Below are 57,671 nucleotides of genomic sequence, written 5' to 3'. Positions count from 1 at the left end.
TAGTTAGTGTTTTGTGTGGTTTTAGCCATAAGTGACGGTGCCGAATAGTGTAATGCAATACATGTTGAAATTTTAGTAAGTTAGATCTTGTAAATAAGAATGTTAAGGTTTTAAACCCGGAAGTTATTAAGTGCTATTAAAGTGGTAAGCAGAGAAATTAATATGCTATTTCAATCTAAATTTTTTATATTTTAGTGCGCTTAAATGTGAAAAAAAATGCAGGATAAAGAGAATATCGTGTTAGAGTCTACTAAAACCACCTTACCTGTAGATTCTATTTTTAATCAGGAATTGGTAGATTGCCTGCCGGGTATTTTTTACCTGTACGAAGTGATCGGGGACGAAGCTTATTTAAAACGCTGGAATAATAAACACCAAACGGTTACCGGACGCACAGCCAAAGAGTTGTTAAATGCCAATCTAATGTCGTTTGTAGCGGAGGAAACTCAACCTTATTTAAAAGAATGTTTTAATGTTCTTATCGAAACGGGAAGCGTTAAAAACGTCTATGCAAATATACTCTCTAAAGAGCATGGCGAGATACCCTATGCCTTTGAAGGCTTTGGGTTCTCGTTAAACAATAGCAATTTCTTTATGGGGATGGGGATGGACGTATCCGATTTAATGAGTGCTAAAGAACAAATTAAACGGTTAGAGCTTCAAAAACTAGAAAAAGAAAAAGAGTTGGTTTCCATCGCCTTGCAAGAACAGAAAAAAGAAGAGCTTCTGAATAATGTGCTATTAAAATTAGAAAGTATAGAGCGACAAGATGTTAATCATTTACGTTCTAAAGATATAAAAGTGTTAACTAGCGAGATTAAAAATCATTTTTCTACACACGATAACTGGAGAGTGTTTAAGAAGTTGTTTAAAGAAATTCATTATAATTTTTTCGATACGTTATCGGCTACACACCCAAATATTACTAAAGGAGAATTGAAATATTGTGCCTACTTAAAAATGCAGATGCATACCTCGGAGGTGTGCAGTATTATGAATATTTCTAAAGAAGGTTTAGCAAAAAAAAGATACCGATTAAAGAAGAAATTAAGTTTAAAACCCTCGGAACAGTTAGACGATTATATTACATCCTTTTAAATTATATGGAATTTTGTCCATGATTTGTCCATTATAACATAGCGTTAAAACTACTATTTTTGCCCGTATAGTTTCAATTAGCTTTCTGTAAAAAAGGAAGTGTTTACAACACTAATCAATTTTTAAGTGTAATTTTTAACCAATTTTTTTATGAAAAAAAACAAATTTTTTACAGTGATGCTACTAGCTTTAGCTACAGCAGCATTTGCGCAGAAGAAGCCAAACATCGTGGTGTTTTGGGGGGACGATGTCGGAATGTGGAACATCAGTGCATACCATAATGGTATGATGGGTGGAACTACTCCAAACATTGATCGAATTGCAAAAGAAGGAGCGCTATTCACCGATCATTATGCGCAACAATCTTGTACTGCAGGTCGTGCGTCTTTTATCTTAGGACAACACCCATTTAGAACAGGATTACTTACTATTGGTATGCCAGGTTCTGAACATGGTATTAATGCTGCAGATCCAACAATTGCAGAATTATTGAAACCTCTAGGATACACAAGCGGGCAGTTTGGTAAAAACCACTTAGGAGATCAAGACAAGCACTTACCTACTAACCATGGTTTTGATGAATTTTTTGGAAACTTATATCACTTAAATGCTGAAGAAGAGCCAGAAACAGAATTCTACCCAAAAGATCCTGAATTCAAGAAAAAATATGGACCAAGAGGTGTTCTTAAATCTACTGCCGATGGTAAAGTAGAAGATACAGGACCATTAACGTCTAAGAGAATGGAAACTGCAGATAGCGAATTCATAGATGCAGCTTTAAAATTTATCGAGAAAAATGCTAAAGCTAAAAAGCCATTTTTTGCTTGGGTAAACTCTACACGTACTCACGTATGGACACATTTATCTGACAAATACTTACACAAATCTGGTTACGGTTTATATGCTGATGCTATGATGGAATTAGACGATGGTGTAGGTCGTGTATTGGATAAATTAGACGAATTAGGTATTGAAGATAACACTATTGTTGTATTCTCTACAGATAACGGTGCTGAGAAGTTTACATTCCCTGACGGTGGAACAATTCCATTTAGAGGAGAAAAAGGAACAACTTGGGAAGGTGGATTTAGAGTACCTGCTATGGTAAAATGGCCAGGTCACATTAAGCCAGGAACTGTAATTAACGATATTTTTTCTCAGGAAGACTGGATGCCTACTTTAGTTGCAGCAGCAGGAAACCCGAATGTAAAAGAAGAATTATTAAAAGGTAAGTCTTACTCAGGAAAAACATTTAAAGCGCACTTAGATGGTTACAACCAATTACCGTTATTAACAGGTGAACTTAAAAAAGGGGAAGGTCTAAGACATGAGATCTTTTATTTTGATGCTGCAGGAAACTTAAATGCATTACGTTACGACGATTGGAAATTACATTTCTCTATTATGGAAGGTTCTATTAACGAAGCGTATAGAAAGTCTCCATCTTGGCCACTTATCTTAAACTTAAGAAACGACCCGTTTGAAGTATCTATGGATGCTGCATTATACATAAGAAATTATGCAGACCAAATGTGGATGATGGTACCAGCACAAAACTATGTTGGTAAATTCTTAGGTACGTTTAAAGAATTCCCTCCAAGAAAAGGAAGCTCTTTAAGTATCGATAAAGTAATCCAAACGTTACAGACACCTACAAGAAATTAATTTGTCTTTAAGGATATTAAAACTGATACAACGTAAAAGTTGTATCAGTTTTTTTTTACTTGAATCCAGTCTAAATATGTCTTAAGTGTCTCATTTTTAGGTATATTTAAAATGTCAATATATTTTTAAATCACTATTATGAAAATTACATATCCTACCTTATTCATTATTTTCGCTTTATGTGCTCTTACAAGTTGTAAAGAAGGAAATAAAATAGACATTAAATCGGAATCTGAAATGGCTGTAGCCAAATTTGAAACCAAAAATGCGCTTAGTGCTTGGGCAGATGCTCCTAAAAAGCGTATTATCGATTGGGTAACTGCCGTAACCACAGAAGGAGCTTCGGACTTTATTCCTGTAGCCGACCGTATTGCTGTATTCGATAACGACGGTACCTTATGGCCAGAACAACCCGTGCCAAATCAAGCTCAATACATGTTTGATTATCTTAAAAAAGAAATGCCGAATCATCCAGAATGGCAAAAAGATGCAGTACTTAACGGTGCTGCTAAAGGAGACTTCGAACCTTTAAAAAAAGCAGGTATGATAGGTTTAATGAACCTTATCGATAAAACACATACGGTGCAAACAGAAGATGAATTTGAAGCTTCGGTAAAAACATGGATCGATACCACCATGAGTAAAAAATACAACAGGCCTTATAACGAGATTGTGTATTTACCAATGATACAATTGTTAGACTATTTAAAGGCTAACGAGTTTAAAAATTTTATTGTAAGTGGAGGTGGTGCAGACTTTATGCGTGCATTTGCAGAAGAAGCTTACGATATTCCGCCTTACCAAGTGATTGGTAGTTATGGAGAAACAAAATATGAAGTGATCGATGGCGTACCCACAATTACAAAAGTATCTGGAGATGTTTACGTCGATGATAAAGCAGGAAAGCCACAAGCGATTCACCGTTTTATAGGCAAAAAACCAGTTTTCTGTGGAGGGAATAGTGATGGCGATCAAGCCATGATGCAATATACTTCTAGCTCTAAATACAAATCGATGTGCGTTATTTTACACCATACAGATGGCGAACGTGAGTTCGAATACGACTTGAAAACACTTAGTGGTCATTTAGAAACGGCTTTAGTTGAAGCTAAAGAGAAAAACTGGTTAGTAGTCGATATGAAAAACGATTTTAAAACCATATTCAATTTCTAATAAACAACACACTTGTAAACATTTGGGGTTATGTTAAAAATCCGAGAATTGATTAGTGTTAAGCCTCTTTTGTTTTTATATTTTTAGGTTAATGCGTTAATTTTAAGTGTTTTTGTAATAGATGTGTCCGATTTTTTTTATTTTAGAAGTACAGTTAAATCAATATAATTAATAACAATTACCAATTTTTTATGAAAAAATCTAAATTATTTACACTGTTGCTTGCGGCGGGGCTAGTCTCTTCCGCATTCGCACAGAAAAAACCAAATATCTTGGTCCTGTGGGGCGATGATATTGGACAATCAAACATTAGTGCCTACACTATGGGACTAGTAGGTTACCGAACGCCAAACATCGACCGAATTGCAGATGAAGGGATGATCTTTACAGATTACTATTCAGAACAAAGTTGTACAGCCGGCCGTTCAACCTTCATCTTGGGACAAAGTGTTTTGCGTACAGGATTAAGTAAAGTGGGGATGCCAGGAGCAGAACAAGGGATTTCTGAAAAAGACCCTACCATAGCAGAGTTATTAAAACCTATGGGCTATGTTACCGGACAATTTGGTAAAAACCATTTAGGAGATCGTGACGACATGTTACCTACTAATCATGGTTTTGATGAGTTTTTTGGAAACTTATATCACTTAAATGCTGAAGAAGAACCAGAATTAAGAGATTATCCGGACCCTAAACAATTCCCTAATTTCGCTAAGAAGTTCGGACCAAGAGGTGTAATACATTCTACTGCCGATGGTAAAATAGAAGATACAGGACCTTTAACAAAAAAGAGAATGGAAACCATTGACGATGAATCGTCTGATGCTGCTATCGCATTTATTAAAAAATCTGTGGCTTCTGGAAAACCGTTTTTTGTGTGGTGGAATGGTACACGTATGCACTTTAGAACCCACGTAAAACCAGAATTGACTGGAATTTCTGGGCAGAATGAGTACGGAGATGGTATGGTAGAACACGATATGCATATCGGGAAATTCTTAAAAGTTATAGACGAATTAGGTGTGGCAGATAACACTATTATTCACTACGGTACAGATAATGGACCGCATAAAAACACATGGCCAGATGCAGGTGTAAATCCGTTTAGAGGCGAGAAAAACACCAACTGGGAAGGTGGATGGAGAACTCCTGCAATGGTACGTTGGCCAGGCCACATTAAAGCAGGTTCGGTTTCTAACGAGATTATGTCTGGTTTAGACTGGATGCCAACTTATGTAGCTGCTGCAGGAGACCCGAATGTGAAAGAAAAATTATTAACAGGCCATAAAGCAAATGGAAAAACATTTAAAGTACACTTAGATGGGTATAACTTTTTACCTTTCTTAATCGGTGAAGTTGAAAAAGGTCCTCGTGAGGAGTTATTCTACTTCTCTGATGATGGGGAGTTAATGGCACTTCGTTTTCACGACTGGAAAGTTACTTTTATGCACCAAGATTCTCAGGGAACTTTAGATACTTGGTCTAAACCTATGGTGACTACAAGAATTCCATGGATTTATAATTTAAGAAGAGATCCTTACGAATTTGCAACGACTACCTCTAACACGTATTGGGACTGGTATTTAGATCACGTATTTTTATTATTACCAGCATCAGAATATGTAGGTAAATTTATCTCTACGTTTGAGCAATACCCACCACGTATGAAAGCGGCAAGTTTTAACCTTGGAGATACCATGGATAAATTAACAGAAGCAGGAAAAAAATAAACAATTGTGTGTAATAGCAAGAAAGCCATTTGGTATGAATGGTTTTCTTGCTTTACTATACAAGTACCCATATATTAAACATTTTCAATATATTTTCTAAACCATTTCATTATGACGCCATTTGAAGCTGTAGGACACCTAAAGTCAGCGATGTCTCAATCTATTATCGGGCAACAAGAACTTATAGATCGTTTAATTTTAGTATTGCTCGCCGATGGGAATATGCTTCTTGAAGGATTGCCAGGTTTAGCAAAAACGAGAGCGATTAAAACGTTGTCTAAACACTTAGACTGCGATTTAAGCAGAATACAATTCACTCCAGATTTATTACCTACAGATATTACAGGAACAGAGATCTATCAGCCAGACGAAGCAGAAAAATTTAGTTTCCAAAAAGGTCCTATTTTTAGTAATCTTATTTTAGCCGATGAGATTAACCGTGCGCCTGCAAAAGTGCAATCTGCGCTGTTGGAAGCCATGGAAGAACGCCAGGTAACTGTAGCAGGAAGTACATACAAAATGGATAAATTGTTCATGGTAATGGCAACCCAAAACCCGATTGAGCAAGAAGGAACGTATCCGTTACCAGAAGCACAAATGGACCGTTTTATTATGCATGTGGTAATTGATTATCCAGACGATGCTTCCGAATTAGGAATTTTAAGATTAAATAAAGCAGAGCAAAGCGTAGCTTCTAAATCTTCTACCGCAGCACCTGAGATTATTTCTCAGCAACATATTTTCGATGCAAGGAATGAAATCAATGTGATTAAAGTTACCGAAGAATTAGAGAAATATATGGTGAGTTTAATTTCGGCAACACGATACCCAGAACGTTTTGATGAAACCCTTGCCGGATGGATCGATTTTGGAGCAAGTCCCCGTGGAACGATAGCATTAGACCGTTGTAGCCGTGTGAATGCTTGGATGAATGGAAAGGATTTTGTGTCGCCAGATAATATTCAGGCAGTAATAAAAGATGTACTAAGACATCGTATTTCATTAAGTTATAAAGCCAGAGCAGAAGGTATAACTACCAATCAAGTTATCGATAAAATTTTAGAAGTTGTAGCTGTAGTCGCTTAATACGTTTAAAAACGATTCTCCATGAAGTCTATACCTAAAGATAATACTGTGTTTTTAACGCTCGAGCATTTATTGCAATACGAGTGGTTAAATACGGTGCTTAATTTTAATGTCGGTCAGCAAAAATCGAACAGTGTATTGTCCGGACGTTATACATCGCGCTTACGCGGAAGAGGACTCGATTTTGAAGAGGCTAGACCGTATGTTATTGGCGACGATATTAGAAATATAGATTGGAAAGTTACCGCTAAAACAGGTGTAACACACACTAAAGTGTTTACCGAAGAAAAAGAAAAACCAGCCTTTATATTTGTGGACCAATCGCCAACTATGGGATTTGGATCTGTAAATAAAACAAAAGCGGTTGTTGCAGGCGAATTAGCTGCTGTGGCGGCTTATAAAATATTAAAAGGAGGCGACCGTATAGGTGGTTTAGTGATGAAAGGTGAGTCTTACGATTTACTGACACCAAAACGAGACCAACGTAATATGCTTCAGTTTTTTCAGAAGATAGTCGAAGCCAATCAGGAGATTTATAAGAATGAGGATTTCGATTTTTCTAAGTCTTTAAAAGACATGATTGCCAAGCTGAACAATATTATTACCCATGATTATTTGGTGATTATCATTAGTGATTTTCATAGATATAATAATGAGATGATTCAGTATTTAAGTGTATTATCTCAACATAATGATGTGGTTTTAGTTAAGGTTTACGATCCGATGGAAGAAGAATTGCCATCGAAAAAGATGTCTTTAACGGATGGGAAAAAACAAATAAGTATTCTTAAAAAGAAAGATAAGGTCGTAGAAGATTTAAAGTCGGACTTTAAAACAAACTATGATGGTTTTAAACAAGAAATTGAGAAATACGATATCACGCTTTTTAAAATAAATACCGTCGATCCTTTAGAAGAACAATTAGTAAATGTATTTACACAATATATACCAAAATAAAAGATGCTGTTTTTAAAAGGACATACATTGTTCTGGTTTCAAAACCCAACACAAGCCAAAGCTTTAGACTTAGGAGATGTTATCGAACCAAGTCCGGTTCCCTTCACATTTGAAACTTTAGGTTGGAAAATTGTGTTTTTTCTTATAGCGGTTCTTATTGCTTTAGTGGGATATAAAATCTATCAGAATTACAAAAAGAAACAATATTTAAGAGATGCCGTTGCCGAGATTCAGAAGTTGAAACAGCAAACAGAATTATCTTCTGTAGAACTTATAAACTCTATTCTATTCGTGTTAAAAGACACAGCAATGCAGTCGTTCGGACGAAAAGAAGTTGCCGGATTATACGGTAGCGATTGGGTGAATTTTTTAGATTCTAAAGTGAATACATCAAATTTTAAGACTGATGAACCTGTTATTCTAGATGCTGTTTACAAGCACGAATTACAACAGACATCAGCATTTAATAAAGAGCAATTTACTAACAAAAGCATCCATTGGATACAGCATCATGCCAGATAATTTCGAATTCGCATATCCGTTTGTTATTTTATTGTTGCCGTTGCCGCTACTGGTATATTGGCTGTTGCCTGCTATAAAAAATAAAAGCAGTGCCTTGCGATTTCCTTATTTTAATCGAGCCGTAGAGGTTTCCGGTCAGAAAGCTAAAAAGGCATCGTATATAAAAAAAAGAAACTGGTTTACATGGACGGTTATGTACAGCATTTGGTTGTTATTACTCGTTGCATTAGCATCGCCACAATTGGTGGGGAAACCAGAAAAAAAGATTAAAACGTCTCGTAACTTTTTAATAGCTGCCGATCTTTCGTTCAGTATGGCAAATACCGATTGGTCTATCGATGGAAAGCGTACCACGCGCTGGGAAGCTGTTAAAGATATTATGAAAGACTTTGTGAAAGAACGAAAAAGTGACCGTTTAGGTCTGCTGTTTTTCGCTTCTAACGCCTACGTGCAAGCGCCTTTCACATCCGATTTAGAAACAGTAAGTACCATGTTAGATGAAGCTGATGTGGGTATGGCTGGACAAATGACAAATATTGGAAAAGCCATTGTTAAAGGGATGGATCTGTTTCAGCGTGATACCATTCCGCATAAAGTGATGCTAATCTTAACCGATGGCGTAGATAGCGGTATGGAAATACTGCCATTAGATGCCGCTAATTTGGCAAAAAAAGATTCTACAGTAATTTATACCATAGGGATTGGTGACCCAAATAGCCAAGATTCAGATTTAGACGAGCGAACACTTCAGGATATTGCCGAAATGACAAATGGTAAGTATTTTAGAGCAAAAGATACCAAAGCACTTCAGGATATTTATAAAGAATTGGATACGTTAGAACCTATAGAATACGAAGAAGAAAGTTATACGCCAAAAACCTTGCTGTATTATATTCCATTGGGAATTGCATTAGCATTAGGACTTCTGGCTGTCGCTATAAATAATTTAATACTCATTGTGAAACGATTTAAAAGCACTTAATCTATGGAGTTTTTGAAAGACATAGATTGGGATAAATTTCATTTTTTACGCCCCGAATATCTTTGGATGGCTATACCTATGGCCATAATTATCCTTTTAGGGATTCTGTTTTATGGCGAGAACAATAGTTGGAAAAAGCACATTGCAAAACATTTACAGCCTTATGTGATTCAGAAAGGAACCACATGGAAATCTAGACTGTTGCATGCTTCGCTTTTACTGTTATTTGGACTTGGCTTTTTAGGTTTTTTAGGACCAACATGGAGTGAAGAAAAAGCGCCTGCTAAAAAGGTGTCTTCAAAACTGGTTATTGCTTTAGATTTGTCTCAGAGTATGCTAACTGCCGATGTATCTCCGAATAGATTGGAACGTGCGAAGTTTAAAATAAACGATTTATTAAAGGCCAATCCAAGAGCAGAAACAGCGCTTATCGTGTTTTCTGGATCTGCACACACTGTAGTTCCTTTTACAACAGATTATAAAATTATTCAAGATAATTTAGACGGTTTACAGCCACATATGATGCCTGCGAGTGGGACAGGATTTAATATGTTATTCGATAAATTACAGAGTCTGTTTATTGATAATAAAGCGCCAGGACAAATTGTTTTAATTACCGACGATTTAGAAGGTATAGACTCGCAAGCTGTAAGTGCGTTTGTTCAAGAAAATAATGTCACGCTTAACATATATCCCTTCGCATCGGAAATGGGAGGAAATGTGCCTTCGTTTAGTAATCATAAATACGATTTAAAAATAAAAGGGAAAACCATAACATCTGCCTTGCAAACCGATAATTTAAATGCGTTACGCGGTATTGATAAGGTGAAGATTATGGACTTAACACTCGATAAGAGTGATGTTACCATATTTGCCGAGACTGTTAGTGATCATCTTATTTTTGAAGAAAAACCTAAAAATGAAGATGAGAATTGGGAAGATCAAGGCTATTGGTTAATTATTCCTGTAATGGTTCTGTTTTTATTTAGTTTTAGAAAAGGGTGGAGTTTACTGACTATCGTTTTGCTGGTAAGTTTGTCGTCTTGTAGTTTTACTGATGAGGATAGTACAAAGGAGTCGAAAGACTTTCAGTTTAAAGATTTATGGTATACTAAGGAATACCAGGCGCAAGAGGAATTTGATAACCAAAATTACATCACCGCTGCCGAAGGTTTTAAAGACCCATTACGTCAGGGTGTCGCCTATTATAAAGGCGGAGATTATACTAAGGCGAGACAAGCATTCGAAAAGGATTCGACACCAAACGGACAGTATAATTTAGGGTTGGCTTATGCTAAATTAGGAAATTTAGAAAAAGCGCAAGCCATTTTTACAACGCTAGTAAAGAATGATCCGAGTATGGAACAGGCGAATAGAAATCTTCAAAATATAAATGAAGTGTTAGCTGGGGTTAGTAAAATGTCGGTTGAAGAAAGTACCGTTGAAGGCGAAAAACCACAAGCGCAAAACGAGCAAAATACATCTCCAGAAGATCTAAGTGGTGGTGGGCAAAAAGCCACTAAAAAGGATATGGAGAAAGAGCGTTTAGAAGAAACTGTTGAAACAGGGAAACGTAAAGGGAAAGAGCTTGATGAGTTACCAGACGATTTTAAATCTGGGAAAGGGGCTATTCCTAAAAATATATTAATGCGAAAGGTAGACGACGATCCTGCTTTGTTTTTAACACATAAGTTTAAATACCAAGTGAAGAAGAAACAAGTTGAGGTTGAAAAAACACAAACAACATGGTAGCAAAATTTAGGATATTAGCGGTGTTGTTCTTGTTGGGTGTTAACTTTGGTTATGCGCAACAGTTAATAAGTTATACCTCTATAAATCATACAGAGGCTTATATTGGTCAGCCGGTACAAATGACGGTTTCGGTATATTCTAATACCTGGTTTACAAAAGGGGTAGATGTCGGGAACATTCAGGTTGAAGGGGCTTTAACGGTGTTTTTTAGATCTGTGTCTAATAGAAAAACGTTTAGTGGGAAGCCGTTTTCTGGTGTCGATTTTATATACAATGTGTTTCCAACACAAGAAGGCGTTATTACTATTCCTGAATTAACTATACATGTAGAATCTCCTAAACCGGGAGGTTATGAAGGGATAAAACATACAATCCATACCAAGGCTAAAGAGATTACAGTTAAAGGAGTGCCGCCAGGATACAATCCGGATAATTGGTTAGTGTCTAGTACACTTAATGTTAGTGAAAAATGGAACCAGAGTACAAAGAAAGTTAGGGTTGGAGATGTGTTACAGCGTTCAATTCATAGAAGTGCTTCTGGAACGCTAGGTGAGTTTATTCCTGCTGTTATTTTAGATAGTGTTGCTGGAGTTAGTATTTATCCGAAGCGCCCTTCTGTAAATACAAATAAGACAAAAACCTACGTGTCGGCTAGTCGTACAGACGGTGCTAATTATTTATTCGAGAAGGAAGGTGATGTCGTTCTGCCTAGAATAGAATTTGTGTATTGGAATTATAATAATCATAAATTCTATAAGAAGGTAATAGATTCTGTAACCATTCATGTTGAGCCGAATCCGGATTTAAGCATGTTGGCAGGTATAAAAAAACAACTTGAAGCTGAAACTGCAGCAGTGCCAGAGGAGGATAAACCGTTTTTGATTTTAGGATTACCTGTGAAAACATTTGTAGAGTATCTACTTATAAGTATTTTACTGTTGTATCTACTTTATAGGTTGTTGCCTTGGCTGTATAGAAAAATTAAAACACATTATAAGACTTATCATGCCTCTGAAAAATATGCATTTAAGAACTTAAAGCATGCTTTAGGTCATTCTAATCATTATAAAATATTAAATCAGCTTAAAATTTGGTTATTGAAGTTGGATTCCGAAATACCAAGTATGCATGCCTTTGTTGCCATTTATGGTAGTGACGCTTTGCAAAAAGCATTTAATCAGTTAGAGCGACGTGCCAACGGAGATCCAACTGCTACTTTTGATAGTAGACGTTTTAAAACAGAATTAAAGGCCGCAAGATCACGTTACTTAAAGCGTGAGCAGAATTTGGTTATCGATAAAAAGAATACTGTAGTTTCCAAACGTTGGTTAAACCCGATGACTTCGGAAAAACGTTTTTAAGATTATATAAACAAAAAAGACACCCATTCAAGGTGTCTTTTTTGTTTATATAATTATCAACTTAATTACGGATGTAACAATTCGTGTGTATGTTTTTTCATGTTATCCGCCATTTTTTCAATTGGTAAATCATCATAATCTAAACCAAAAGGATCTTCATTTGCTTCAGCAATTAATTCTAAAGACGCTAAGACGTATAAAATAAAAGGTACGGCAAGAATCACAAAATACCCCAAAGAAAACACATATCCAATAGGAAGTGTTGCCACGAATAAAGCAATAAATTTTTTAATAAAGGTGCTATAAGAGTGGGGGATCGGCGTGTTTTTAATGCGTTCGCAGGCGCCACAAATATTTGTAAATCCTTCGAGTTCGTTATTAAGAAGTATAAATTGTTCTCCAGAAATTTTATTTGCTTTATAAAGTGAATTCGTTTTTTTAAACAGTAAGGCTGCCACTTGATTCGGACCATGTTTCTTTCTGCTAAAAGCATCACCTAATTCTGGGTGTTCATGATCGTCTAACATATAAGTCGTGTAATCCGATCGTAAAAAGGCAAACAAGCTTTGCGAATACATGGGAATTGCTTTTCTATAAAAGTGGCGAATAGCAGCGTCGTCTTCATCTAAAAGCGCATCCAGTTTTAATGCTAGATTTCTACTCACATTTGTTAATGCTCCCCATTGTTTTCGTGCTTCCCACCATCTGTCGTAAGCGGTGTTGGTTCTAAAAACCAATAAAAGTGATAACGCAAAACCTAATAGACTATGAACAATTGTAATATTGTTTATCCAGCTTTTAGCCGATAAATTTAAATATTCGAGTTCGTAAAAAGCAATACCTCCCGAATAGAAAGCTGTTAATATTAAATAAGGGTATAGTTTTCTTATGGTGTCAGACTGGTGCACATAAAAAACAGCCTTAAACCATTCTTTGGGGTTGTATATTTCCATAGTTCAAATATAATACGATATCTTAAATTAGAAAATTGGTTTTATATAATTTGTGTCATTTTGATTACTATTACTATACCGGTCATAAAAAAGACCTCACCGTTTTAAAAACGCGTGAGGTCTAATTCTAATAATACATTTAAATCTATGCGATTATTTTTTAGTTGTAATTATTATAACGCCATCTTTTCCTTTATCTCCATATATTACTGTAGCAGATTTTCCTTTTAATACATTCATATTATCAATAGTATCTGGATTTATTTTATTCATGTCTTCCTCAGACATTTCATTGCCGTCTACAATAATTAGGGGAGAGCCTTCTTTGCTGTATCCAACAACTTTTATTTCGGAGGTTTGCCCAGAAGTGTCACTGTTTACTGTATTGGTTTTTGTTGTAAGCTCTATAACACCATGTTCTCCCTTCTCTTGGTATTTCTTTAATGCACTTGTGCCTTTTAATACGTTTACTTGATCAATCGTCTCTGGGTTAATGGTATTCGCCTCTGCTTTAGAAATTTCTTTTCCGTTTAAAATATATGTAGGTTCTGTCGCTGTGTTAATCGTCAGATTTTCCTTGTTTTGTTCTGTGGGTTTAGCGTATATAGCATTAGTGTCGATAATAGAAGTCTCTTCGGTTTCAGGTGTTTTATTTAGGCTTACATGTTCCTTAGTGGTTGTTACATGTGTTGTTTTTCCGTCCTCGCTAATAAACATAACGTTTTTATCGGCATTATCCTCTGTTAGCCTTTTAAGAACAAAACTACCAGAACCATCAGAGGTATTAATAACAAGTCCGCTATTGTTGCTCGTGTTCACGTTTTTGGCGTTTTTAGATGAGGTAAAGACGATATCTGAGCTAGTCTCAGATTTACCAATAGATAATGTGTTTGTAGTGTTGCTATAAGAAATTTTTATGGGTGCAATCGGAGCTTCTGAATCTATATTATAGGTTACTCTTTCGTCTTTAGATTTGGCTTCAATAGAGATGGATTTTATTTCGTTTGAAGTATTTCGTTTTACATTTTTTATGGTTATAATAATATGTTGAGTTTCAAAAGTTGAAATCATGGCATTTAATTGTTCTTCGCTATGATCTTTTGTAATAAGTCCGATAATTTCTGTATCATCTATATTTGAAATTGTAGATGTTGAGTTGTCCGTTTTATAAACCGTTTTGGTATTAAAACTCATTAAAAAAGCTAAAAGTAAGGGTGCGATTACCACGTATTTTAATACACGGACTGGTTTCGACTTTGAAGTGTTTAACATAAGGATTCGTTTTTTGATTAATGAATTATAGAAATTAGTAGTCAGTGCCATTTGATGAATAGGCAATGATGTTTTTAATAGTACGTTTTGATACGTTTTTGTTGAATGCGTTTGTTGTATAGATTTATAATCGGCTATAAATTCTAAATTTTGAATGAGTGCTTTTTTGTACAACCAAATTATGGGATTGCACCAAAAGACAATGGTCGCTACTTTTGAAATTAATATATCTATAGAATGATAGTCTCGCGCATGTACTTTTTCGTGGTTTAAAATATGTGTGAGTTCTGCGTTTGTAAACTGACTCGGATTATACACGATGGTTTTAAAGAATGAAAACGGAGGGATGTCTTGACGTGTTTCCGAAATATGAAATCCGTTTTCTAGATTTGTATTTTGAGAGTTCATGAATGATTTAAGAGAGACGCACTCAATAATAAATCGAATCGAAAAGAAAACGACACCCAAGGTATACAGAATAATCGCAACAGTTATCCATGAAAAACTTGAGGTGACTTCGGCAGGTTTTGCGGTTGTAAACTGACTTAAATCTAATGTTTGTGGGATTTCATTTATATAAATAGGAATCACAACAAAAGGCAATAGTACTGAAATTAAAAGCCCAGAAAGTAAAAACCAACGGTTGGCCGTAAAGAAGGTTTCTTTTTGTAGTAATAGAATGTAGCAGCAATAGAGGATGCAAATAACTGCCGATGCTTTTATAAAATATTCCATATCTATTTGTTTTGTTCTATCACCTTAATAATCTCTTTTAAATCATCTACACTAATTTTTTCTTCCTTGGCAAAAAATGAGACTACATTTTTATACGAGCTATTAAAATAGTTTTCGATGGCAGAACTCATAAAACGTTTTCTGTAAGCTTCCTTTGTTATAATAGGGAAGTATTGGTGTGTTTTACCGTAAGCAGTGTAACCAACGTAGCCTTTTTCTTCTAAATTCCGGATGGTAGTAGATAAGGTATTGTAGTGGGGTTTGTCTGCTGTTATTTCTTTTAGTACATCTTTTACAAATGCTTTTTCGAGCGTCCATAAAATATGCATGATTTCTTCTTCTTTATTTGTTAGTTTTTGCATACTATTTCTGTTTTCTAATACTTGAGTCAAATATATAACTATTTTTATAGTTTCAAAACTGTTTTTGCAGTTATTAAACTATTTTTTTAGTTTTAATGATATTGGTTTAAAAATTAACTGATTTAGAATAACCATTTATGTAATTAGTATTTCTGTGTTATATTCGCATAAAATTAGAAAGTGATGAGCATAGTTTGGGTTATTTTAGGATTGTTATTATTGGTAGTGGGAGGAGAGTTTTTAGTACGTTCTTCTGTAGCCTTATCCTTTAAGCTAAAAATCTCAAAATTAGTTATCGGTATGACGGTAGTGTCCTTTGCGACATCTGCTCCAGAACTTTTAGTGAGTTTGCAAGCGGCCTTAGATGGTGCTCCCGATATAGCTTTAGGAAATGTAATTGGTTCTAATATTGCAAATATCGGATTGGTTTTAGGGATAACCGCTATGATTTCGCCTTTGGTAATAGATAAAGGCTTTTATAAACTGAATTGGCCAGTTATGATGTTATTATCTGTTGTGCTTTATTTCTTCTTAAAAAGTGGGTTGGTTCTCGATTTTTGGGAAGGTGCAGCTTTAATGACGTCGCTTGTGGTGTTCTTAGTTGTGCTTATAAGAAATTCTGCTAAGGACGATTCGGCAGTAGATGAAGTTGATGATAGTTTACAGCAAACTTCAAATTTTAAAATATTTATTTGGTTAGTAATAGGTGGTGCAGCCTTATATTTTGGTAGTGAATGGTTAGTTAGAGGTGCGATAGAAATGGCTACATCCTTAGGGGTAAGTGAGCGTGTTATATCTGTTACTATGGTGGCAATTGGTACGAGTGTTCCAGAATTAGCAGCTTCGGTAATTGCTGCGCTTAAGAAGGAGAAAGCAATTTCTTTAGGGAATTTAATAGGTTCTAATATCTTTAATATTGCTTGTGTCTTAGGAATAACATCAATGATTCAGCCTATCATGGTGAATAACGCCATGATTTTAACAAACGATATTTTTTGGATGCTAGGTTTCTCTGCAATCCTTATTCCTTTAGTGTTTTTGCCAAAACGATTCGAGTTAGGTCGATTAAAAGGTGCTCTGATCTTTATTGCGTATGTGGTGTTTATCTTTTCTACCTTTTCTGAGTAATTATTCAAGTGAGGTTAAAATCTAATTTTAAGGAAGTCTTCGTGTATTGATTTTATAAAGGGTGTTTTTCAGCTGTAAATGTCGCCTGGAACGCTTATTTAGAATGCTATCTTTTTTATTAAGTGTGTGAATTTTTATGAGACACTTCGTGTAGGTGTTCATATAGCATACACTAGAACTTCTCTGAAGAATGTAGTCAACTGAATTAAATTGAATCGGTTATTTAGAGATGAGGTGTATTTTTAAAGGGTACCCACTAAGTTAAAAAGAGAGAACAGTTGCTCGATTAAAGTCTTTTTAGGTATATCCTGAATTTAAAAACTAAAGGTTTTAGAGGAATGTAAAAGCACTGTCAGGCTTGATTTAGGTACACGGCATAAAAAAAGCCATCTAAAAAATTAGATGACTTTCTTAAAGAAATAATTAACTTAAAAATTATATTTTAGCGCTTTTCACTGTTGTTACAATTTCAGCAGCAATTTTGTATGGATCTGCGTTTGAAGCAGGACGTCTATCTTCTAACCATCCTTTCCAGCCTTTTTCGACTACGATTAATGGAATACGAATTGAAGCTCCTCTATCAGAAATTCCCCAAGAGAAATCTGTAATAGCTGCTGTTTCGTGTAAACCTGTTAAACGTTGGTCGTTAAACTCACCGTAAACTTCAATATGTTCTTTTACTCTTGGTCTAAAAGCTTCACAAATAGTTGCGTAAACTTCTTTATCTCCACATGTTCTTAATATTTCGTTAGAGAAGTTAGCGTGCATACCTGAACCATTCCAGTCCATATCCTTACCTAATGGTTTTGGATGGTATTCTATATAGTATCCGTACTTTTCAGTTAAACGGTCTAATAAGTATCTAGAAATCCAAATTTCATCTCCAGCTTTTTTAGCACCTTTAGCGAATAATTGATATTCCCATTGTCCAGAAGCAACCTCTTGGTTAATTCCTTCAAAGTTTAAACCAGCTTCGATACATAAATCAGCATGTTCTTCAACGAAGTCTCTTCCGTGAGTATTTTTACCACCAACAGAACAGTAATACATTCCTTGAGGCGCAGGGTATCCACCAATAGGGAATCCTAAAGGTTTCTGCGTTTTATTATCCATAATGAAATATTCTTGCTCAAAACCAAACCAGAAATCATTATCATCATCATCAATTGTAGCTCTACCGTTAGATACGTGTGGAGTTCCATCAGCATTCATAACTTCAGTCATAATTAACCATCCATTAATACGGTCTGGATCAGGATAAATTGCAACTGGGACTAATAGACAGTCAGAAGAACCTCCTTCAGCTTGTCGTGTTGAAGACCCATCAAAAGACCAGTTTCCTATCTCTTCTAAAGTTCCTTTAAAATCTTCATGCTCTTCTACTTTTGTTTTGCTTCTCAAGTTTTGAGTTGGAAAGTAACCATCTAACCAAATGTACTCTAATTTAATCTTAGCCATATTTTTTAATAAAAGTTATTAATGTCAGAAACAAATATAATATTAAATTTTTATTAACCATGTTAAATAGTGGGGTGGATTCGTAATTTTTATGGAATTATTAGTTATACCCTATCTTTTTTAGGGGTATTTGTTTTTTGCTAAAAAACCCGACTTATAATTTTTATATTTGTAATAAAAATTAAATAAAATGGCTATACTACGATTTCATGCCTTAAAACAAACTTTAGACAGGGCGCCTGTATATATAGAAGAGAAAGATAGACGCTCTAGTGTGTTTGGAGCGAATGTTTTTAATGAAGCTGCTATGCGTCAGTATTTAACTAATACGGCATATAATGAAGTTATGGATGCCATTTTAAAAGGTTCTAAAATAGACCGATTAATTGCCGATCATATTTCTACAGGAATGAAGGAGTGGGCTATTTCTAAAGGAGCCACGCATTATACACATTGGTTTCAACCGTTAACAGGTGCAACTGCCGAAAAGCATGATGCGTTTTTTGAAACTATTGGAGGTGGAGCTGCTATAGAGCGTTTTGGAGGTGGAGAGTTAGTGCAACAAGAACCAGACGCTTCTAGTTTTCCTAATGGCGGAATTAGAAACATGTTTGAAGCTCGCGGATATACTGCATGGGATCCGACTTCTCCTGCATTTATTTACGGAACAACCTTATGTATTCCTACTGTATTTGTGTCGTATACAGGTGAAGCTTTAGATTATAAAACACCTCTTTTAAGAGCATTACAGGCTGTAGATAGTGCCGCTGTAGCTGTTTGTAAATATTTCGATAAGAATGTAAAGAAGGTTAATGCTTCTCTGGGGTGGGAACAAGAATATTTTTTAATAGATAAAGCTTTGGTGGCTTCGAGACCAGATATTGTAGCTACCGGACGGACTTTATTAGGACACTCGTCTGCAAAAGGGCAGCAGTTAGAAGATCATTATTTCGGAACCATTCCTAATCGTGCGATGTCTTTTATGCGAGACTTAGAACATGAATGTATGTTGTTAGGGATTCCTGTAAAAACGCGTCATAACGAAGTGGCTCCGAATCAATTCGAGTTAGCTCCTATCTATGAAGAAGCTAATTTAGCAGTAGACCACAACTCTTTGTTAATGGATTTAATGCACAAGACTGCCGAACGTCATAATTTTAAAGTCTTGTTTCATGAAAAGCCTTTTGCTGGTGTAAATGGATCTGGAAAACATAACAACTGGAGTTTAAGTACAGATACAGGAGTAAATCTTTTGGCGCCAGGAAAAACGCCAATGAGTAATCTTCAGTTTCTTACCTTTTTTATAAATACCATTAAAGCGGTAAATGATAATGAAGAATTATTAAGAGCAGTAATTGCGTCTGCAAGTAATGACCATCGATTAGGTGCAAACGAAGCGCCTCCAGCAATTATTTCTGTCTTTATTGGAGCACAGTTAACAAAGGTATTAAGTGAGCTTAAGAATGTAACAAGTGGTAAATTGTCTCCCGAAGAAAAGACGGAACTTAAACTTAATGTTGTCGGTAAGATTCCAGAGATTATGTTAGATAATACAGATCGAAACAGAACCTCGCCATTTGCCTTTACAGGGAATAAATTTGAATTTAGAGCCGTAGGTTCTAAAGCGAATTGCGCAAACCCGATGACCATTTTAAATTCTATTGTCGCTAAGCAGCTTATCGATTTTAAAGCGGAAGTAGATGTGCTTATCGAAGAAAAGGAGATGAAGAAAGATGATGCTGTATTTAATGTGTTGCGGGAGTATATTAAAAAATCTAAAAACATTCTTTTTGAAGGAAATGGATATGGTGAAGCTTGGGAAATTGAAGCTAAGAAACGTGGTTTAAGTAATAATAAATCGACGCCAGAAGCTTTAAAAGTCAGAATCTCTAAAAAAACTTTAGACCTATTCGATGGATTAGGTGTGATGAATAAAGTCGAGTCGGAAGCGAGATACGAAATCGAGATGGAAGATTATGTGCACCGCATACAGATAGAAAGTCGCGTTTTAGGAGATATTTGCAGAAGTCATATCGTGCCAACAGCTGTGCGTTATCAAAATATTTTAATTGAGAACGTAAAAGGAATAAAAGAAATTTACGGTGCATCGTTTAAAAAAGTAGCAAAAGAACAATTAACCTTAATTGAAGATATTTCGGGGCATATAGAATCAATAAATTCTAAAGTCACTAAAATGATCGATACTAGAAGGAGTATTAATAATGAGGCAGATTTAGAAAAGAAAGCACTTGATTATTCATACAAAGTGAATCCTATGTTTGCCGAAATTCGTTACCATTGCGATAAATTAGAACTGCTAATAGACGATGAGTTATGGCCGTTAACAAAATATAGAGAACTGTTGTTTATAAAGTAGTAAAAACCGGTGGGCTGTTTCCTGATCTATTTGTTTTTAAGGTGTTTTATTGCGTATGTGATTTGTGAAACGGTAATACTGTAAGATTATATTATTTTAAAGGTGCTATTTATGTGTTTTTAATAAAACACTGTAAATTTTCGGAAAGTGGATTCTTACAGTATAGTGCGTAATTTCTAACGTTGTAGTGTGCTTTGTCTGTCAAAAGTGTGTGTTGTCGAAAACTTGTTAGTAATGAGGTGGTTATAAGATTGTGTGCTAGTGTTTTTTATATATTTACAACGCTATTAATCTATACAATTTAATTATGAAACAGCTCATTGTTAGTGTGCTGTTGCTTTTAGTTGCTACTTTTGTGTTTTCTCAAGCCGAAATTGATTCACAAGAAGAAAATACTACAAAGGAAGCTTTAATGGAGCATCAGGTGCACGAAGAAAAATCGCTAGCTAACCTTTCTGGATAAGGATTCTTACTAGTAAAAATTTAAAGTGTAATGTTTACGAACCTTCAAACGTCTTTTTTTTAATGGATGTCTGGAGGTTTTTTTTGCCTTCGATTTTCCTGTTAATTATCATAAAAAACTAATTTACAATGCGTACTTTTGTAAATCATTTTCAATTAAAAAATCATATGAGTCAAGAAGTCAGTAAGCGATATGCGCAACGAGGAGTTTCAGCTTCAAAATCAGATGTTCATAACGCTATAAAGAATATTGATAAAGGATTGTTTCCTAAGGCATTTTGTAAAATTGTACCAGATTATTTATCTCAAGACGAGGCATACTGTTTAATTATGCATGCAGATGGTGCAGGTACAAAAAGTGCATTAGCTTATATGTATTGGAAAGAAACTGGAGATATTTCGGTTTGGAAAGGGATTGCTCAAGATGCACTAATCATGAATATAGATGATTTGCTATGTGTGGGAGCAACCGACAATATTATGTTGTCTTCAACAATTGGTCGAAATAAGAATGTAATTACAGGAGAAGTTCTTTCAGCAATAATTAACGGTACTGAAGAATTAATTGAAGACCTAAAGTCGTTTGGAGTCACTATTCATTCTACGGGTGGTGAAACGGCCGATGTAGGAGATTTAGTAAGAACGATAATTGTAGATTCTACAGTAACAGCTAGAATGAAGCGTGAAGATGTAATCGATAATGCTAATATTAAGGCAGGCGATGTTATTGTTGGTTTAGAATCTTTTGGTCAAGCGACTTACGAGAAACAGTATAATGGAGGTATGGGTAGTAATGGATTAACATCTGCAAGACACGATGTGTTTCATAACTATTTAGCCGATAAATTTCCTGAAAGCTTTGATGCTGCCGTGCCTAGCGATTTGGTTTATTCTGGAAATATGAAGCTTACAGATGCGGTTGCCGACTCTCCTTTAGATGCTGGTAAGTTGGTATTGTCTCCAACACGTACTTATGCTCCTATTATAAAAGCGATACTTTCAAAATATAATAAAGAAGATATTCATGGGATGGTGCACTGCTCTGGTGGGGCTCAAACAAAGATTCTTCATTTTGTAGATCAATTTCATATCATTAAAGATAATTTATTTCCAATTCCACCGTTATTTAAACTCATTCAAGAACAGTCAAAAACTGACTGGAAAGAAATGTATCAGGTGTTTAATTGCGGACACCGTATGGAAGTTTATGTTGCGCCTGAGGTTGCAGAAGACATTATAGCTATATCTAAGTCTTTTAATGTTGATGCTAAAATTATTGGACGCGTAGAGGCTTCTGCACAGAAGCACTTGACTATAGATAGTGAATTTGGTCTTTTTAAGTATGAATAATTAAATGCTTTATTAAGGCTTTAATTGAGTTTGATATAATATGAAATATATTGTTTTTTTTCTTTTTTCTTTTTTGGTTCAGGGTGTCTTTGCTCAACCGGATTCATTGTATATAAAGAAAAAAAAAGATGCCGATCCTCTAGAAACACCTAAATGGGTGAACAAAAATAAAGCGGGAGTCGATGTAAACGAAGTGGCTTTTATAAATTGGAGTTCAGGGGGTAGTAATTCCATTTCTGCAATTGTTAGTGGGAGTTCAAAATTAGATTACACCTATCGAAACTTTATTTGGAATAGCAGTTTAAATACGCGTTACGGTATTAACCAACAAGAAAGTGAGCCTTTAAAAAAGACAGATGATTTGTTTGAGATAAACTCATCTATCGGGTATCAGAAATCTAAAGGTTCTATGTGGTATTATTCGTCACGTCTAAACTTTAAAACACAATACGCGAATGGATACTCGTATCCTGATACATCCAATCCAATTTCAAAATTTATGGCTCCAGGTTATATGTTTTTTGGGGGTGGTATGGAATATGGAAAAGATCTTAAACGACTTTCTCTGTATGCTTCTCCGTTAACCTTTAAGTCTACTTTTGTGCTCGATGAAAGATTAGCGAATGCAGGAGCATTTGGGGTAACACCAGCGGTTTATGATGACGAAGGGAATGTACTTATTCCTGGGGATAAGGTAAGAGAGGAACTTGGTATCTTGATTACTAATTATTACGAACTGGATGTTGCGAAAAATGTGATGTTAAAAAGTACGACTAATTTGTATACGGATTATATAAATAGTTTTGGAAATGTAGATGTGGACTGGGAGGTTGTTATGGATTTTAAAGTGAATAACTTTATAAAGGCAACTTTAGGGTCGCACCTTAAATACGACAACGATGTTAAGACTTTGGTGGTGATAGATGAAGAAGCCAGTGAGTACGGTGAAGGCGGGGCTAAAGTGCAGTGGAGACAGATCTTAGGTATTGGTTTTGTTGTAGATTTTTAATATTTTTATTCTTATAAAGTTTTATTTATTTGTTAACTTTTTTATGTTGATAAATTATTAATACATTGTTCTTTAGTGTATTATGTGTTTTTATTGAAAACTTTTTGTATTCTGAAGTGTGATTTATTTCAAACACTTGCCTATATTTGTGCTCTGAAAAATATTCTAGTAACTACAAAAATTAGCAAGACAATGAAAGTAGACTCCTTACCTATTCAACGACAAACTTATACACAAGAAGAGGCTTTCGAAGCGGCTTTAAAATACTTTAAAGGAGACGATTTAGCGGCCAGAGTTTGGTTAAATAAATATGCTCTTAAAGATTCGGATGGAAATATTTACGAGTTAACTCCAAACGATATGCATCACAGGATAGCATCAGAAATTGCTAGAATAGAAGTTCGTTATCCTAATCCATTATCTGAAGAAGAAATTTTCGATTTAATTAAAGATTTCAAATATATCGTTCCTCAAGGAAGTCCGATGGCTGGGATTGGTAACCCGTTTCAAATTGCATCACTTTCAAATTGTTTTGTAATAGGAAATAGTGGTGATTCTGACTCTTATGGAGGAATCATGAAAATAGACCAAGAACAAGTACAATTAATGAAACGTCGTGGAGGGGTAGGTCATGATTTATCTCACATTCGTCCAAAAGGTTCTCCTGTAAAAAATTCAGCATTAACATCTACAGGTATTGTGCCTTTTATGGAGCGTTACTCAAATTCGACTAGAGAAGTTGCTCAAGACGGACGTCGTGGTGCTTTGATGTTATCTGTATCTGTTAATCATCCCGATTCAGAAGATTTTATCGATGCGAAGTTAGAGCAAGGTAAAGTTACTGGAGCTAATGTTTCGGTACGTATCGACGACGAGTTTATGAAAGCTGTTAAGGCCGATGGAGAATACACTCAGAAATATCCAATTTTTAGTAAAAATCCTAAATTTACTAAAACGATTCAAGCCAATGGCATTTGGAAAAAGATTGTTCATAACGCATGGAAATCTGCAGAACCAGGAATTTTATTTTGGGATACTATAATTAACGAGTCTGTTCCAGATTGTTATTCAGAATTTGGTTATAAAACGGTATCTACAAATCCGTGTGGTGAAATTCCTTTATGTCCTTACGATTCTTGTCGTTTGTTAGCAATCAACTTGTTTTCATATGTTGAAAATCCTTTTACTAAAGCGGCTGCTTTCAACTTTGAATTATTCAGTAAGCACATTGCCGTTGCGCAACGTATTATGGATGATATTATTGATTTAGAATTAGAGAAAATCGATGGTATTTTAGCAAAGATTGAAGCAGATCCGGAATTAGATGTTGTAAAAGCCACAGAGAAAAATCTTTGGGAAAATATTAAAAATAAAGCTGAAGAAGGAAGAAGAACAGGTATCGGTATCACTGCAGAAGGAGATATGTTGGCTGCTTTAGGTATTCGTTACGGTAGTGAAGAAGGAAATGCATTTTCAGTTGAAGTACATAAAAAATTAGCAATTGAAGCGTATAGAGCTTCAGTATATACAGCTAAAGATCGTGGTGCTTTTAGTGTTTACGATGCTGAATTAGAAAAAGACAATCCATTTATTCTGCGTCTAAAAGAAGCAGATAGTAAATTGTACTACGACATGTTAGAATACGGTCGTCGTAATATTGCTTTATTAACTATTGCGCCTACGGGAACAACAAGTTTAATGACGCAGACAAGTTCAGGAATCGAGCCTGTGTTTATGCCAGTTTACAAACGTAGACGTAAAGTTAATCCAAACGATAAAAATGTACGTATAGATTTCGTAGATGAAGTTGGGGATTCTTGGGAAGAATATGTGGTGTTTCATCACCGTTTTAAACAATGGATGGAAGTAAATGGTTTCGATTTGTCTCTAAACTATTCTCAAGAAGAAATAGATGCATTAATAGCAAAATCGCCATATTATAAGGCAACATCTAACGATGTAGACTGGTTAAGTAAAGTGTCTATGCAGGGTGCTGTTCAGAAATGGGTCGATCACTCTATTAGTGTAACCATAAATTTACCAAACGATGTTTCTGAAGATTTAGTAGGTCAGTTATATTTAAAAGCTTGGGAAGTTGGTTGTAAAGGGGTCACCGTTTATCGCGACGGATCTCGTGCAGGAGTTTTAATCTCTAACGAAGAGAAAAAAGAAGAAGATGAGACTACCGATGTCTTAACAACATTCCCTACAAAGCGCCCTCAAGTTCTTGAAGCAGACGTAGTACGTTTTCAAAATAATAAAGAAAAATGGATTGCCTTTATCGGTAAAATAGATGGTAAACCTTACGAAGTATTTACGGGGTTAACAGATGATGAAGATGGTATGATAATTCCGCGTTGGGTAAACGAGGGGTTAATTATTAAGAACAGAAACGACGACGGTACACGACGATACGATTTTCAATATCATAACAAAAGAGGTTACAAAACCACTATCGAAGGGTTATCTCATAAGTTTAATCCGGAGTTCTGGAATTATGCTAAATTAATATCTAGTACATTACGTCATGGTATGCCGATTGATAAAATTGTAGACTTAATTAATAGTTTACAATTAGACAGTGAATCTATAAATACGTGGAAAAACGGAGTGGTGCGTGCATTAAAACGTTTTGTTGCAGATGGAACACAAGTAAAAGGGCAAACCTGTAGTAATTGTGATTCTGAAAATTTAATTTACCAAGAAGGCTGTCTTACATGTAAAGATTGTGGATCTTCTAAATGCGGTTAATATAAAAGAGCTATAGCGCTTTATGAGGCGAGAGGAAACTCTCGCTTTTTTTTTAACCTTTTAGGAATAAAGGATTGGTTAAAAAATGAGATTTAAATACATTTGATTTTATAGAACACATGATTGCTAAAAAAACAAGTATAATAGTATTGGCGTGTACCATGGTACTAATAAATTTTTTTATTATTACTCAGTTTACGGCGTTCGATTCTAGGTTAGTAAGAAACATTACGACTTTAGCTTTTTTTATACTCTATATCTTTTTCGGAGGATTAAAGAAAACTAAATTAACAATTGTTTTTTCTCTGTTTATTCTAACAGATGTTTGCATCCTGTTTTACGATAACCTTATCTATAATAGCCTGGTATCGGTGTTAAAATCTATAGGGCTAGCCGTTCTGAGTTGGCATCTATTACCTAAATTCAAAATAGTGTTTGAAAGTAAGAAATCTACAGTTGGAAGTTTACTCATTATTATCTTTAGTGGTATTCTATTTGTAGAGCTACTAGACTTAGCCATCATGAAATTTTCCGATAACTTGCATATCTTTTTGTATGCTTGTTGTGCCCTTTTGTATATTATATTACTGATTTTAGTGGTCAATTATAATTTTAGATATAATTCCATTCGGTCTATAGTCTGCTTGTTTTGTGTGTTTTCTTTGGCGGCATCAGATCTTTTGGCCTTTATTTCCTATTATCTAGAAGTAGGTGTATTTTATTATCCAACACGGTTGTTTCATATATTAGGTGTAACACTGTTTACGGCCTACGCTGTACTACCCTTTAAAAAAGAAGAATTACTTATTCATGGTTAGTTATCTTCAATCTATTTCTTTACATTTAATTATGCTATATTATGTATTTAATATACATATGTAAAATTCATAAATTATCGTATTTTTGCACCACAATTTAATAAGGTAGATGTTAGACAAGTTACAAATAGTAAAACAACGTTTTGATGAGGTTAGTGATTTAATCATTCAACCAGATATTATTACAGACCAAAAACGTTATGTACAGTTAAATAAGGAGTATAAAGACTTAAGAGGTTTAATGGATAAACGTGAGGAGTATATCTCTTTAACGGAAAACATAAATGAATCTGAAGAAATTATATCAGATGGGAGTGATGCTGAAATGGTGGATATGGCCAAAATGCAACTAGATGAAGCTAAAACACGCATACCTGAATTAGAAGAGGAAATTAAAGTGATGCTAATTCCTAAAGATCCAGAAGATTCTAAAAATGCTGTAGTCGAATTACGTGCTGGAACAGGTGGAGATGAAGCGAGTATTTTTGCTGGAGATTTGTTTAGAATGTATTCTAAATATTGTGAAGCTAGAGGATGGAAAGTAGATACGGTAGATTATAGTGAAGGAACTAACGGCGGATTTAAAGAAATTCAGTTTGAAGTTACTGGTGAAGATGTGTACGGAACGTTGAAGTTTGAAGCTGGTGTGCACCGTGTACAACGTGTGCCACAAACAGAAACTCAAGGGCGTGTGCATACAAGTGCAGCCACAGTGATGGTTTTTCCTGAAGCTGAAGAATTTGATGTTGAAATTAATCCGAAAGAAGTAAGAGTCGATTTTTTCTGTTCATCAGGACCAGGAGGACAATCGGTAAACACAACCTATTCGGCAGTGCGTTTAACGCATATTCCAACAGGATTAGTGGCGCAATGTCAAGATCAGAAATCACAACATAAAAATAAGGAAAAAGCATTTAAAGTATTACGTTCTCGTTTATACGAAATGGAATTAGCTAAAAAGAACGCGGCTGATGCAGAAAAACGTGGTTCAATGGTAACTTCTGGAGATAGAAGTGCTAAAATTAGAACCTACAATTATTCGCAAGGACGTGTTACCGATCATAGAATTGGATTAACACTGTACGACTTAGGAAATATTGTAAATGGTGATATTCAGAAAATAATAGATGAATTGCAATTGGCAGATAATACTGAAAAGTTAAAAGCTAATGACGATCTCATTTAATCTAAGGTATTAGGTTTTTGGTTTTACGAATATAAATTTTAATGAGAAATTTTAGAGAATTAGGTATTTGGAAAGATGCAGTAGCTCTTGTAAAAGAGGTCTATGAATTAATTAAACAACTTCCTGAATCTGAAAAATTTGGCTTAAAATCTCAAATGTCTAGATGTGCAGTGTCTATTCCTGCTAATATAGCGGAAGGTTGTGCTAAAGACTCCCAAAAGGATTTTGTTCGTTTTCTTCAAATTAGTTTAGGTTCTGCTTTTGAATTAGAAACACACTTGATAATTTGTCGAGAACTTTCATTTATTAGTGAAGGAGATGAGTTGTTATTGACTGAAAAAATTAATCAACTTCAAAAGAGAATTAATGCTTTAATGAAGTATTCCAAATCTAAATATTAATCGAAGCTCTAACACCCAAAACCTAACACGCAAGACTTAAAAAGCATGACCCAAAACCAATTAGTAGAGCAAATCCGATTAAAAAAATCATTCTTAGCCATTGGTCTAGATGTCGATTTAAATAAAATTCCAAAGCATTTATTAGAAACTGAAGATCCAATCTTTGAGTTTAATAAAGCGATAATAGATGCGACGCATCATTTATGTGTGTCTTATAAACCGAATACAGCATTTTACGAAGCTTATGGTTTAAAAGGTTGGAAAGCGTTAGAAAAGACGATTAATTATTTAAATGAAAATTATCCAGAAATTTTTACAATAGCTGATGCTAAACGTGGAGATATTGGTAATACAAGTACAATGTACGCCAAAGCTTTTCTTGAAGATTTAGCTTTCGATAGTGTTACAGTTGCACCCTATATGGGGAAAGATTCGGTAGAGCCCTTTTTAGCTTTTAAAAATAAGCATACTATTCTTTTGGCATTAACGTCTAATCAAGGTGCTTTCGATTTTCAAACGAAAACGATAGATGGTAAGGAAGTATACAAACAGGTTTTAGAAACCTCTAAAACTTGGGATAATTCAGAAAACCTGATGTACGTTGTTGGTGCTACAAAAGCAGAGTATTTAACGGATATCAGAAAAATAATTCCAAATAGTTTCTTATTAGTTCCAGGAGTTGGTGCACAAGGCGGAAGTTTGCAAGACGTATGTAAATACGGTATGACAGATAATGTTGGCTTGTTAATTAATTCTTCACGTGGAATTATTTATGCGTCTAACGGAACGGATTTTGCTGAAGCGGCTGCTAAGAATGCAAACGTACTTCAACAGGAAATGGAAGCGATATTAAATTCAAAATAGTGTATTCGTGACTAGCTTTAGGGATCAGTTACATAGAACGTTTCAATTACATGAAGTTCCACAGCGTATTGTGTCCTTGGTGCCGAGTCAGACGGAATTATTGTGTGACTTAGGACTGGAGGAAAACATAGTTGGAATTACTAAATTTTGCGTGCATCCCAATCATTTATTGTCTACAAAGAAAATTGTAGGGGGCACAAAACAAGTCCACTACGATAAAATTAAAGCATTACAACCCGATATTATTTTATGTAATAAAGAGGAAAATGCTAAAGATATGATTCTTGAATTAGAGAAAATTGCTCCAGTTCATATTTCAGATATATACACCATAGAAGATAGTTTAGAGTTAGTATCTATGTACGGTGAGATTTTTAATATTTCGGAACAAGCAAATACCTTAATAGAAGGCATAAAAAAAAGTAAGTCAGAATTCGAAGATTTTATATCTATAAAACCCATAAAAACGGTTGCTTACTTTATTTGGAAATCGCCATGGATGGTTGCTGGGAACAATAATTTTATCAATCACTTATTGTTTCAAAATAAACTAGATAATGTTTTCGCAAACGAAAACCGATATCCTGAAGTGGATATTCAAAATAGCACCGTAACACCCGATCTAATATTTTTATCTAGCGAGCCTTTTCCGTTCAAAAAGGAACATAAAAAAGAGGTTCAAGCGTATTATCCAAATTCCAAAATAATAGTGGTCGATGGAGAAATGTTTTCTTGGTATGGCTCTAGATTATTAAAGGCTTTCGACTATTTTAAAAAACTTAGCGAAATATGTCATTGTTATTAGCTTCCACACGTATCATCTGTTTTTTTAGCTTATTCGCTTCGAAATACAAATAATCACTTAAACTACTATCTGTTTGCATGACGTTATATGCTTCTTCTACAAAAGACTTATATAAATTCTGTAATTCTTCTATTTTTAAAAGCTTCTTTAAATTTGGCTTTACCTTTCCTACTCTACTAAATTGATTTTTCATAATATTAAGTTATTTGAATAAGATAATGTAAAAACCGTGCCAAGAACTTCAAGGATTAGTTAATAAAACTATAATCTTTTAGGATGTCGGGAAATTGCTTTCTCCGCGATATAAATACTCTAATCGATTTAATTTATTTAATAATTTAATCGCTTTATATTCAGAAATGTCACTCATTGCCGCATCTGTCTGACGAAAATTATATGCCCTCTCAATAAGTTGTTTGTAACGTTTATTGAGTTTTTGCTTATTTTCTTTTAGGAGATCATTTTGTTTCATCTTATTGGTTATTAGTGTTTTAAATATACGCTAAAAAAAATGAATGCATCAGGTGGTAAATCATAAAATTTACCAAAAAAAAACAACTCTAAAAATAGAGTTGTTTCGAATTGATTACAAATGCCATTAAACGATCTGAAATATTTTATAGGTTTTTAAATCTTTAAAAAATTATTAGTACCGTTTACTTTTGTGGTCCTAAGCTTAATGTTTTAATCTTGTAGCTCGAATACGGATTGTAATAACTTAGTCGATCTGGCTGCTGTAGATTTTCTAATTTCTTTTTCCTCAACAGCAATCATTTTGTAAACTCCGCTTAAAGCTTCGTTAGTAACATAATCCGTTAAATTTGGATTCACCTGCGACACAAAAGGCATGCTGTTATATTTAGAAATTATGCCGGTCCAAACTTTATCGGCACCTACTTTTGTAAATGATTCGTTTATTACGGGTTCAAACTTTTTATAAAGTTCCGTTTGAGTTTTTGCTGTTAAATAAGTCGTTGCAGCGTCTTCGTTTCCGAGTAAAATGGTTTTAGCATCATCAAAAGTTATTCCTTTTACAGCTTCAACAAAAATAGGAGTTGCTTCTTTTACTGCGTCTTCTGCAGCACGATTTAATACTTTTATACCTTCGTCCGCTAAATTACCTAATCCCATTTTTCGTAAACCGCTGTCTACTTTTTGTAATTCGGCAGGCAACATAATTTTCACTAAGTCATTTTTGTAAAAACCATCTGTTTGGGTTAATTTATTAACTTGATCTTCAATACCTAAATTTAAGGCTTCTCTTAGTCCAGCAGCAATATCTGTATTAGACATGTTTATTAGCGATGATGCGGTTGAAGAAGTTGAAGACGTAGATGACGTTGAAGTTGATGTTGCTTTTTTAAATGAATTAGCAAGATCGTTTAAGGTTTGAGCAGAAGCGTTTAAAGTAAACACTGTCATGCAGGCTAAAATAATATGTTTCAAAAGTTTGTATTTAAGATTTCAACAGCAAAAATATGTGTATAATTTTAAAAAAATGCATAAATTTAGATGAATTCGATGTTAAAAAATAAAAATGGTCTTCGATAAAATAGTGGTAACACATCGATTTTTAGGCAACAAACATACCAAACCGTATAGTAAATATGATGGTGGATTATGCGCATAAAATTCAATAAACAGAAATAATAATGAAAGGGAATCAACTTAAAATGGTTAGTTTTTCTAGCAAAGGCTATAAAAAAGAACTAATTATTTCGACCGATCAGGTTGAGGTTATGCAAGCATTTTTGATTGAAATTTTGTCCTGCGATGTCATGATTATTAATACGAATATTGGAATTGATGTTTATTATAACCATATTAATAATCAGAAGAAGCAAATTGAAAATGCGTTCCTTATACTATTAGCAAAAGAGCACAGAAGTCTTTTAGATTTTTTCAGTTCCGATTTAAATTCTAAAGATGAAATAACGCTTAAAATTCATCAGTATTTTAAGCGTTTAATAAATCATCCGCTATTGTTTAAAAGCTACTCTAAAAGTTTGTGCTATCAGATCAATATCAATTACGCTAAAAACGCTAAAATTATTGAAGCCTTATTTTTGATCTGGCAGGACGAATTATTACGTCTAAACGATACAGATATTAAAGTTTATATTTTACGGACGTTCTTATCTAATTTGCAGTTAACCTATATACAGCAATCGTGTAAACCGGAATTACAGGATTTATTAAGATCTGTTATAGATGCAGAGCGCAGTAATTAATAAAAAATAAGCGTCTTATTATTAAACACCATCACTTTTCTGTTTAAATGATGTTTAATCGCGTTAGCCAATACTATTTTCTCCAAATCACGACCTTTAGCAATTAAATCATCTATAGACTGTGTATGCGAAACTCTTGCGACATCTTGTTCTATAATTGGTCCAGCATCTAAATCCTCGGTCACATAATGACTTGTTGCTCCAATAATTTTAACACCACGTTTATAAGCAGAATGATACGGTTTTGCTCCTACAAAGGCAGGTAAAAACGAATGGTGAATATTAATAATTTTATTTGGATATTCGCTAATTAGCTTTGGTGATATAATTTGCATATATCGAGCTAAGACGATAAAGTTTACCTTATGTTCTTTTAGTAATTCTAATTGCTTAGCTTCTGCCTCAGGCTTGGTATCTTTGGTAACCGGAACATGATAGAAAGGAATATTAAAACTATCGGCAATAGGTTTTAAATCCAAGTGGTTACTTAAAATAAAGGGAATGTGAACATTTAATTCTCCAGATTTATAACGTCCTAAAATATCATATAAGCAATGGTCGTATTTAGATACAAAAAGGGCCATTTTGGGCTGAACTTCAGACGTATAAATGCGCCATTTCATTGAAAATTGTTTAACCAATGTACTTTTAAATGCGTTTTTTAAATGCTCTAAATCCAAAACATCTGTTTCGAATTCACTTTCTAAACGCATAAAAAATATATTCTGCTCGCGATCTACATGTTGATCAATATATATAATGTTTCCGTTGTTTTCCGCGATAAAATTAGATACAGCTGCGATGATTCCAGATTGGTCATTGCAGTGCATTAATAGTGTGATTTTATTCATTCTAATAGGTTTCAATAAAAGATTAAAAATAGTTAAATTTTGAACGCATACACTATTAGAAATGCTTTTAGATATATTAAGTTAAATACAAGTTATTTTTGAATATTCCGTAAATTGCGTCTCAATTAAATAGTTTTTATTGATAATGAGACAAATAGATCCTTACAAGCCAACATATAAAGTACGAATAGTAACCGCAGCTTCCCTTTTCGATGGGCATGATGCGTCTATAAATATCATGCGACGCATAATTCAGTCAACTGGAGTAGAGGTAATTCACCTTGGACACGATCGTAGTGTAGAAGAAGTTGTAAATACCGCAATCCAAGAAGATGCTAATGCGATTTGTTTAACATCTTATCAAGGTGGGCATAATGAATACTTTAAATATATGTTCGATTTGCTTAAGGAAAAAGGCTCAGAACACATCAAGATTTTTGGTGGTGGAGGTGGAGTGATATTGCCTTCGGAAATCAAAGAACTAATGGATTATGGTATTTCTAGAATCTATTCGCCAGATGATGGTCGGGAACTTGGACTGCAAGGTATGATTAACGATTTGGTTAAGCAAGCAGATTTTGCGGTAGGAGATCAATTGAATGTAGATGTAGAAAAATTGGGAGAGAAGAATTCAAAAGCTATTGCTAGAATAATTTCTTCTGCTGAAAATTTTCCTGAAGTATCTAAAGAGACCTTAGAAAAGATTCACACTAAAAATAAGACCTCTAAAACTCCCGTTCTCGGAATTACAGGAACTGGAGGTGCTGGTAAATCGTCTTTAGTAGATGAATTAGTACGTCGTTTTCTTGTCGATTTCCCAGAGAAAACCATCGGATTAATTTCTGTAGATCCTTCAAAACGAAAAACAGGAGGAGCACTTCTTGGAGATCGTATTCGTATGAATGCGATTAATAATTCTCGTGTGTATATGCGTAGTTTGGCAACACGTCAGTCTAATTTGGCTTTGTCTAAACATGTGAATGAAGCGGTTGAAGTGTTGAAAGCAGCCGAATATGATTTAATTATTCTTGAAACATCAGGTATTGGACAATCGGATACCGAAATTATAGAACACAGCGACTTGTCACTATATGTTATGACACCTGAATTTGGTGCAGCGACACAGTTAGAAAAAATCGATATGTTAGATTTTGCCGATTTGGTGGCGATTAATAAATTCGATAAACGTGGTGCTTTAGATGCTATTCGCGATGTGAAAAAACAATATATGCGTAACCATAATATGTGGCATGCAGATCCGAATACGATGCCTGTTTTCGGAACAATCGCTTCACAATTTAACGATCCAGGAATGAATACGCTATATAAAGCTATTATGGATGGTTTGGTTGATAAATTGGATGCCGATTTAAAAACTAGTATCTCCATTTCTAAAGAAATGAGTGAGAAAATTTATGTGATTCCTCCAGCAAGAACACGTTACTTATCAGAAATCGCAGAGAATAATCGTGGCTATGATAAAACAGCAAATGATCAAGTTGAAGTATCTCAGAAATTATACGGAATTTATAAAACGATTTGTTCTGTAGGTGATGTCACTTTGAGCGCAGTCGAAAAGTCTTTCATTGGAAAATTAGGACTTGATCAAGACGAAATCCTAAAGGAAGTTCATGAGGATAAAAAGGATTTCGTTAAAATGCTTATCGCTGAATTCGATCGCGTAAAATTAAATTTAGATCCGTATAATTGGGAAATTATTACCGGTTGGGATGCTAAAGTCAATAAATACAAAAATCCTATTTACTCCTTTAAAGTCAGAGATAAGGAAATTAAAATAGAAACTCATACCGAGTCGCTTTCACATACTCAAATCCCTAAAGTCGCTTTACCAAAGTATCAAGCTTGGGGAGATATTTTACGTTGGTGTTTGCAAGAAAATGTACCAGGAGAATTTCCGTACACTTCAGGATTATATCCGTTTAAAAGAACCGGTGAAGATCCAGCACGTATGTTTGCTGGAGAAGGTGGACCAGAACGAACTAATAGACGATTCCATTATGTAAGTGCAGGTTTACCTGCAAAACGTTTATCGACAGCTTTCGATAGTGTGACGTTATATGGTAACGATCCCGATTTACGTCCAGATATTTATGGAAAAATTGGTAATGCCGGAGTAAGTATTTGTTGTTTAGACGATGCTAAAAAACTGTATTCGGGTTTTAATTTAGCCGATGTGATGACGTCTGTAAGTATGACGATTAATGGGCCTGCTCCTATGTTACTTGGCTTTTTTATGAACGCCGCTATCGATCAGCAATGTGAGATTTATATCAAGGACAACGGATTAGAAAAAGAAGTTGAAGCAAAAATCAACAACATTTATAAAGTTAAAGGTGTAGAGCGTCCTATATATAACGGAGAACTACCTGAAGGTAACAACGGATTAGGTTTAATGCTTTTAGGTGTTACTGGAGACGAAGTGTTACCTGCCGATGTCTATTTAGATATTAAAACAAAAACCATTGCTCAAGTTAGAGGAACCGTTCAAGCCGATATTTTAAAAGAAGACCAAGCGCAAAATACTTGTATTTTTTCTACGGAATTTGCCTTGCGTTTAATGGGTGATGTACAAGAGTATTTTATCGATAATAATGTCCGTAACTTCTATTCGGTGTCAATTTCTGGATATCATATTGCTGAAGCAGGTGCCAATCCAATCACGCAATTGGCATTAACCTTATCTAATGGTTTCACTTATGTGGAATATTATTTAAGTCGTGGAATGGACATCAATAAATTTGGTCCGAATTTATCGTTCTTTTTCTCCAATGGAGTCGATCCAGAATATGCTGTAATAGGTCGTGTTGCGCGTAAAATTTGGGCGAAAGCTTTAAAACAGAAATACGGTGCAGATTCTAGAGCCCAAATGCTGAAATATCACATTCAGACGTCTGGGCGTAGTTTACACGCTCAAGAAATTGACTTTAATGATATTCGTACAACACTTCAAGCATTGTATGCGATTTACGATAATTGTAATTCACTACATACGAATGCATACGATGAAGCAATTACCACGCCAACCGAAGAATCTGTGCGTCGTGCTATGGCCATTCAGTTAATTATAAACAAAGAATTAGGATTAGCTAAAAATGAAAATCCAATTCAAGGCTCTTTCATTATTGAAGAGCTAACCGATTTAGTAGAAGAAGCTGTGCTGTTAGAATTCGACAGAATTACAGAACGTGGTGGCGTTTTAGGAGCTATGGAAACCATGTATCAGCGTAGTAAAATACAGGAAGAAAGTTTGTATTACGAAACGTTGAAGCATAATGGTGATTTCCCAATTATTGGGGTGAATACCTTTTTAAGTTCTAAAGGATCTCCAACAGTTATCCCGAAAGAAGTGATTCGTGCTACAGAAGAAGAGAAACAATTTCAGATTAAAACGCTAGAAAATCTTCATAAAGGAAATGATACTGCTGAATTATTAAAAGACCTGCAGCATAAAGCGATTCATAACGAAAATATTTTTGATGCACTTATGGATGCGTGTAAAGTGTGTTCTTTAGGTGAAATTACAGAAGCATTATTCGAAGTGGGCGGACAATACAGAAGAAACATGTAATAGTAAAGTATAATTAATCCTGTGAAAAACCTCAAATCTATCCGATTTGAGGTTTTTTGTGTTTTAAAAGGTTTAAAAACGTGATTTATTAAATAGAAATATCAGTCTTTAAGTGAATTCTATAGTCCACTCTTAAAAAAGTATTTATGCAACAGTTAATTGGATTACTATAAGGGTGTTAAAAAGTACAGTAATTCTATGGGGCATTACACTTTAAAAAGCGCGATTAATTTTCAATTAATATTAGCGTGTGTTTTCTGTTAATCCGATAATGTTGTGTTAATGCAGGTAACATTTAGATAGCGATATAGTAACCAAACTACCTTACTTACGTAACAAGATTTTACGGTGCTAATAATAGATTTGTTCACAACTAAAAAATCAACTAAAACTTTAAATTATGAACAAAATTATTAGAATTTTTCTTTTATCATTTGTACTAACAGCAACCAGCACATTAGTAGTAAGCTGTGATGTTGAAGATGGAAAAGATGGTGTTAATGGCGTAGATGGAACAGACGGTGCAGACGGAGAAGATGGTGAAGACGGAGAAGATTTAACGCTTGAAGACTTAATACCTTTAACAGCATCAAAAACTCCAAACTTACTAAAAGTAGAAAGTGCATTTTCATCAATTAACATTACAACCATTTTATCTTCTGAAGATAGATTAGAAAGCACTCCAGATTTCGTATACGGTTCTCTTGCAGATGGTGCAGGATTATTAGCTGAAAAAGATGGTAGCTTTACTTTAATAAACAATATTGAAGGTGATTATTCTATTGCACGCATAAAATTAAACTCAGATTTACAACCTATACATGGTGATTATATTGTGAATGCATTCGCAACAGCATTTACTGCACAATGTTCAGGAACATTAATTACTCAAGAAGAACATGGTTTCGGACCATTATATCTTTCAGGAGGAGAATGGGGAGGTTCATCTAAAGGTGTATTTGCTACAAATCCTTACAAATCTGCCGATGATGCAGATACTGCAATTATGTTACCTAAATTAGGACAATGGTCTACAGAAAATGCAGTGCCAATAGGTAAAGATGCGTATCCAAGTAAAACTGTTGTTTTTATTGGCGATGACCATTCAGACAATTCAGTACCTTCTGGTCAATTAGGAATGTATGTAGGAAGCCGTGGAAATTTCGATAATGGTAAATTATACGGATTAAAAGTAACAAGTGCTGGTATCGATTTTGAAGCTCAAATGGCTGAAGGCACAGAATACGAAGCAGAATTTGTTGAATTAGAAGAAACTCAAATCGATTTATTAGATGCTGAAGCTAAAGCTAAAGGTGTTATGGGATTCTCTAGATTAGAAGATATCGACTGGAGAAGAGGTTCTGCTGCCAACCAAAGAGAAATTTACTTTTGTGTAACAGGACGTTACAGTGCAGATTTAGTAGGTAAAGGAAGTTTACTAGGTCGTGTGTACAAAGTAGTTTTAAATGAAGAAGACCCAACAGGTCCTGCTAAAATCACTTGTGTTTTAGATGGTGATATTGTAGGTGGTAAAGCAGATGGTTTCCATTCGCCAGATAACATTTTAGTTACAGAAAACTATGCATATATTCAAGAAGACCCGAACGGTTATGCATCTTTAAATTCAGCAATTTCTGGTTTTGCAAAATTATACCAATACAACCTATCAACAGGAGAAATTAAAACTGTTTTAGAATGCGACCAAGACTATGCAGAATCTATAGGTTACGGTACAGCGTCTTCAATGTGGGAAATTACAGGAATGATTGATGTTACAGATGTTGTAAATAATGGTGAAAACACTTTTATGGTAATGACTCAGAATCATGGTTGGAATGCTCCAGATGGAACATTTTTTACAGACCCAAAAGCAAATTCAGTTTTAGAAGGCGCGACTGCAACCAACGAAGGTTCTGTTTTATTCAAAATAACTGGACTAGATAGATAAGAAAAAAATAAATTCATGAATAACATATTATTTATGAAAGCTAAGACATATACCTATAGTATATGTCTTTTGCTTTTCATGCAAATGGGGTGTAAAAAACAGCCTGAAACTGTAAATCAGGAGTTAACGACTAACGAGCACATTTTAAATTTTTTCAAATCTGAAATCGAGCAAAGTGTTTCAGCTTTAGATTCTATTTCAACTTTAAATTCTACATCAGATAAAATTGAAGCTTATAAAAGTGCAAGACATCACTTTAAAACTTTAGAACCTATTTTGGCATTTGTAGACCAAAACAATTATAAGTCATTAAATGCACCGAATATCCTGCAGGTTCTAGAGGAAGATGCCACAGATATTAAAATTAGAACACCTTTCGGATTTCAGGTTATTGAAGAGTTACTTCATGAAGAACCTCTAGATACTTTAGCATTACACCAGGTGGTTAGAATGACCAGTAGTCGACTAAAATTAATACAAGGAAATACTGCAATTGCACTAAAGGATTATCACATTATTTGGTTATTGAGAAACCAAGTGGTTCGGATTGCAACCACAGGAATTACAGGTTTTGATTCGCCTGTACTTGCTCAGTCTTTAAAAGAAAGTCAGTATACCTATAAAACGTTGTTGTTTATGGTAGACTTGTTTAAAGATGAATTTTCTTCGGAAGCTATTTATAAAGACTTAAAATCGTCTTTTGAAAACGCAATAGCAACTTTAAGTCACGATTTTGAAAGTTTTGACCGTTTCAGCTTTATTAAAAATCATACCGATAATCAACTAAAATTATTAGTACAAACTCAAGATGATTGGCACGTTACATTTCCTTTCGAAATGGCTTTAACTAACAACGCGGAATCTCTTTTTGGTGAGAACACATTAAACGTTTCATATTTTACAGATTATAAAAGTGATACCTTAAACCTGAAAGAAAAGGCTGTATTCGGAAAACAGTTATTCAACGATAAATTATTGTCTAAAAATAAAACTATGGCCTGCGCAAGTTGTCATGTTTCAGATTTAGCATTTACAGATGGAAGAAAAACTTTCGATAACAGACAAACACGAAACTCTCCAACCTTAACATATGCGGCGTATCAGCAATCTTTTTTTATGGACGGGAGAGCAGGTAGTTTAGAAGGGCAGGTTGTGGGCGTTGCAGAAAATCATGATGAATTTAATTTACCTATGGATTCTTTGGTGAATCGGGTAATGCATAATTCAGAGTATAAAACCGTAATGACCTCTCTTTATAATAACGAAAGAGTAGAATACAACATTAGACATGCCATAGCATCTTATGTCCGTACATTAAATAGTTTCGATTCTAAATTCGATAAAAATATTAATGGATTAGAGCATTCTCTAACTCAAGAGGAAAAAGACGGATTCAATCTGTTTATGGGTAAAGCGGTTTGCGCAACTTGCCATTTTCCACCTTTATTTAACGGAACTGTGCCTCCAAATTACACCGATACTGAATTAGAGTTACTAGGAGTTCCTGAAAATAATGATACCATTAATGCTATTGTAAGTAAAGACTTGGGGCGTTATAATTTTTATGGAACTAAAGAACGGGAACATTTTTTTAAAACACCCACTGTACGTAACGTAGAAAAAACGGCGCCTTACATGCATAATGGTGTGTATAATACACTAGAGGAGGTGGTCGATTTCTATAATCGTGGTGGCGGAAAAGGGATTGGTATACAGGAAGAATATCAAACCTTACCATTTGATTCCTTAGATTTATCTGAAGCAGAACAGGCGAGTTTAGTTGCTTTTATGAAAACACTAACCGATGCTGAGTTTAGTACTAAGGAATGATGCTATTAGGATAGTAATGGATGTTGGTAGTATTTAAGTTATAATTCTATAGGTATAGAGATATTCAAATGGTCAATTTTTGCTTAATTTGGTCTCATATTATATACCATGAATAAACTTAGTAATTCAGTTTTATATTTAATGAGCTTTTCGGCTGGTTTAGTAGTTGCAAATTTGTACTACAACCAGCCGTTGCTACATCAAATAGCTGTAGATTTTGGGGTGACAGAATCTCAAGTCAGTCACGTGGCATTAAGCACACAATTAGGATACGCCTTTGGTCTATTCTTTATTGTACCGTTAGGCGATAAATTATCAAATCATAAAATACTACAATACGATTTTATACTTATGGTCATTTCTTTATTGGTGGCCGCTACAGCAGGTTCCCTTTGGGTGCTTATAATAAGTAGCTTTTTTATCGGATTCACGTCCTCTTTGCCCCAGCTTTTTGTGCCTATGGCCGCACAGTTAAGCGACGATAAAGGTCGTGGGCGTGCTATTGGTATCGTAATGAGTGGTTTATTAATCGGGATTTTAGGAAGTCGAGTTATCAGTGGGTTTATAGGTGAACAGTTTGGTTGGCGAACTATGTATTATGGAGCTACGGCCTTAATGGTTTTACTTTTTATTTTACTCCGTTTTAAGTTACCAAGACTAAATCCTAGTTTTAAAGGCACCTATAAAGATTTGTTTCAATCCATTCTTTTTTATTTTAAAACCGAACCAGAATTACGATTGGCATCACTTCGAGGCGCGTTGTCTTTTGCGGGTTTAAGTGTGTTCTGGACGACTTTAGTCTTCTTAATGGAAGATGAATTTGGATACGGAAGTACCATTACAGGATTATTCGGATTGTTAGGAATGGTAGGCGCATTAGGAGCAACCGTGGTAGGAAAGCTGAATGATAAATTACCAAAGAACCGTATTATTCTATTTTCAACATTACTTTTAATCGTGTCCTGGGGTGTTTTTCTTGTGTCCGGACATTCAATTTTTGGCTTAATTGTCGGTGTAATTTTAGTCGATTTAGGTATGCAGGCGCTTCATATTACCAATCAGAATATAATTTTTTCTCGAAATCCAGAAGGACGAAACCGTGTTAATACAATTTATATGGTGTCCTTTTTTATTGGTGGTGCTATCGGGACGACCTTAGGAGCGTTGGCTTGGGAACATTACAAATGGATTGGTGTTTCTGTTTTAGGATTAATATTGTCTACTTTAATTTTAGTGGTCCATCTTGTGTATAAAAAACGAGCTTAGAATTATAGATACATTCGTTTATTGATATATACAGAGATTAGTGTATAAACAAAAATCCCGAACAAAACTGTTCGGGATTTTTTATGATGTAATATGTAATTTGAATTTTGAGTAAAGATTTAGTTCATTTTAAATACTAAACCACCACCTAAACTAAACTGGTAAAATGTAGAATATGTACTTAATCCTGCAGAAGGTCCGTAACCACTAAAGTAAAAACCTCCACCTACAGTTTGTACTGCAGATACTAATTGGGCTTGCATTTTTAATCCTACTCTAGGACTCATCCAATAGATACCTCCAAACTTAGCTCCCCAAGCAAATTTTGTTGCAGTTTCGCTATTACCATTATCAGGGTTTTCTAGATTAGCAATCACCATACCAGCCATTAATCCTCCAAATCCCTGTAAAGGTGAATTAGATGCTCCAAAATATCGGTTTCCGCCAATCATAACATAGTTAATAGCAAGATCGAAATTGGTGAATCGTTCGTTCGCAAAGAAACCTTCATCTAAATAATGAGTAGGGGCATTAGTGTCTTGACGTAAATACAATAATTCAACGCCCATATATGGGCTCGTCTTTAACTCTAAACCAGCTCCCCATTGAAAACCGTCTTCTATTTTTCCTTCATAATAGCTTCCATAATCGTAATACGAATCGAATCGATCTTGAAACGTATAAGAGCCATATAGGTTGACATTAAATTCTTGAGCTAGACCGATACTAGAAAAGAGGATGAAAACGATGAAACTGATGTAAAATTTTTTCATGAGTAATGTGTGTTGATTATTAGATTTTTGCGCAAATATAGTTCTTATTGTTTATTTGGTTTTAACTGAATCGGTTAATTCTTAGTTCTGGTCCGTTTTTTTAGTTTTTCAATTTTGTCCTTATAGTATAGGATAAGTTCATCTACAAAATGTAAAGGGTTTTTATAGGTGGAGATAATATCAAAAAGGTCTGTTTCCTTTAATGCTATAAGCTCTTTTTGTAATTGTTTAAGCGTAAATTCTAAAGCCTCTTTTTTGGTGATTGAAGGCACTTCTGTCGTTTTAACGTTTAAGTTGATCTCTAAGCTCTCCGAAAAAATCTGTGCATGAAATGCTTGTAAAGCACTCAAATCTTCATGCTTATAAATATGAATCAATTGCGTTGTAATTTCCGTGGCAGACTCTTGCTCTTTGGGAGATAAACTAAATTTATCAGGGTGAACCTGTAACATGGCTTCACGATATAAACGCTTTTTTAACTGAAGCATTTCTGTATCTAATTCCGAAATTTCAGAACTTTCTTGTGAAGTTGTTTTTAAACCTGTTGGTGGAGTATAATGCTTCCCACGCTGTTTCTGTGCTAAACGTTTATCTTTCTTAGCACGTTTTTGTTGCTTGTAAAGCGTGTTCAATTCTTGCGCTTCAATGATATAATCGGTAAGATGTTGTCTTAAAATAGCTTCGAAAGCATGAATTTGATTAGTTACGGTTTCAAGTTCTTGTTTTACAGCTTCAATAGAAATCTGAAGTTGTAAATACGCATCGTCGTCTTGCGAAGTTTTTGGTAATGTATCGTTACTCATGCTACAAAAATAAGAGGATCCTTCAGAATAAAAAAGTGAAGGTCGTTTTGTTTGCTATGGAAAACTGTCTTCAAATTAGGCTAGAGTGAGTATAAGCACGTTCTTTGCAACTTCAAAATAATCTGAAATTTTATGTCTTTTAAAAAAATACTTCCTGTTCTTAAAGAAACGCTAGATCATTTAGAATTTGAAACTACAACACCTTTACAGAAAAAGGTGCTTTCAACAATTAAAAGTGGCGCTAATGTATTTGGTATCGGACCGGAAGGTAGCGGGAAATCTACAGCGATTGTGCTTAGTGTTATTCAGAAGTTAAAAGGAGAAGCGTCAGGTGATGCTCCGAGAGCGATAATTTTAGTAAAAGATAAAGCGGAAGCATTAGCGTTAAAGGAAAAATTTGAAGTGTTTTCTAAACCTACAGATTTACGAATTTATTGTATATACGACGAGTATAAGATTGATGCGCAACGCGAAGAAATATATATAGGTACAGATATTTTAATTGCAACAGTAAAGCGTTTAAATAAATTATACTTCTTAAATAGTATCCATTTAGCCGATATACAATTAATTTGTATTGAAGATGCTCAGTTTTTAATCCGTCAGAATACGTATAATGAAGTGTTACGTTTGGGAGAAAGTGTCGATAAATGTCAGTTTGCTGTTTTTGCAGACGAGTATGATTCTCGCTTAAAACGTTTTGAAAATTCATTTATGTTTGATGCCTTGAAATTCGAAGTCTAGTTTTTACATGAGTTAAAATGTATTTCAGATGTTTTTCAGACTGTATTTAATTGCATAGCGCTATCTATTCTCAGTTTTTATTATAACCTTGTCTAGTAAATAGAAGTTATCATGAAAAAAAACAGATTAGGAAATCGGTCCTTGGCCATCGCCGTTATTTGCATGGTGGGATGTTTGGTTTTAAAATACTTTAATATATATCAGGGCGATTGGTTAGAAATTTTACTTGCTGGTTTCGAAGCTGCCGTTGTTGGTGGTGTAGCCGATTGGTTTGCCGTTCGTGCCTTATTTCAGGAAATTCCTATTCCTATAGTTAAAAAACACACCAATATTATTGTGAAAAGCCGAGAGAAATTATCGGCTGGTATCGTCGACTTGGTCAATAACGAATGGCTGTCTAAAGACATGATTCGCGATAAAATTGGGGGAGTTTCTCTAGCAAAGCCAATAGTAGATTATTTATTAGAAGGCGATAATCAGGAAACCATTCGAAAAACACTAAAACCTGAACTAGAAGCTTTAGTTTTAAAACTAGATCACGACGATGTTGTACATACTTTGGAAGGCATTGTTAGGCCAGCGCTAAAAGGAAATAATTTAGCCGAGCCTCTAGGGAATTTATTAAAACAGACCATAACCCAAAAAGATCATTATGGTATTTTAATGGTTTTTCTTGACGTATTGAGAGATAAAGTGAGTTCTGAATCTACTTACCAATTTTTAGTTACCGAAGTTCAAGTTTTAGTTAATAAACAAAAAGAAGGGTCTCAGATAAAAGGATGGTTAGTTGGAGCAGGACAGTTGCTTGGCGCTATAAAACCACAACGTATTGCCGAAGGAATCCAAGATCAATTAATTCAACTTATAGAAGACATACAAGCGAATCCTGAAGATCATAAAATTATTATGGCTTTAGATGAACAGCTTTACGGATATGGAGAACGATTAACCTCTGGTGATGAAAACGCCCAAGCCGATGTAAATCAGTTTGGAGAACAATTCTTAGAACGATTACTAGATTCTGGAATTGTTAAGCAAGGATTAACACGCTTAAAAGTGATGATTAAAGCGCATCTGTTTGAAGACGAAAATGAGTATACCTTATTAATACGCGATAAAGTAGATACCATGTTACTGTCCTTTCAAAATGATGATTCAAAAATTGAACAAACCGACTTGTGGTTAAAATCTACTTTACTTCAGCTTATCGATACACATCACCATAAGATAGGTGAACTGGTTGGTGAAAGCTTACAGAAATTATCGAATGTAGAATTGGTAAAACAAATAGAAAGTAAAGTCGGAGAAGATCTTCAGTATATTCGTTTAAACGGAGCCATTGTTGGTGGTATTGTCGGAATGCTTATAATGATTGTGAAGATTTTTGTATTGCGGATTCATTAAATTATTGGTTAGGTATCGCATTACTAATGGCTTTATTTACTTGTATACACTTTCACTTGAATGATTTTGCAAGCTTTTTTTGTACGTAATCGATTACTTGTATGTAGGACTAGAATAATTGTTTTAGCGGTTAAATCCTCCTTTTTTTTGGTGTTAATCGGGTTTTGTTCCGGCTTTCTTCGGGAATGGGTCTGTTTTTTAAAAACACACTAAAATTAGGGAAGAAGAGGTACTGGAGAAGACTCGAACAAGACTCGAACAAAACCCCTACCAAAACAAGGCTCGCTTTTGGGGTGATTTTACCCCGCTTTCAACCATTTTTGAGCCGTTTTAAGGGGTAAACCCCATAAAATACGCTCCAGTAAGTTTTAATGATGGTGTTCGTACATTTTGTAGGAAAAATTTAAAGTCAAGTTGCAAGGTGTAATCACTAGGTGTTTTTAATATGTATAAGGATAATCTTTTTTTTTATGCATGAAATCATATTAAAGATGTCTTAAAAATCATATTTTAGAGGTTTATAAACACCATACAAACATGGGGTTAACCGTAGGCTGAAACCTAAAGTAGGTGACTTTTGTTTGTATATAAGGTGTTGTAAGGCATTAAAACAAAAAAAATATGATATATAAAATTCCTTCTACAATTTTAACTTCTGAAATAGAAGAAGAATTAACACATATTGAAAAAACAATTGACAATCTTAACACAAAACGTGATGAAGGATTGAGTAAAGAATTGCTAGATAACCTTAAACGACAGTTACTTATCAAACAAGTTTATCATAGCAATGCTATTGAAGGAAACAAACTTTCTTTACGTGAGACTGAATTAATTTTGAATGGAATGGTCATTAATGAGCGACCATTAAAGGATGAAATTGAGGCTAAATCACTTGCTCGTGCAACTGAATACTTGTATTCTCTTATTGATGGTCGAGAGCCATTAACCAAAAGAACGTTGTTAGAATTACATTCTCTAATAATGCAAAATATTCCGGGAATTAAGGCAGGTATATTTCGTTCACACGAAGTGCAAATTAAAAATTCCCAGCATATACCTCCGTCTTTCCTTGACCTTGAAAACCATGTGGATGAGTTATTTCAATGGATGAACAGAAATTCCCATAAATATCCACCATTAGTTATGGGAGCAATTCTTCATCATTGGATGACTTGGATACACCCCTTTTCTGATGGGAATGGTAGAGTATCTAGAATGTTCTTAAATTTCTTCCTTTTACAAAAAGGTTATCCAGAGATTGTTATTAAAATTAGTGACAGGGATAATTATTATAATTCACTAATTGCTTCTGATAAAGGAAACGCAGTTAAGTTAGTGGAAATACTATCTGATAATATCAAAGACACAATATCTTCTTACGAGGAATTAATAAATGAAGACCAAAGACAAAAAGAATGGTTAAAGCAATATTCTGAAATTAAAGAAGACCATTATGAGAAAGTAAAATCGAAACACTCATATGACTATGAGGTATGGAAAAATCAAATGGCAGTTTTTAAAACTCTTTTCAAAAAGTCATTACAAGAAATTGGAAATCATATTCCACAGCTAGAGATAGAGTATAAAGACTATGAAGTAATAACATTCAACCAATACCTTGATATATTGGAGGATAGACCTATTTCAAATACTGGGTATATGTTCGTTAAATTATTTGACAGAAATACCCAAGAAGCAATGACACTCGTATTTTATTTTCAAAGATTATATGTTTCTAAATTACTTAAAATTGCAGATGCTAAAAGGAGAAATCCTAGGAATTTCAGGTCTAAAAAACCCATCCCACCTGCAATAAAAATGAATATATCTGCAAGAAAAAATGGATCTCAAATTAAGTTAGATGAAAAAATTGATTTGGTAAATATTGGAACCTATAAAGACCAGTTATCATTTGGTATTATAAATCGTAGTGTTAAAAGACAACCTTGGCAAAAACCTAAACTGGATTCAAGAACTGATCCACCAGGAAGCGTAATTAGAGATTTTATCGACCAATTATTACAGCTTTATTTTGACATTCATCCAAAAAACAAGAAAAATACCATATAACACTGGTAATCGTTGCACAAGCACAAAATAAATAGTGAACCTTTAATTAAAAACCGTCTTTAGAGGCGGTTTTTGTTTTTATACACTTAAAATTATAAGCGATTTACAAGGTACTAAAAGCGATTTAGTAGCTTTATAAATGGTGTTTTTTGAGATTAAAATAAAGTGCAAGTGCTCTTGCAACACTTTTAGTGCGTGAACCACTTTTAAACACATGATAGAATTTTCTTAGATTTGGAAGAATTGTACTATTTTTAGAGGTATTGACTTTAATAGGCTTCTTCGCTGGGATAAACTCATGTTTATTTGGTGTGATGGGAGTTGCACAAAAAACCAAAACAAACATAGGAATGAATGATAAAGAAAAGGAAAATATATGGAGAAGGAAGTTTTTAATTTATTGAAAAATATTTCTGAAAAAGGATTTATAGAAGATGAAGTTTCTGACAGAATAAACCCAGAACAAAGAAAATTAGACTTTATAAAAGATAGAAAGTTTACAATACTACTTCAACAAGGATTAATAAGGAATAATGGAAATAACATTTTAATAATTACAGAATATGGTTATGACGTTGCGCAACACAGTAGCTGGATTGAATATTTGAAATACAATGAGAAGTTACAGAAAAAACGTATAGAAAAGGAAAGTTTAGATTATAAAATATCTTGGTTTCAATCAAAGACAGGTTGGCTTCCTTATTTATTTTCTATGATTGGTATCGGAATATCTATTTGGGCATTGGTTGAATCTAAATCCAATAAGCCCACCAACATACCCGAACAGCAAGAAAAAAAAGAAAATAAGCAATTACCAAGTAAAAATTCCCCCACCAAGGATACTCTGAATGAAAAGGAAAAATATATTGATTCTTTGAATGTAAGTAGTCGATAAGACTTAGCAAACGAGTAAACATAAATAAAAATTAAACTATGAAAGAAGAAATTATTTTTAAAAACATAATAGTTAACAACGGAGTGAAAGAATATGGTATTTCAGATATCTATTCAAATCAACAAATTAGACGTTTAGTAAATACAATTATAACTTTCGGAGGTTTAACAACTTTATCGAAAGAAGTTAATGAGCAAGACGGAATTTTGTATATAAATTCAGAAATTGATTTCACAAAAGGTTCAGCTACAATAAGAAATGTATCTAATAAAACAATGGAAAAATACAAGAAAACTAAACCTTAATTATGAATAGCTAATCTATTCATTTCATCATCTTTGAAACCTATGAAAGCTGAAATATATTTCATCGCTTTTAAATGCTCTAAACTATTTTCGTTAAAGTGAATAGAAAGTAAATCATATAATTCATTAAGCTTTTTACCAATAACAAATTCAGCTTGTGAATCAATAATTAAAGTTTTATAGGATAAAGTTTCCATAAGGTTCATTGGCCAACAAAGTACTGTGGTAAAAAACAAGTAAAAACTCATTAATTTTAATTAAAGTACTTCTATGAGAATCATCATATATTAAACTAGATTTTGCGATTGCTCATAAAGTTCTTGACAAGTGCTATTGTGTTTGCACATGCCAAAAGGGTTACAAAAAGTGCAATTAAATTATACAACGAAATTAGATTACATTTATCTTTAGAGTTTAAAGCACCATATATGTTATATCAATTATCTGCCTAAAACCAATTTTAACCTGTAGCCGTATTTCAGGACATGACATTTACCAAACTAAAACTAATTGATGAAAGAAATAATTGATAGCCTTAATTTACCAAAACAAATTTTAGATAAAACTGAAAAGTTTATGTCTAAATTGTTAGGTCCATCAATAAAAGAGTTTGGAGAATTATATGCGGATAATGTTCGATTTAGAAGATTAAAAAATCAAGTGAAAATTTTTAACAAAACAAGAGAACTACTTGATAATAACGGATTAGAACCAAGAGAATTAAATCTAAAAACTTTAGTTCCATTGCTTGAAAAGGCATCTGTAGAGGAAAGTGAAATATTACAAAACAAATGGTCAAGCCTAATTGCTAATATAGCTTCAACGCCTGAAAATGGTTTAGAACCGAAATTAATAAACACATTAGGTTCCTTGTCTGCTTTAGAAGCACAAATATTGGATTTTATTTATAAAATGTATTTAATTAATCGAATCAAAAAATTTGAACAAAGTATAAAAAATCTATGGGGAAACTGGAAAAATGAATCAGACGTTCCTTTAAATTATGTTTTAATTTTATTTAAGTCTGTTAAAGAAAAATTTAACTTGACAGATGAATTCACAAGTATTTATATCGATAATCTTGAATCTCTTGGACTTATAAGGTTTGAAGAACCTGAAATTGAAATTGATAATGGATATCCAAGTGGAGATGTTTTCGGAAAATCAGTTGAAATAGAATTAGATGTTTCTGCTACTTATATTCATTCTGATAATTTTTACTTGACAACATATGGAAACTATTTTATTAAACAATGTAAAGTGAAATAAAGAATAAAAACATGGTACAACACCGGTAACCGTTGCACAAGCCAATAATACATAGTTCAACTAAAATCAAAAACCGTCTTTAGAGACGGTTTCTGTTTTTATACACTTGAAACTTCAGTTCATTTACAAGGTCTTAAAAGCGACTTAACAGCTTTCTAAAAGGTGTTTTTGTGATTAAAATAAAGCACAAGTGCTCCTGCATCATTTTTAAACTCAGCATAGAAGCTACCCTAAATTTGGAAGAATTGTACTATTTTTAGAGGTGTTAACTTTAATAGGCTTCTATGCTGGGGTAAACTAAGGTTTATTTGGTTTAATAGGAGTTGCCATTAATTTAAAAAAATGAACAAACCGATAATAATTTTACTTCTGATTTTATTTATTTCTAGCTGTACAGATATTAAACAATCTGAAAAAAAGATTACGGAAATAGAAACTTTGCGTGCGGAAAACGATAGTCTGAAAAAGATTGTTGCGGAAATAAATAATAAATATGTTTTCGATAGTATTTTTATAAAAACCATTAATAGTCCAAATAACACACTAAAAACTGATTCTGATTATGAAATGCAAATAATGGTTGTGGGATACAATCCAACAAAAAGTTATTTTGTAAAATTTGATAGTATTGCAAACGGAAAAAAGGTAAATCCCGACACTTTAAATCAGAGAAATGGAATCTTTTTATATAAGACCAAACTAGTAGATGAATTAACCAGAGTGAGTGTAGATGTGAAAATTGAAAATAAGTTTGGTCAAAATTCATACGGAACATTATCGGATTTAATAAAAATAAAAAACTAATGGCAACACCGGTAACCGTTGCACAAGCCAACACTAAATAGTTCAACTACAATAAAAAAACCGTCTTTAGAGACGGTTTCTATTATTATACACTTAAAATTTCAAGCGATTTACAAGGTCTTAAAAGCATATTAATACCTTTATAAAAGATGTTTTAGAAATTAAAATAAAGCGCAAGTGCTCCTGCACCACTTTTAGTGCGTGAACTGCCTTTAAACTCAGGATAGAAATTACCCTAAATTTGGAGGAAATGTACTATTTTTAGAGGTATTAACCTTAATAGGCTTCTATGCTGGGATCATCTTATGTTTGTTTGGTGTAATGGGAGTTGTGGTGCATATAAGAAAATGAGAACTAAAATAAAAATATCGTTTCTGATTTTAATGATTTTGACAATAATCGGATGTCAAAACTCTGACAAAAATGAAAAACAGTTATCTCAAAAAGTGTATGGAAAATGGAAAGGAGAAAATGACAGTCTCGGAGTTGAATTACGTTATGCACAATTCAAAAAATGGAATGACTTACTGGAACGGACTGAAAAAATTGTGTGCAATGATAGTTTGCCAAAATTAACTTTAAAAACAGAGAATGAATTAAAAACCATTTATTTCCGCAATCCTTGTTGGGAAGATTTTGCTTGTATTTTAATCAAACAAAAAAATGTGATTGAAATTCATAACGACACGATTAATAAAAATGATGAAAATTTCTTCCCTTTAGATAGTTTGGAAAGCGTTTTAAAAAGGGATTTAGAAAATTATGGCAATAACCCAAAGTTATGTGATAATCCAGAAAAACTGTTGGTTTACATTTCTTATGACAATAAAAATGGATTTAAAAATTTTCCTAATACTTTAAACGTACTGACTGAAACCTACAACCGAATTACAAATAAGACCGATATTAAAATATGGCTGAATGAAAAAATATATTTTGTTCCGCCACCACCACCGCCAATGAGTGAAATTGAATTAAATGAATAAAAAAAATACGCACCACAACACCAGTAACCGTTGCACAAGCCAATAATACATAGTTCAACTAAAATCAAAAACCGTCTTTAGAGACGGTTTCTGTTTTTATACACTTGAAACTTCAGTTCATTTACAAGGCCTTAAAAGCGATTTAATAGCTTTATAAAAGGTGTTTTTGAGATTAAAATAAAGCGCAAGTGCTCCTGCACAATTTTTAAACTCAGCATAGAAATTACCCTAAATTTGGAAGAATTGTGCTATTTTTAGAGGTATTAACTTTAATAGGCTTCTATGCTGGGATAAACTCATGTTTATTTGGTTTAATAGGAGTTGGCAGTAATTTGAGAAAACCGAAATGTTAGACAAATACGATAAAGAAATATTATTTGAATATCTATGGAAAACTATCAATTTCTTTTACGGAATTGTGATATTGCTTTCCATTTTGGTTGGAATTAGAACATTGCTCTATCTTTTAGGCGGAATTCCTGAAGAAGAAACAAGTATAAGCGGAACTATTATTGTAATAGCTTTAATTGTTGTTTATGTGTTATTCAGAAATCTGACAAAACCATACTTTATGAAAAAAATGAACAAATCCTAGATCAAATGATGACGGAATTAATCATAGAAAAGTATGTAATAAAATCAACTGGAGTAGATGGCGGACATAAATATATTTCGACTGAAATTAAGCTAAAAGGGAAAATGAAGAAACTGACTATTCTCTTTGCGGATAAATCAGACGAAAAAGAACTAAAAAACAATGAAAAAATAAAAGTAAAAGGCGAATTTCAAGATGACGGAAAAGAATATGATTTGATAATGAATAATGCGACTCTTGAAAAATAAAAACTACTTAAAACAAATTACTGTGGTAAAAAACAAATAAAAACTCATTAATTTCCTACTAAAACACTTCTATAATTATTATCATAGTTTAATCCTGATTTTGCTATGGCAAAAACCTTTTTTAGAAGGGTATTACACACTGCTATTAATGCTAATTTTATTACGCTTTCCTTTGGCAACTATACTCTCATAAAGTTCTCGACAAGTGCTATTGTGTTTGCACATGCCAAAAGAGCTACAAAAAGAGCAATTAAATTATACAACGAAATCAGATTACATTTATCTTTAGACTGTAGAACACCAAATATGGTATATCAGTTATCAGCTTAATACCAATTTTTAACTGTAGTCGTATTTCAGGACAAGACATATAAAAAAACATATTATAATGATAATGAAACGTTTTATTTTAATCATAACTTTTGCTTTTATAATCAGCTGTAGTAATGAAAGCCCTGAACCTAATTACTATAAAAATCTCTACACAGGAGAAGTATTAAATAAAACTGAATTCGAAAAATTTCAAATTTCATTTTACTTGAATTATAAAGATTCAATTGAAAAACCTAAAATAAACTGGCAGTTTTATAAACTAGAAAAATCTTCAGATTCCCTCATTCAGAATTTTAAGTATGATATGAGAATTGGAGATGAGTATATTGTTCGAGCCAAAGAATATAAAAAAATAGGAATGAAAATTCCAAAACAGAATTTCAAATCAATTGACGGAAAAGACATAGTTATTGGCGGTAATCAAAATAAACCAACTTTGATAAATCTTTGGTTTATTCAATGTCCTGGTTGTATTGCTGAAATGCCTGCTCTGAATAGATTAAAAGAAAAATATTCTGATAAAGTAAATTTTATTGCTTTGACTTACGAAAAAGAAGAGGACGTTAGAAAATTCCTAAACAAACGAGAGTTTGAATTTACTCATATTGTAAATGTTGAGCCATTTCTAAAGGAAATTGGTTCCTATCCTTATCCTGAAAATATTTTTATTGATAGAAATGGACAAATTGCAAATATAGAAGGACCACTTCCAAGTCATTTAGATATGGATGCTGATGTAGCAATTGAATATTTTGAAAGAATAATTGAAAAATTACTGTAGCCAACAAAGTACTGTGTTAAATAATAAGTAAAAACTCATTAATTTTCCACTAAAACACTTCTATAATTATTATCAAAGGTTAATCCTGATGTGGTAAAAGCCACACCTTTAAGACTACGTTGTATCAGTATACCACGCATCGTCATGCTACGATTAATAATGCTGTTGTAATTACAATTACACCTATTATAATTAACTTTACAAAAAAAAAACAGTAAACCATGAGCATGCTTCACCTAAAACTAGAAACCGATCCGCGATGGGTGACCATTGTAGAAAGTAATATTGAAGAAATACTTACAGATCATGCTTGGTGCGAGCAAAAAGCTGCCACAAATGCCATTACAATTATTACCTATAATAGTGAGCATGAAGACCTTGTTACCGCACTATTAGAATTAGCTAAAGAAGAACTAGAGCACTTTCAAATGGTACACAATATCATTAAAAAACGAGGCTATACTTTAGGAAGCGAGCGCAAAGATCATTATGTAAACCAACTCTATAAGTTTATGAACAAAGGCGGAAATAGGCAACAAAGTTTTGTGGACCGCTTATTGTTTTCAGCCATGATAGAAGCCCGAAGCTGCGAACGCTTTAAATTACTCTCTCAACGCATTAAAGACGAAGAATTATCTAAATTCTACCACGATTTAATGATTAGTGAAGCTGGACATTACACCACATTTATCACCTTTGCTAGACAATACGGAAAAGGAATTGATGTTGATAAACGCTGGCAAGAATTAGTCGCTTTTGAAGGCGAATTAATTAAAAGTTATGGAAAAAGTGAAACCATACACGGCTAGCCCCATTGTTATATTAGCAGTTATTTTAAGTAGGACATAGAGGAGAAGTGGTCGATAATGGTTTGTTTTTTCTGCGTGGATTGGAAGAAGAGTTGAGAGCACGAAATATAGAAATAATAGTATGCAACGATTACGAGCTGAGAAATTAATTCATGGCGATACGTTTCAAAGGCCTGCAATCGATGATAGCATACATTTACAAAAAGTCACTATGATTATAAAATCGATAAATGCATTGAGAAAGATGCACACATAAATGGTTTTGAGAAAATTTATGAACCTAAATAAACTACCCACATCAAAGTACACTAATTAAAAACAAGTAAGACCACATTAATGTCTCACTAAAACACTTCTGTGAGTTTCATCCTTTCACTGGTGTAAAACCAAATCACTATGCCTACAACCCTTCATTTTAAAATACAAAACTATTGGGATTTAGAAACTGCTCAAACTGAAAAGCAATCTGGCGGATCCCTTAAAACACATCACGTGTATTTAGAAAATGGTAAGGAGATTCAAGTTTCAGCGGCTAAACCTTTTAAAGGTGATGCTACAAAATACAACCCAGAAGAATTATTAATGGCGGCATTATCGTCTTGTCATTTTATGTCCTATATATACGTATGCGAACAAGCCAATATTTCAATACTGAAATATGAGGATACTGTAGAAGGTTTTTTAAAACTGAATGACGATGGAAGTGGAGCGTTCACAAAAATTATTCTGAATCCAAAAGTAACGGTTAAAACGATAGACCAAATCGAATTAGCAGAATCACTTCATCAAAAAGCCGGGAGTCTATGTTTTATAGCTAATTCGTGTGCTTTCGATATTGAATATAAACCAGAACTAATAACGGTCTAGGTATATAAGGTTAATACGATATATAAAGGATGTTTTAATTTTGGATAAATTGAAATGCTACGTAGTTGTAGTTACTCGCCAATAAAGTAGCTTCAACCTTTCGCCTTGTCAGTTGAAGGAGCACTTTCATCATTACGTTATACTATAATGATGAAAGCGCTCTGAAATAGAAATGAAGACTACTTTTGTCTTATTACTTTAATTTTGTAATATCCTGAACAATCTTCTTAGCATGAATTCTAGAGTTTTCAATAAACCATTTATGCGTTTCCATCCCGCCACAAATCACACCAGCCAGGTATAAACCTTCAATATTGGTTTCCATAGTATCTGCGTTATAATTAGGAACATATGTTCCGTCGTCTGAAAATGAAATCCCAGCATCTTCTAACAATTTAATATTTGGTTGGTATCCTGTTAACGCCACTACATAATCATTTTTTAAACTGATAGCACCTTGAGGGGTAGAAATAGTTACAGTGTTCTCTTGTATGTCTTGTATTTCAGAATTGAAATATGCCGTAATCGATCCTTCTTCAATTCTATTCACAATATCAGGCTTTACCCAATATTTCACGCGTTCACCAATAGCATCACCTCTAACCACCATAGTAACATGTCCGCCTTTTCTGTAAATTTCTAAAGCCGCGTCTACCGAAGAGTTACTTGCTCCTACAATAATTACATGTTGCATACTATATGGATGCGCTTCTTTATAATAATGTGTCACTTTGGGTAGGTCTTCGCCTGGGACATTTAGAGATGTAGGAATGTCGTAAAATCCAGTAGATATAATGACTTGGTTGGACGTGTAGTTTTGCTTTGAAGTTTGGATGGTAAACTGAGCTCCATGTTTAGTGATTGCTTTTACCTCTTCGTACAAGTTAATGTCTAATGTATTTGAAGTAGCAACACGCCTATAATATTCCAAAGCTTCGTTTCGCGTTGGTTTTGGATTGTTGCTTATAAAAGGAATGTCATTGATTTCAATTTTTTCTGAAGTTGAAAAAAACGTCATGTTCAGAGGGTAATTGAAAATGGAGTTGGTAAGGGATCCTTTTTCTAAAACCAGATAGTTGAGGTTTTCTTCTTTACAAGCCAAAGCACATGCGATTCCAATAGGGCCAGCTCCAATAATGATGATGTCTTTTTCGATATTCAAAGGGGTATAGATTTTAATGCGTTAGTGCTCCTATATATAATAGAGAGCATTTCAATTTTAAAAATACTAATAGTAACCTATATAGCAATGTGATTCTTTTATTAATATAGGTGTATAGTATAATAATAGGAGTAGGGATGCCTTACGGAACCTTACATAATAAGGAGTGTATTCTTTTGGAGAATAATTATTTCTAGAGTGTATTATATAATATAGGACGAATACCTATATATAAGAGTAACTATATTGATAAGGTATAGGAATGTTTCTGATGATATTTTGGAGAAGATATACCAAGCAACGCATCATTATATAAGCTAGAGGAGAAGTAATCAAAAATAAATACAAGTCTAACCATCTAGTAACAACGAATTTACAATTAATTTAAAAAAAAGGTTAAAACAAATTAGTTTGGTAATAATAAAAGTATGTATATTTGCACCCGCTTAGCGACGCAACTACGGTAGTTTAGTAAAGCAAAACGTTCATTAACAGAGTTTTATTTATCGGATTTAGTTTAAATTAAAAAAGATAAAAAAAAGGCTTGTTAGTAAACAAAAAGGTTGTATATTTGCAGCCGCTAAAAACGGCAACGTTTTTAGGAAAAAGTTCTTTGAGTGTTGATTTAGTTTTGGTAGAAAGTTTGCAAAAACGGTCTTAAAAAAACTTCAAATAAACATTGCGAGATAAAAAAAAGGGTTTTATATTTGCATCCGCTTAACGAGGTAACGAGTTAAGAAACAAAAAGAGAAATAAGTTCATTAACATATTGAATTGACAGCGTAGATAATAACTGGAAACGGTTATTATCAACAAAAAAGAATAAACCATTTTGAGTACCAAATTTA

General features: G+C 33.8%; 52 protein-coding genes and 1 pseudogene. 40 read left to right on the top strand and 13 right to left on the bottom strand.

All coding sequences use genetic code 11. The features are described 5' to 3' along the window. Positions 1-216: 216 nt before the first annotated feature. The 10 genes from ACFFVB_RS16035 to ACFFVB_RS15990 all read left to right on the top strand — a co-directional run bounded on the left by ACFFVB_RS16035 (position 217) and on the right by ACFFVB_RS15990 (position 12,326). Complete coding sequence (locus tag ACFFVB_RS16035; RefSeq protein WP_382384241.1) at positions 217-1,098, top strand: hypothetical protein; 882 nt, start codon at positions 217-219, stop codon at positions 1,096-1,098. A gap of 150 nt (positions 1,099-1,248) precedes the next feature. Further along, positions 1,249-2,763 carry an arylsulfatase gene (locus ACFFVB_RS16030; RefSeq protein WP_382384240.1) on the top strand — a complete coding sequence of 505 codons (1,515 nt, stop codon included), beginning with the start codon at positions 1,249-1,251 and terminating at the stop codon, positions 2,761-2,763. 138 nt (positions 2,764-2,901) lie between these two features. After that, positions 2,902-3,936: an HAD family hydrolase gene (locus tag ACFFVB_RS16025; protein ID WP_382384239.1), complete on the top strand. Its 1,035-nt coding sequence runs from the start codon at positions 2,902-2,904 to the stop codon at positions 3,934-3,936. A 191-nt stretch (positions 3,937-4,127) separates the two neighbouring features. Next, positions 4,128-5,666, top strand: a complete 1,539-nt coding sequence (locus ACFFVB_RS16020) for an arylsulfatase (RefSeq protein ID WP_382384238.1) — start codon at positions 4,128-4,130, stop codon at positions 5,664-5,666. Between the two features lie 111 nt (positions 5,667-5,777). After that, the gene (locus ACFFVB_RS16015; protein ID WP_382384237.1) at positions 5,778-6,752 is read left to right on the top strand and encodes an AAA family ATPase; all 975 of its coding nucleotides are present in this window, start codon (positions 5,778-5,780) and stop codon (positions 6,750-6,752) included. A 21-nt stretch (positions 6,753-6,773) separates the two neighbouring features. Next, complete coding sequence (locus tag ACFFVB_RS16010) at positions 6,774-7,709, top strand: DUF58 domain-containing protein (protein ID WP_382384236.1); 936 nt, start codon at positions 6,774-6,776, stop codon at positions 7,707-7,709. A gap of 3 nt (positions 7,710-7,712) precedes the next feature. Then, positions 7,713-8,231 carry a DUF4381 domain-containing protein gene (locus ACFFVB_RS16005; protein WP_382384235.1) on the top strand — a complete coding sequence of 173 codons (519 nt, stop codon included), beginning with the start codon at positions 7,713-7,715 and terminating at the stop codon, positions 8,229-8,231. Beyond that, complete coding sequence (locus ACFFVB_RS16000; protein ID WP_382384234.1) at positions 8,221-9,213, top strand: vWA domain-containing protein; 993 nt, start codon at positions 8,221-8,223, stop codon at positions 9,211-9,213. Before ACFFVB_RS16005 ends, ACFFVB_RS16000 begins: the two co-directional genes overlap by 11 nt. Positions 9,214-9,225: 12 nt before the next feature. Next, positions 9,226-10,965: a VWA domain-containing protein gene (locus tag ACFFVB_RS15995; RefSeq protein WP_382384233.1), complete on the top strand. Its 1,740-nt coding sequence runs from the start codon at positions 9,226-9,228 to the stop codon at positions 10,963-10,965. Then, positions 10,959-12,326, top strand: a complete 1,368-nt coding sequence (locus ACFFVB_RS15990) for a BatD family protein (RefSeq protein WP_382384232.1) — start codon at positions 10,959-10,961, stop codon at positions 12,324-12,326. The genes ACFFVB_RS15995 and ACFFVB_RS15990 overlap by 7 nt, the downstream gene beginning before the upstream one ends. A 65-nt stretch (positions 12,327-12,391) precedes the next feature. Here the strand turns inward: ACFFVB_RS15990 and ACFFVB_RS15985 are convergent, their stop codons facing one another. From ACFFVB_RS15985 to ACFFVB_RS15975, 3 genes are all read right to left on the bottom strand, one after another. Beyond that, positions 12,392-13,279: a bestrophin family protein gene (locus ACFFVB_RS15985; RefSeq protein ID WP_382384231.1), complete on the bottom strand. Its 888-nt coding sequence runs from the start codon at positions 13,277-13,279 to the stop codon at positions 12,392-12,394. Between the two features lie 153 nt (positions 13,280-13,432). Further along, on the bottom strand, positions 13,433-15,286 hold the full coding sequence (locus ACFFVB_RS15980) for a M56 family metallopeptidase (RefSeq protein WP_382384230.1): 1,854 nt from the start codon (positions 15,284-15,286) through the stop codon (positions 13,433-13,435). A gap of 2 nt (positions 15,287-15,288) precedes the next feature. Beyond that, positions 15,289-15,648 carry a BlaI/MecI/CopY family transcriptional regulator gene (locus ACFFVB_RS15975; RefSeq protein ID WP_382384229.1) on the bottom strand — a complete coding sequence of 120 codons (360 nt, stop codon included), beginning with the start codon at positions 15,646-15,648 and terminating at the stop codon, positions 15,289-15,291. 183 nt (positions 15,649-15,831) lie between these two features. Between ACFFVB_RS15975 and ACFFVB_RS15970 the strand changes: the two genes are divergently transcribed. Next, positions 15,832-16,776 carry a calcium/sodium antiporter gene (locus ACFFVB_RS15970; protein WP_382384228.1) on the top strand — a complete coding sequence of 315 codons (945 nt, stop codon included), beginning with the start codon at positions 15,832-15,834 and terminating at the stop codon, positions 16,774-16,776. Positions 16,777-17,211: 435 nt separating this feature from the next. Here the strand turns inward: ACFFVB_RS15970 and ACFFVB_RS15965 are convergent, their stop codons facing one another. After that, the gene (locus tag ACFFVB_RS15965; RefSeq protein ID WP_382384227.1) at positions 17,212-18,234 is read right to left on the bottom strand and encodes a glutamine synthetase beta-grasp domain-containing protein; all 1,023 of its coding nucleotides are present in this window, start codon (positions 18,232-18,234) and stop codon (positions 17,212-17,214) included. Positions 18,235-18,424: 190 nt separating this feature from the next. On the opposite strand from ACFFVB_RS15965, the gene ACFFVB_RS15960 reads away from it, so the two are divergent. The 10 genes from ACFFVB_RS15960 (at position 18,425) to ACFFVB_RS15915 (ending at position 30,257) form a co-directional block, all read left to right on the top strand. Beyond that, on the top strand, positions 18,425-20,611 hold the full coding sequence (locus ACFFVB_RS15960; RefSeq protein WP_382384226.1) for a glutamine synthetase III family protein: 2,187 nt from the start codon (positions 18,425-18,427) through the stop codon (positions 20,609-20,611). A 307-nt stretch (positions 20,612-20,918) separates the two neighbouring features. Continuing rightward, positions 20,919-21,074: a hypothetical protein gene (locus tag ACFFVB_RS15955; protein ID WP_382384225.1), complete on the top strand. Its 156-nt coding sequence runs from the start codon at positions 20,919-20,921 to the stop codon at positions 21,072-21,074. Positions 21,075-21,241: 167 nt separating this feature from the next. After that, on the top strand, positions 21,242-22,423 hold the full coding sequence (locus ACFFVB_RS15950) for an AIR synthase related protein (RefSeq protein WP_382384242.1): 1,182 nt from the start codon (positions 21,242-21,244) through the stop codon (positions 22,421-22,423). Positions 22,424-22,529: 106 nt separating this feature from the next. Next, a complete protein-coding gene (locus ACFFVB_RS15945) occupies positions 22,530-23,432 on the top strand; it encodes a DUF3078 domain-containing protein (RefSeq protein WP_382384224.1) in 903 nt (300 codons plus the stop codon). A gap of 192 nt (positions 23,433-23,624) precedes the next feature. Next, positions 23,625-26,183: an adenosylcobalamin-dependent ribonucleoside-diphosphate reductase gene (locus ACFFVB_RS15940; protein WP_382384223.1), complete on the top strand. Its 2,559-nt coding sequence runs from the start codon at positions 23,625-23,627 to the stop codon at positions 26,181-26,183. Between the two features lie 119 nt (positions 26,184-26,302). After that, a complete protein-coding gene (locus ACFFVB_RS15935) occupies positions 26,303-27,001 on the top strand; it encodes a hypothetical protein (protein ID WP_382384222.1) in 699 nt (232 codons plus the stop codon). Positions 27,002-27,110: 109 nt separating this feature from the next. Then, the gene (prfA, locus tag ACFFVB_RS15930; RefSeq protein WP_382384221.1) at positions 27,111-28,187 is read left to right on the top strand and encodes a peptide chain release factor 1; all 1,077 of its coding nucleotides are present in this window, start codon (positions 27,111-27,113) and stop codon (positions 28,185-28,187) included. 41 nt (positions 28,188-28,228) lie between these two features. Further along, positions 28,229-28,588: a four helix bundle protein gene (locus ACFFVB_RS15925; protein ID WP_382384220.1), complete on the top strand. Its 360-nt coding sequence runs from the start codon at positions 28,229-28,231 to the stop codon at positions 28,586-28,588. Positions 28,589-28,633: 45 nt separating this feature from the next. Next, the gene (gene pyrF, locus ACFFVB_RS15920) at positions 28,634-29,452 is read left to right on the top strand and encodes an orotidine-5'-phosphate decarboxylase (RefSeq protein ID WP_382384219.1); all 819 of its coding nucleotides are present in this window, start codon (positions 28,634-28,636) and stop codon (positions 29,450-29,452) included. Positions 29,453-29,459: 7 nt separating this feature from the next. Further along, a complete protein-coding gene (locus ACFFVB_RS15915; RefSeq protein ID WP_382384218.1) occupies positions 29,460-30,257 on the top strand; it encodes an ABC transporter substrate-binding protein in 798 nt (265 codons plus the stop codon). Here ACFFVB_RS15915 and ACFFVB_RS15910 read toward each other — a convergent pair. The 3 genes from ACFFVB_RS15910 to ACFFVB_RS15900 form a co-directional block, all read right to left on the bottom strand. Then, positions 30,232-30,450: a Lacal_2735 family protein gene (locus ACFFVB_RS15910; protein WP_382384217.1), complete on the bottom strand. Its 219-nt coding sequence runs from the start codon at positions 30,448-30,450 to the stop codon at positions 30,232-30,234. The two genes, ACFFVB_RS15915 and ACFFVB_RS15910, sit on opposite strands and share 26 nt — an antisense overlap. 78 nt (positions 30,451-30,528) lie before the next feature. After that, complete coding sequence (locus tag ACFFVB_RS15905) at positions 30,529-30,729, bottom strand: Lacal_2735 family protein (protein WP_382384216.1); 201 nt, start codon at positions 30,727-30,729, stop codon at positions 30,529-30,531. Between the two features lie 212 nt (positions 30,730-30,941). After that, entirely contained in the window at positions 30,942-31,703 is a 762-nt protein-coding gene (locus ACFFVB_RS15900) for a DUF4197 domain-containing protein (RefSeq protein WP_382384215.1), read from the bottom strand. Positions 31,704-31,909: 206 nt separating this feature from the next. Here ACFFVB_RS15900 and ACFFVB_RS15895 point away from each other — a divergent pair, with 206 nt between their 5' ends. Then, a complete protein-coding gene (locus ACFFVB_RS15895; RefSeq protein WP_382384214.1) occupies positions 31,910-32,488 on the top strand; it encodes a hypothetical protein in 579 nt (192 codons plus the stop codon). Here the strand turns inward: ACFFVB_RS15895 and purU are convergent. Beyond that, the gene (gene purU / locus ACFFVB_RS15890) at positions 32,485-33,339 is read right to left on the bottom strand and encodes a formyltetrahydrofolate deformylase (RefSeq protein ID WP_382384213.1); all 855 of its coding nucleotides are present in this window, start codon (positions 33,337-33,339) and stop codon (positions 32,485-32,487) included. The genes ACFFVB_RS15895 and purU overlap by 4 nt on opposite strands. Positions 33,340-33,484: 145 nt before the next feature. Here purU and ACFFVB_RS15885 point away from each other — a divergent pair, with 145 nt between their 5' ends. From ACFFVB_RS15885 to ACFFVB_RS15870, 4 genes are all read left to right on the top strand, one after another. Then, complete coding sequence (locus ACFFVB_RS15885; RefSeq protein ID WP_382384212.1) at positions 33,485-36,928, top strand: methylmalonyl-CoA mutase family protein; 3,444 nt, start codon at positions 33,485-33,487, stop codon at positions 36,926-36,928. 400 nt (positions 36,929-37,328) lie between these two features. Next, entirely contained in the window at positions 37,329-38,876 is a 1,548-nt protein-coding gene (locus ACFFVB_RS15880; protein ID WP_382384211.1) for a PhoX family protein, read from the top strand. 15 nt (positions 38,877-38,891) lie between these two features. Then, on the top strand, positions 38,892-40,706 hold the full coding sequence (locus ACFFVB_RS15875; RefSeq protein ID WP_382384210.1) for a cytochrome-c peroxidase: 1,815 nt from the start codon (positions 38,892-38,894) through the stop codon (positions 40,704-40,706). Positions 40,707-40,814: 108 nt separating this feature from the next. Next, on the top strand, positions 40,815-41,972 hold the full coding sequence (locus ACFFVB_RS15870) for an MFS transporter (protein ID WP_382384209.1): 1,158 nt from the start codon (positions 40,815-40,817) through the stop codon (positions 41,970-41,972). Positions 41,973-42,091: 119 nt separating this feature from the next. Here the strand turns inward: ACFFVB_RS15870 and ACFFVB_RS15865 are convergent, their stop codons facing one another. After that, the gene (locus ACFFVB_RS15865; RefSeq protein ID WP_382384208.1) at positions 42,092-42,745 is read right to left on the bottom strand and encodes a hypothetical protein; all 654 of its coding nucleotides are present in this window, start codon (positions 42,743-42,745) and stop codon (positions 42,092-42,094) included. 74 nt (positions 42,746-42,819) lie between these two features. Beyond that, positions 42,820-43,548 carry a hypothetical protein gene (locus ACFFVB_RS15860; protein WP_382384207.1) on the bottom strand — a complete coding sequence of 243 codons (729 nt, stop codon included), beginning with the start codon at positions 43,546-43,548 and terminating at the stop codon, positions 42,820-42,822. Positions 43,549-43,680: 132 nt separating this feature from the next. Between ACFFVB_RS15860 and ACFFVB_RS15855 the strand changes: the two genes are divergently transcribed. From ACFFVB_RS15855 to ACFFVB_RS15835, 5 genes are all read left to right on the top strand, one after another. After that, positions 43,681-44,292, top strand: a complete 612-nt coding sequence (locus tag ACFFVB_RS15855; RefSeq protein ID WP_382384206.1) for a DEAD/DEAH box helicase — start codon at positions 43,681-43,683, stop codon at positions 44,290-44,292. Between the two features lie 111 nt (positions 44,293-44,403). Beyond that, a complete protein-coding gene (locus ACFFVB_RS15850) occupies positions 44,404-45,696 on the top strand; it encodes a DUF445 domain-containing protein (protein WP_382384205.1) in 1,293 nt (430 codons plus the stop codon). 621 nt (positions 45,697-46,317) lie between these two features. Continuing rightward, positions 46,318-47,769, top strand: coding sequence for a Fic family protein (locus tag ACFFVB_RS15845; RefSeq protein WP_382384204.1), 1,452 nt, complete (start codon positions 46,318-46,320; stop codon positions 47,767-47,769). 376 nt (positions 47,770-48,145) lie between these two features. Beyond that, positions 48,146-48,664, top strand: coding sequence for a hypothetical protein (locus ACFFVB_RS15840; protein WP_382384203.1), 519 nt, complete (start codon positions 48,146-48,148; stop codon positions 48,662-48,664). A 38-nt stretch (positions 48,665-48,702) separates the two neighbouring features. Next, positions 48,703-48,969, top strand: coding sequence for a hypothetical protein (locus tag ACFFVB_RS15835; protein ID WP_382384202.1), 267 nt, complete (start codon positions 48,703-48,705; stop codon positions 48,967-48,969). Here ACFFVB_RS15835 and ACFFVB_RS15830 read toward each other — a convergent pair. Then, positions 48,966-49,166 (bottom strand): hypothetical protein, encoded by a 201-nt coding sequence (locus ACFFVB_RS15830; RefSeq protein WP_382384201.1) that lies wholly within the window; start codon positions 49,164-49,166, stop codon positions 48,966-48,968. The genes ACFFVB_RS15835 and ACFFVB_RS15830 overlap by 4 nt on opposite strands. Before the next feature lie 316 nt (positions 49,167-49,482). Between ACFFVB_RS15830 and ACFFVB_RS15825 the strand changes: the two genes are divergently transcribed. The 5 genes from ACFFVB_RS15825 to ACFFVB_RS15805 all read left to right on the top strand — a co-directional run bounded on the left by ACFFVB_RS15825 (position 49,483) and on the right by ACFFVB_RS15805 (position 52,871). Then, entirely contained in the window at positions 49,483-50,238 is a 756-nt protein-coding gene (locus ACFFVB_RS15825; RefSeq protein WP_382384200.1) for an Abi-alpha family protein, read from the top strand. A gap of 342 nt (positions 50,239-50,580) precedes the next feature. Further along, positions 50,581-51,042, top strand: coding sequence for a hypothetical protein (locus ACFFVB_RS15820; RefSeq protein ID WP_382384199.1), 462 nt, complete (start codon positions 50,581-50,583; stop codon positions 51,040-51,042). Between the two features lie 347 nt (positions 51,043-51,389). After that, positions 51,390-52,028, top strand: coding sequence for a hypothetical protein (locus ACFFVB_RS15815; protein WP_382384198.1), 639 nt, complete (start codon positions 51,390-51,392; stop codon positions 52,026-52,028). Between the two features lie 346 nt (positions 52,029-52,374). Next, positions 52,375-52,623, top strand: a complete 249-nt coding sequence (locus ACFFVB_RS15810) for a hypothetical protein (protein ID WP_382384197.1) — start codon at positions 52,375-52,377, stop codon at positions 52,621-52,623. Positions 52,624-52,628: 5 nt separating this feature from the next. Beyond that, entirely contained in the window at positions 52,629-52,871 is a 243-nt protein-coding gene (locus ACFFVB_RS15805; protein WP_382384196.1) for a hypothetical protein, read from the top strand. Positions 52,872-52,918: 47 nt separating this feature from the next. Here the strand turns inward: ACFFVB_RS15805 and ACFFVB_RS18715 are convergent. Continuing rightward, positions 52,919-53,123: pseudogene (locus ACFFVB_RS18715) on the bottom strand (IS110 family transposase); the annotation flags it as partial. Positions 53,124-53,265: 142 nt separating this feature from the next. On the opposite strand from ACFFVB_RS18715, the gene ACFFVB_RS15800 reads away from it, so the two are divergent. The 4 genes from ACFFVB_RS15800 (at position 53,266) to ACFFVB_RS15785 (ending at position 55,661) form a co-directional block, all read left to right on the top strand. Beyond that, the gene (locus ACFFVB_RS15800; protein ID WP_382384195.1) at positions 53,266-53,985 is read left to right on the top strand and encodes a TlpA family protein disulfide reductase; all 720 of its coding nucleotides are present in this window, start codon (positions 53,266-53,268) and stop codon (positions 53,983-53,985) included. Between the two features lie 227 nt (positions 53,986-54,212). Next, the gene (locus ACFFVB_RS15795) at positions 54,213-54,794 is read left to right on the top strand and encodes a MiaE family protein (protein WP_382384194.1); all 582 of its coding nucleotides are present in this window, start codon (positions 54,213-54,215) and stop codon (positions 54,792-54,794) included. A gap of 121 nt (positions 54,795-54,915) precedes the next feature. Continuing rightward, positions 54,916-55,050, top strand: coding sequence for a hypothetical protein (locus tag ACFFVB_RS15790; protein ID WP_382384193.1), 135 nt, complete (start codon positions 54,916-54,918; stop codon positions 55,048-55,050). Between the two features lie 140 nt (positions 55,051-55,190). Beyond that, a complete protein-coding gene (locus ACFFVB_RS15785; protein WP_382384192.1) occupies positions 55,191-55,661 on the top strand; it encodes an OsmC family protein in 471 nt (156 codons plus the stop codon). A 193-nt stretch (positions 55,662-55,854) separates the two neighbouring features. On the opposite strand, the gene ACFFVB_RS15780 is transcribed toward ACFFVB_RS15785, so the two are convergent. Then, entirely contained in the window at positions 55,855-56,823 is a 969-nt protein-coding gene (locus ACFFVB_RS15780; RefSeq protein ID WP_382384191.1) for a YpdA family putative bacillithiol disulfide reductase, read from the bottom strand. Positions 56,824-57,671: the final 848 nt, after the last annotated feature.

Origin of the sequence: Formosa undariae (genome assembly GCF_042427615.1) — a bacterium.
Classification (GTDB): Bacteria; Bacteroidota; Bacteroidia; order Flavobacteriales; family Flavobacteriaceae; genus Formosa; species Formosa undariae.
This window is presented reverse-complemented; position numbering and strand designations above follow the sequence as displayed.

Bases quoted from the DNA above. Each gene is read 5' to 3' on its own strand.
- ACFFVB_RS16035 (WP_382384241.1), top strand. From the start codon at position 217: ATGCAGGATAAAGAGAATATCGTGTTAGAGTCTACTAAAACCACCTTA.
- ACFFVB_RS16030 (WP_382384240.1), top strand. From the start codon at position 1,249: ATGAAAAAAAACAAATTTTTTACAGTGATGCTACTAGCTTTAGCTACA.
- ACFFVB_RS16025 (WP_382384239.1), top strand. From the start codon at position 2,902: ATGAAAATTACATATCCTACCTTATTCATTATTTTCGCTTTATGTGCT.
- ACFFVB_RS16020 (WP_382384238.1), top strand. From the start codon at position 4,128: ATGAAAAAATCTAAATTATTTACACTGTTGCTTGCGGCGGGGCTAGTC.
- ACFFVB_RS16015 (WP_382384237.1), top strand. From the start codon at position 5,778: ATGACGCCATTTGAAGCTGTAGGACACCTAAAGTCAGCGATGTCTCAA.
- ACFFVB_RS16010 (WP_382384236.1), top strand. From the start codon at position 6,774: ATGAAGTCTATACCTAAAGATAATACTGTGTTTTTAACGCTCGAGCAT.
- ACFFVB_RS16005 (WP_382384235.1), top strand. From the start codon at position 7,713: ATGCTGTTTTTAAAAGGACATACATTGTTCTGGTTTCAAAACCCAACA.
- ACFFVB_RS16000 (WP_382384234.1), top strand. From the start codon at position 8,221: ATGCCAGATAATTTCGAATTCGCATATCCGTTTGTTATTTTATTGTTG.
- ACFFVB_RS15990 (WP_382384232.1), top strand. From the start codon at position 10,959: ATGGTAGCAAAATTTAGGATATTAGCGGTGTTGTTCTTGTTGGGTGTT.
- ACFFVB_RS15985 (WP_382384231.1), bottom strand. From the start codon at position 13,279: ATGGAAATATACAACCCCAAAGAATGGTTTAAGGCTGTTTTTTATGTG.
- ACFFVB_RS15980 (WP_382384230.1), bottom strand. From the start codon at position 15,286: ATGGAATATTTTATAAAAGCATCGGCAGTTATTTGCATCCTCTATTGC.
- ACFFVB_RS15975 (WP_382384229.1), bottom strand. From the start codon at position 15,648: ATGCAAAAACTAACAAATAAAGAAGAAGAAATCATGCATATTTTATGG.
- ACFFVB_RS15970 (WP_382384228.1), top strand. From the start codon at position 15,832: ATGAGCATAGTTTGGGTTATTTTAGGATTGTTATTATTGGTAGTGGGA.
- ACFFVB_RS15965 (WP_382384227.1), bottom strand. From the start codon at position 18,234: ATGGCTAAGATTAAATTAGAGTACATTTGGTTAGATGGTTACTTTCCA.
- ACFFVB_RS15960 (WP_382384226.1), top strand. From the start codon at position 18,425: ATGGCTATACTACGATTTCATGCCTTAAAACAAACTTTAGACAGGGCG.
- ACFFVB_RS15955 (WP_382384225.1), top strand. From the start codon at position 20,919: ATGAAACAGCTCATTGTTAGTGTGCTGTTGCTTTTAGTTGCTACTTTT.
- ACFFVB_RS15950 (WP_382384242.1), top strand. From the start codon at position 21,242: ATGAGTCAAGAAGTCAGTAAGCGATATGCGCAACGAGGAGTTTCAGCT.
- ACFFVB_RS15940 (WP_382384223.1), top strand. From the start codon at position 23,625: ATGAAAGTAGACTCCTTACCTATTCAACGACAAACTTATACACAAGAA.
- ACFFVB_RS15935 (WP_382384222.1), top strand. From the start codon at position 26,303: ATGATTGCTAAAAAAACAAGTATAATAGTATTGGCGTGTACCATGGTA.
- prfA (WP_382384221.1), top strand. From the start codon at position 27,111: ATGTTAGACAAGTTACAAATAGTAAAACAACGTTTTGATGAGGTTAGT.
- ACFFVB_RS15925 (WP_382384220.1), top strand. From the start codon at position 28,229: ATGAGAAATTTTAGAGAATTAGGTATTTGGAAAGATGCAGTAGCTCTT.
- pyrF (WP_382384219.1), top strand. From the start codon at position 28,634: ATGACCCAAAACCAATTAGTAGAGCAAATCCGATTAAAAAAATCATTC.
- ACFFVB_RS15910 (WP_382384217.1), bottom strand. From the start codon at position 30,450: ATGAAAAATCAATTTAGTAGAGTAGGAAAGGTAAAGCCAAATTTAAAG.
- ACFFVB_RS15905 (WP_382384216.1), bottom strand. From the start codon at position 30,729: ATGAAACAAAATGATCTCCTAAAAGAAAATAAGCAAAAACTCAATAAA.
- ACFFVB_RS15895 (WP_382384214.1), top strand. From the start codon at position 31,910: ATGAAAGGGAATCAACTTAAAATGGTTAGTTTTTCTAGCAAAGGCTAT.
- purU (WP_382384213.1), bottom strand. From the start codon at position 33,339: ATGAATAAAATCACACTATTAATGCACTGCAATGACCAATCTGGAATC.
- ACFFVB_RS15885 (WP_382384212.1), top strand. From the start codon at position 33,485: ATGAGACAAATAGATCCTTACAAGCCAACATATAAAGTACGAATAGTA.
- ACFFVB_RS15880 (WP_382384211.1), top strand. From the start codon at position 37,329: ATGAACAAAATTATTAGAATTTTTCTTTTATCATTTGTACTAACAGCA.
- ACFFVB_RS15875 (WP_382384210.1), top strand. From the start codon at position 38,892: ATGAATAACATATTATTTATGAAAGCTAAGACATATACCTATAGTATA.
- ACFFVB_RS15870 (WP_382384209.1), top strand. From the start codon at position 40,815: ATGAATAAACTTAGTAATTCAGTTTTATATTTAATGAGCTTTTCGGCT.
- ACFFVB_RS15865 (WP_382384208.1), bottom strand. From the start codon at position 42,745: ATGAAAAAATTTTACATCAGTTTCATCGTTTTCATCCTCTTTTCTAGT.
- ACFFVB_RS15860 (WP_382384207.1), bottom strand. From the start codon at position 43,548: ATGAGTAACGATACATTACCAAAAACTTCGCAAGACGACGATGCGTAT.
- ACFFVB_RS15855 (WP_382384206.1), top strand. From the start codon at position 43,681: ATGTCTTTTAAAAAAATACTTCCTGTTCTTAAAGAAACGCTAGATCAT.
- ACFFVB_RS15850 (WP_382384205.1), top strand. From the start codon at position 44,404: ATGAAAAAAAACAGATTAGGAAATCGGTCCTTGGCCATCGCCGTTATT.
- ACFFVB_RS15845 (WP_382384204.1), top strand. From the start codon at position 46,318: ATGATATATAAAATTCCTTCTACAATTTTAACTTCTGAAATAGAAGAA.
- ACFFVB_RS15840 (WP_382384203.1), top strand. From the start codon at position 48,146: ATGGAGAAGGAAGTTTTTAATTTATTGAAAAATATTTCTGAAAAAGGA.
- ACFFVB_RS15835 (WP_382384202.1), top strand. From the start codon at position 48,703: ATGAAAGAAGAAATTATTTTTAAAAACATAATAGTTAACAACGGAGTG.
- ACFFVB_RS15830 (WP_382384201.1), bottom strand. From the start codon at position 49,166: ATGGAAACTTTATCCTATAAAACTTTAATTATTGATTCACAAGCTGAA.
- ACFFVB_RS15825 (WP_382384200.1), top strand. From the start codon at position 49,483: ATGAAAGAAATAATTGATAGCCTTAATTTACCAAAACAAATTTTAGAT.
- ACFFVB_RS15820 (WP_382384199.1), top strand. From the start codon at position 50,581: ATGAACAAACCGATAATAATTTTACTTCTGATTTTATTTATTTCTAGC.
- ACFFVB_RS15815 (WP_382384198.1), top strand. From the start codon at position 51,390: ATGAGAACTAAAATAAAAATATCGTTTCTGATTTTAATGATTTTGACA.
- ACFFVB_RS15810 (WP_382384197.1), top strand. From the start codon at position 52,375: ATGTTAGACAAATACGATAAAGAAATATTATTTGAATATCTATGGAAA.
- ACFFVB_RS15805 (WP_382384196.1), top strand. From the start codon at position 52,629: ATGATGACGGAATTAATCATAGAAAAGTATGTAATAAAATCAACTGGA.
- ACFFVB_RS15800 (WP_382384195.1), top strand. From the start codon at position 53,266: ATGAAACGTTTTATTTTAATCATAACTTTTGCTTTTATAATCAGCTGT.
- ACFFVB_RS15795 (WP_382384194.1), top strand. From the start codon at position 54,213: ATGCTTCACCTAAAACTAGAAACCGATCCGCGATGGGTGACCATTGTA.
- ACFFVB_RS15790 (WP_382384193.1), top strand. From the start codon at position 54,916: ATGCAACGATTACGAGCTGAGAAATTAATTCATGGCGATACGTTTCAA.
- ACFFVB_RS15785 (WP_382384192.1), top strand. From the start codon at position 55,191: ATGCCTACAACCCTTCATTTTAAAATACAAAACTATTGGGATTTAGAA.